Annotated in this window: 47 protein-coding genes; 45 read left to right on the top strand and 2 right to left on the bottom strand. The window is 33.0% G+C overall.

Features of this window, described 5'->3' with window-relative positions:
- Positions 1 to 722 precede the first annotated feature (722 nt).
- Positions 723 to 1,658, bottom strand: a complete 936-nt coding sequence (locus N4A57_RS00430; protein ID WP_293655321.1) for a lysylphosphatidylglycerol synthase transmembrane domain-containing protein — start codon at positions 1,656 to 1,658, stop codon at positions 723 to 725.
- A gap of 20 nt (positions 1,659 to 1,678) precedes the next feature.
- Positions 1,679 to 2,527, bottom strand: coding sequence for a decaprenyl-phosphate phosphoribosyltransferase (locus N4A57_RS00435; protein ID WP_293655323.1), 849 nt, complete (start codon positions 2,525 to 2,527; stop codon positions 1,679 to 1,681).
- A 364-nt stretch (positions 2,528 to 2,891) separates the two neighbouring features.
- Between N4A57_RS00435 and N4A57_RS00440 the strand changes: the two genes are divergently transcribed.
- The 45 genes from N4A57_RS00440 (at position 2,892) to atpC (ending at position 50,093) form a co-directional block, all read left to right on the top strand.
- Entirely contained in the window at positions 2,892 to 5,006 is a 2,115-nt protein-coding gene (locus tag N4A57_RS00440; RefSeq protein WP_293655325.1) for a copper amine oxidase N-terminal domain-containing protein, read from the top strand.
- 739 nt (positions 5,007 to 5,745) lie between these two features.
- Positions 5,746 to 7,875, top strand: coding sequence for a copper amine oxidase N-terminal domain-containing protein (locus N4A57_RS00445; protein WP_293655327.1), 2,130 nt, complete (start codon positions 5,746 to 5,748; stop codon positions 7,873 to 7,875).
- Between the two features lie 84 nt (positions 7,876 to 7,959).
- A complete protein-coding gene (locus N4A57_RS00450; RefSeq protein WP_293655329.1) occupies positions 7,960 to 8,430 on the top strand; it encodes a hypothetical protein in 471 nt (156 codons plus the stop codon).
- Positions 8,431 to 9,078: 648 nt separating this feature from the next.
- Positions 9,079 to 11,586: a copper amine oxidase N-terminal domain-containing protein gene (locus tag N4A57_RS00455; protein WP_293655331.1), complete on the top strand. Its 2,508-nt coding sequence runs from the start codon at positions 9,079 to 9,081 to the stop codon at positions 11,584 to 11,586.
- A gap of 223 nt (positions 11,587 to 11,809) precedes the next feature.
- Complete coding sequence (locus N4A57_RS00460; RefSeq protein WP_293655333.1) at positions 11,810 to 13,288, top strand: stalk domain-containing protein; 1,479 nt, start codon at positions 11,810 to 11,812, stop codon at positions 13,286 to 13,288.
- A 219-nt stretch (positions 13,289 to 13,507) separates the two neighbouring features.
- Complete coding sequence (locus N4A57_RS00465) at positions 13,508 to 15,421, top strand: S-layer homology domain-containing protein (RefSeq protein ID WP_293655335.1); 1,914 nt, start codon at positions 13,508 to 13,510, stop codon at positions 15,419 to 15,421.
- Positions 15,422 to 15,578: 157 nt separating this feature from the next.
- Complete coding sequence (locus N4A57_RS00470) at positions 15,579 to 16,061, top strand: MarR family winged helix-turn-helix transcriptional regulator (RefSeq protein WP_293655337.1); 483 nt, start codon at positions 15,579 to 15,581, stop codon at positions 16,059 to 16,061.
- Positions 16,062 to 16,207: 146 nt separating this feature from the next.
- On the top strand, positions 16,208 to 16,597 hold the full coding sequence (locus N4A57_RS00475; protein WP_293655339.1) for a hotdog domain-containing protein: 390 nt from the start codon (positions 16,208 to 16,210) through the stop codon (positions 16,595 to 16,597).
- A gap of 23 nt (positions 16,598 to 16,620) precedes the next feature.
- Positions 16,621 to 17,433: a 3-keto-5-aminohexanoate cleavage protein gene (locus N4A57_RS00480; protein WP_293655341.1), complete on the top strand. Its 813-nt coding sequence runs from the start codon at positions 16,621 to 16,623 to the stop codon at positions 17,431 to 17,433.
- 385 nt (positions 17,434 to 17,818) lie between these two features.
- Positions 17,819 to 18,457, top strand: a complete 639-nt coding sequence (fsa, locus tag N4A57_RS00485) for a fructose-6-phosphate aldolase (protein WP_293655342.1) — start codon at positions 17,819 to 17,821, stop codon at positions 18,455 to 18,457.
- A 130-nt stretch (positions 18,458 to 18,587) separates the two neighbouring features.
- Complete coding sequence (gene glpX, locus N4A57_RS00490; protein ID WP_293655344.1) at positions 18,588 to 19,583, top strand: class II fructose-bisphosphatase; 996 nt, start codon at positions 18,588 to 18,590, stop codon at positions 19,581 to 19,583.
- Positions 19,584 to 19,927: 344 nt separating this feature from the next.
- Positions 19,928 to 20,902: a class II fructose-bisphosphatase gene (glpX, locus tag N4A57_RS00495; protein ID WP_293655345.1), complete on the top strand. Its 975-nt coding sequence runs from the start codon at positions 19,928 to 19,930 to the stop codon at positions 20,900 to 20,902.
- A 140-nt stretch (positions 20,903 to 21,042) separates the two neighbouring features.
- Complete coding sequence (gene rho, locus N4A57_RS00500) at positions 21,043 to 22,506, top strand: transcription termination factor Rho (RefSeq protein WP_293655346.1); 1,464 nt, start codon at positions 21,043 to 21,045, stop codon at positions 22,504 to 22,506.
- Positions 22,507 to 22,639: 133 nt separating this feature from the next.
- Positions 22,640 to 22,843, top strand: a complete 204-nt coding sequence (gene rpmE, locus N4A57_RS00505; protein ID WP_095134760.1) for a 50S ribosomal protein L31 — start codon at positions 22,640 to 22,642, stop codon at positions 22,841 to 22,843.
- 113 nt (positions 22,844 to 22,956) lie between these two features.
- On the top strand, positions 22,957 to 23,535 hold the full coding sequence (locus N4A57_RS00510; protein WP_293655348.1) for a thymidine kinase: 579 nt from the start codon (positions 22,957 to 22,959) through the stop codon (positions 23,533 to 23,535).
- Between the two features lie 347 nt (positions 23,536 to 23,882).
- Positions 23,883 to 24,833, top strand: a complete 951-nt coding sequence (locus tag N4A57_RS00515; protein WP_293655350.1) for a DUF1385 domain-containing protein — start codon at positions 23,883 to 23,885, stop codon at positions 24,831 to 24,833.
- The gene (gene prmC / locus N4A57_RS00520) at positions 24,827 to 25,684 is read left to right on the top strand and encodes a peptide chain release factor N(5)-glutamine methyltransferase (protein WP_293655352.1); all 858 of its coding nucleotides are present in this window, start codon (positions 24,827 to 24,829) and stop codon (positions 25,682 to 25,684) included. Before N4A57_RS00515 ends, prmC begins: the two co-directional genes overlap by 7 nt.
- A gap of 122 nt (positions 25,685 to 25,806) precedes the next feature.
- Positions 25,807 to 26,874, top strand: a complete 1,068-nt coding sequence (prfA, locus tag N4A57_RS00525; protein WP_293655353.1) for a peptide chain release factor 1 — start codon at positions 25,807 to 25,809, stop codon at positions 26,872 to 26,874.
- Between the two features lie 63 nt (positions 26,875 to 26,937).
- Positions 26,938 to 27,099, top strand: a complete 162-nt coding sequence (locus N4A57_RS00530; RefSeq protein WP_293655354.1) for a hypothetical protein — start codon at positions 26,938 to 26,940, stop codon at positions 27,097 to 27,099.
- Positions 27,100 to 27,335: 236 nt separating this feature from the next.
- Positions 27,336 to 29,054 carry a phosphoenolpyruvate--protein phosphotransferase gene (ptsP, locus tag N4A57_RS00535; RefSeq protein ID WP_293655355.1) on the top strand — a complete coding sequence of 573 codons (1,719 nt, stop codon included), beginning with the start codon at positions 27,336 to 27,338 and terminating at the stop codon, positions 29,052 to 29,054.
- A gap of 285 nt (positions 29,055 to 29,339) precedes the next feature.
- Complete coding sequence (locus N4A57_RS00540; protein ID WP_293655356.1) at positions 29,340 to 30,491, top strand: cation:proton antiporter; 1,152 nt, start codon at positions 29,340 to 29,342, stop codon at positions 30,489 to 30,491.
- Between the two features lie 279 nt (positions 30,492 to 30,770).
- Positions 30,771 to 31,493 (top strand): ZIP family metal transporter, encoded by a 723-nt coding sequence (locus tag N4A57_RS00545; RefSeq protein ID WP_293655357.1) that lies wholly within the window; start codon positions 30,771 to 30,773, stop codon positions 31,491 to 31,493.
- Between the two features lie 150 nt (positions 31,494 to 31,643).
- On the top strand, positions 31,644 to 32,693 hold the full coding sequence (locus N4A57_RS00550; protein ID WP_293655358.1) for an L-threonylcarbamoyladenylate synthase: 1,050 nt from the start codon (positions 31,644 to 31,646) through the stop codon (positions 32,691 to 32,693).
- A gap of 23 nt (positions 32,694 to 32,716) precedes the next feature.
- Complete coding sequence (locus N4A57_RS00555; protein ID WP_293655359.1) at positions 32,717 to 33,175, top strand: low molecular weight protein arginine phosphatase; 459 nt, start codon at positions 32,717 to 32,719, stop codon at positions 33,173 to 33,175.
- Between the two features lie 117 nt (positions 33,176 to 33,292).
- Positions 33,293 to 33,742: a ribose 5-phosphate isomerase B gene (rpiB, locus tag N4A57_RS00560; RefSeq protein WP_293655360.1), complete on the top strand. Its 450-nt coding sequence runs from the start codon at positions 33,293 to 33,295 to the stop codon at positions 33,740 to 33,742.
- 16 nt (positions 33,743 to 33,758) lie between these two features.
- Positions 33,759 to 34,388 (top strand): uracil phosphoribosyltransferase, encoded by a 630-nt coding sequence (upp, locus tag N4A57_RS00565; RefSeq protein ID WP_293655361.1) that lies wholly within the window; start codon positions 33,759 to 33,761, stop codon positions 34,386 to 34,388.
- Positions 34,389 to 34,547: 159 nt separating this feature from the next.
- Complete coding sequence (locus N4A57_RS00570) at positions 34,548 to 34,988, top strand: deoxycytidylate deaminase (protein WP_293655362.1); 441 nt, start codon at positions 34,548 to 34,550, stop codon at positions 34,986 to 34,988.
- Between the two features lie 113 nt (positions 34,989 to 35,101).
- Entirely contained in the window at positions 35,102 to 36,130 is a 1,029-nt protein-coding gene (locus N4A57_RS00575; protein WP_293655363.1) for a glycosyltransferase family 4 protein, read from the top strand.
- A 199-nt stretch (positions 36,131 to 36,329) separates the two neighbouring features.
- Positions 36,330 to 37,451, top strand: coding sequence for a non-hydrolyzing UDP-N-acetylglucosamine 2-epimerase (gene wecB / locus N4A57_RS00580; protein WP_293655364.1), 1,122 nt, complete (start codon positions 36,330 to 36,332; stop codon positions 37,449 to 37,451).
- A 189-nt stretch (positions 37,452 to 37,640) separates the two neighbouring features.
- On the top strand, positions 37,641 to 37,976 hold the full coding sequence (locus tag N4A57_RS00585; RefSeq protein ID WP_293655365.1) for a DUF3870 domain-containing protein: 336 nt from the start codon (positions 37,641 to 37,643) through the stop codon (positions 37,974 to 37,976).
- A 169-nt stretch (positions 37,977 to 38,145) separates the two neighbouring features.
- Positions 38,146 to 39,513 (top strand): aspartate aminotransferase family protein, encoded by a 1,368-nt coding sequence (locus N4A57_RS00590; protein WP_293655366.1) that lies wholly within the window; start codon positions 38,146 to 38,148, stop codon positions 39,511 to 39,513.
- 13 nt (positions 39,514 to 39,526) lie between these two features.
- Complete coding sequence (locus tag N4A57_RS00595) at positions 39,527 to 40,345, top strand: 3-keto-5-aminohexanoate cleavage protein (protein ID WP_293655367.1); 819 nt, start codon at positions 39,527 to 39,529, stop codon at positions 40,343 to 40,345.
- Between the two features lie 195 nt (positions 40,346 to 40,540).
- Positions 40,541 to 41,188, top strand: coding sequence for a CoA transferase subunit A (locus tag N4A57_RS00600; protein ID WP_293655368.1), 648 nt, complete (start codon positions 40,541 to 40,543; stop codon positions 41,186 to 41,188).
- A 3-nt stretch (positions 41,189 to 41,191) separates the two neighbouring features.
- The gene (locus N4A57_RS00605; protein ID WP_293655369.1) at positions 41,192 to 41,842 is read left to right on the top strand and encodes a 3-oxoacid CoA-transferase subunit B; all 651 of its coding nucleotides are present in this window, start codon (positions 41,192 to 41,194) and stop codon (positions 41,840 to 41,842) included.
- Positions 41,843 to 42,276: 434 nt separating this feature from the next.
- Positions 42,277 to 42,492, top strand: a complete 216-nt coding sequence (locus N4A57_RS00610; protein WP_293655370.1) for an AtpZ/AtpI family protein — start codon at positions 42,277 to 42,279, stop codon at positions 42,490 to 42,492.
- A 162-nt stretch (positions 42,493 to 42,654) separates the two neighbouring features.
- Positions 42,655 to 43,062: an ATP synthase subunit I gene (locus tag N4A57_RS00615; protein WP_293655371.1), complete on the top strand. Its 408-nt coding sequence runs from the start codon at positions 42,655 to 42,657 to the stop codon at positions 43,060 to 43,062.
- Positions 43,062 to 43,757 carry a F0F1 ATP synthase subunit A gene (gene atpB / locus N4A57_RS00620; protein WP_293655372.1) on the top strand — a complete coding sequence of 232 codons (696 nt, stop codon included), beginning with the start codon at positions 43,062 to 43,064 and terminating at the stop codon, positions 43,755 to 43,757. The genes N4A57_RS00615 and atpB overlap by 1 nt, the downstream gene beginning before the upstream one ends.
- Before the next feature lie 25 nt (positions 43,758 to 43,782).
- Positions 43,783 to 44,334 (top strand): ATP synthase F0 subunit C, encoded by a 552-nt coding sequence (gene atpE, locus N4A57_RS18610; RefSeq protein WP_293655373.1) that lies wholly within the window; start codon positions 43,783 to 43,785, stop codon positions 44,332 to 44,334.
- Between the two features lie 91 nt (positions 44,335 to 44,425).
- The gene (gene atpE, locus N4A57_RS00630) at positions 44,426 to 44,692 is read left to right on the top strand and encodes an ATP synthase F0 subunit C (RefSeq protein WP_095134738.1); all 267 of its coding nucleotides are present in this window, start codon (positions 44,426 to 44,428) and stop codon (positions 44,690 to 44,692) included.
- Positions 44,693 to 44,736: 44 nt separating this feature from the next.
- Complete coding sequence (gene atpF / locus N4A57_RS00635) at positions 44,737 to 45,249, top strand: F0F1 ATP synthase subunit B (protein WP_293655379.1); 513 nt, start codon at positions 44,737 to 44,739, stop codon at positions 45,247 to 45,249.
- Complete coding sequence (locus N4A57_RS00640; RefSeq protein ID WP_293655380.1) at positions 45,237 to 45,779, top strand: F0F1 ATP synthase subunit delta; 543 nt, start codon at positions 45,237 to 45,239, stop codon at positions 45,777 to 45,779. Before atpF ends, N4A57_RS00640 begins: the two co-directional genes overlap by 13 nt.
- 20 nt (positions 45,780 to 45,799) lie before the next feature.
- The gene (atpA, locus tag N4A57_RS00645; protein ID WP_293655382.1) at positions 45,800 to 47,314 is read left to right on the top strand and encodes a F0F1 ATP synthase subunit alpha; all 1,515 of its coding nucleotides are present in this window, start codon (positions 45,800 to 45,802) and stop codon (positions 47,312 to 47,314) included.
- 40 nt (positions 47,315 to 47,354) lie between these two features.
- The gene (atpG, locus tag N4A57_RS00650) at positions 47,355 to 48,215 is read left to right on the top strand and encodes an ATP synthase F1 subunit gamma (protein WP_293655383.1); all 861 of its coding nucleotides are present in this window, start codon (positions 47,355 to 47,357) and stop codon (positions 48,213 to 48,215) included.
- A gap of 39 nt (positions 48,216 to 48,254) precedes the next feature.
- The gene (atpD, locus tag N4A57_RS00655; RefSeq protein WP_293655384.1) at positions 48,255 to 49,649 is read left to right on the top strand and encodes a F0F1 ATP synthase subunit beta; all 1,395 of its coding nucleotides are present in this window, start codon (positions 48,255 to 48,257) and stop codon (positions 49,647 to 49,649) included.
- Between the two features lie 36 nt (positions 49,650 to 49,685).
- Positions 49,686 to 50,093 (top strand): ATP synthase F1 subunit epsilon, encoded by a 408-nt coding sequence (gene atpC / locus N4A57_RS00660; RefSeq protein ID WP_293655385.1) that lies wholly within the window; start codon positions 49,686 to 49,688, stop codon positions 50,091 to 50,093.
- Positions 50,094 to 50,270: the final 177 nt, after the last annotated feature.

The raw sequence follows: 50,270 nt of genomic DNA on the forward strand, positions 1-50,270 counted from the left end.
AAGTCCTTGTCACAAGCGAAAGTGTGAATCTTCGTATATAGGTTCATGTGTCATGTTGGAGTAGCATAGGATGTTGTGACGTTCCAGGGTTCCAAAGATTTTCAATATATTTTCCCTTATAGGCAAGTTACTGTATAAAACAAATTCACAACCAAGAAATCTATAACATTTATAAATTTGCTTTATGTGAGCCTACTTCAGGAAAATATATTGAAAATTTTTTCCACCCAAGTCCTTGTCACAAGCGAAAGTGTGAATCTTCGTATATAGGTTCATGTGTCATGTTGGAGTAGAATAGGATGTTGTGACGTTCCAGGGTTCCAAAAATTTTCAATCGTTTCCCTTGTAGGCAAGTTACTGTATAGAGAAAGCTTAGAGTTGATAAAATTATGTGGAATTATAATATTTTTGTGTAATATATTCGTAAAAATACACTATATATATAAATACATCCATTGAAATTACTATATGGACTTTTTTGGTATTATTACAGTATTGTTAAATAGGTTGATTTATAAGGGTTTTAGAAATATAATACATAGTATACTTGATGAAGAGAGAAATATTAGGATTAGGAAAAGGAATAGTATAAGTAATAATTTAGGTAGAAGAAATTGAAGTAGAGTATATGGTAATAAAATTAGATAAAGACATAAAAACATATGAAGAATAATAATCAAGTAGTAAGTAGTTATATAAAAATAGAGATTGAGGAATTATCCTCAATCTCTATTTTTATATAACATTAAAAGACTAACAATACCAATGGACACACCTAACCATAAAGTAGAAAATCTACTTATTATGGTAGTAGCCACAGCCAAATCCTTATTTATGCCTATAAATACTAAGAATCCAATTAAAGATCCTTCCACAGCAACTAATCCTCCTGGTATCATGGACAGGGCTCCTAGTATGAAGGAAAAGGATACTATGAATACAGACGCCCATATGGATATATATCCACCTAAGGCCTTTATTGTAAAGTAGATTACCACACCTTCAAAAAACCAGGATACTAATCCTATTAATATGGAAACTAATAGTATTCTACCCTTAAGTATTGTATATATATTTTCATAAAAATTAATAAAAGCCACTTCATGTTTTCTTATGTATTTAATATTATGAATTTTTTTTAGTATACCATATATTATTTTTTTATTTCCTATTATATATATGAACCCTATGACTAATAAGAGGATAACAAATAATAAGAATAATTGATCTTTAAAATAAAGACCACCAAGGAAAGATAGAATAAGTACACTTATGCCATCTGTAAACCTCTCTCCTATTATGAGGGGAGAAGATTTAGAGTAGGGTACATTATATTTTTCTTTTAAGACATAACTCTTTAGAAATTCTCCCACCTTACCAGGACTTATGGTCATGGCAAGACCACTTAGAAATATGAGCACATTATCTTTACTAGGTACATTAATATGGGAAGATTTTAAATAATAGGACCATTTAATATATCTAAAGAAGTAATTAAGGGGTGCTAAACACAGAATCATGGGAAGATAACCATAGTTGAAATTTTTAAACACTAAAACTAACTTTTTATAATCAGAATAAACTCCCAATATAAATAATAGTATGATTCCTATTATAAATGATATGAAAAATCCTTTTTTTATCTTATTAAAATCCATTTTTAAATTACCACCTTAAATTATCTATATAAAATACTTATACAACTTATAATCCAAAGAATAATATTCACAATAAGGGCCTTGTCCGTAAGCAAGATAGCCTCAGGGGTTTCTCCTAAGTCTTTCTTGTGAACTATGTATTGGTACCTAAAGATACCATATACTACAAAGGGAATGGTAAACATCATATACACATGGTCATATGCAGTAAATGAATATAGGGAATAGGCCATTACTGTAGAAGCTGTAACTATGTTTATCATATCCTTTAATAAGTCTATAGAATACTCTTCTAAAATTTTTCTTGAATTCTTCTTTATCTCAAGCTCCGCCTTCCTTTTATTTAAGGCCAAAAATAGTGCCAATAAAAAGGTGCAAAGTAAAAGCCATGGGGACATTGCAGCGTTAATTATAACCACTCCACCTATGGCACGAAGGACAAAACCAAGGGCTATAGTCATCACATCTAATATGACCACATGCTTTAAGATAAAGGAATACATAGTAATTAATAAAAAATATAACGAGGTCACATAAAAGAAATGAATATCTAACTTAAAGGACATATATAAAGTACTTGCTAGTAAAAGTACTAAGAATCCTAAAGCAGTTTTAGTAGATACTACTCCAGAGGCAATGGGTCTATATCTTTTCTTTGGATGGTTCCTATCCTTTTTCACGTCTAATATATCATTTATTATGTACACGCTTCCCGATATACCACAAAACAATAAAAAGCCCACAGTAGTTAATTTCAACTTATAAGTATTAGTTAGATTATGAGAAAACAATAGACCAGCAAATAAAAGAAGATTTTTAGTCCATTGTTTAGGTCTCATGGTTTTTATAAGTCCAACAACAATATTCAATGTATCAACTCCTCATGATTATTATAACTAGAAATATACAATATCTTCTATTATACACCATATGTAGATTTGGTGGTTCTAAGTTTGATTATTTATAGTTAGCAGTTAGCAGAAGTTTGTAGAATAACAGCTAACCGCCAACTATTCTCTGTAATATTCTCGTAAAATCCCATAAGGTAAAATACCCAATCCCTTCTAGTTACTGCGTGGGCTTTTTTGCCATTATTACAGTACCGTTAAAACCATTGATTTATAAGGGGTAGAGGCATATAATGAATCATGTAAGAAATGCGACAAAACACGACATAACTTGACAAAAAATATATTAAAAAGAAAAGAACTATTTAAGGGAGGATGTTTAATAATGAAAAGAAGAATAGCTTTAGCATTAGCTATGTCAATGGCATTATCTGTAGCGCCTATGGCATCATTTGCTGCATCAGATAACGCTGTAACAAAGGTAGTAACAATTAAGGCAGATCAAACTTTAGAAAACAATGCACCCGTATTAAAGATTGAAAATGATGGTGGAGATTTTGGAGCAAAAGAAACAATCGAATTAGAATTAGACAACGCTGAGTGGTTAGAACAAGGTAAATTAAGTGCCACAGTAGAAGGTGGAGCAGGAACTGTAGCAATAACAAGAAAATCTGACTCTAAAGTAGAAATCGTAGCAGATAATATTGCATCAGGTGCAACGATCAAGGTTCCATTGAAAGTAGACGTACAAGATGAAGGTAAATCTACAGTTAGCATTTCTTCTAAAAGTGGAGCAATAACAGAAGGTGAATATGCATTTGCAAATGTAGTAGATGGTGGAACAATGGTAACATTAGAAGATACTGTAACATTTGGAGATTCAGCAACTATTGAAACATTAACAATTGAAGAATCAGCACTAGGATCAATAGATGTGGCAGAACTTGACTACATCAAATTAGAATTAACAGATGACTTTGAATTAGATAAGGATTCAATAGCATTTGCAGGATCTTTAATAGCAGATTCATCAAAAATAGATGTGACTCAAGAAGATGATAACTCAATTAAATTAACTTTTAATGCAGGAGCATTAGCAACTAATTTAACTGAAAGAGGAGAAATTGAAATATCAGGATTGGAAGTTGACACTACAAAGGATTCTGAAGAAGGAACTGTGTATATGACAGTTAGATCAAATGAATCATCAATTAAAACTATAAAGTTAGAAGTTGGTAAATTTACAGAGTACGATGTAACAGTAGAAGCAGATGACGATCCAGTAGAAATCTTCTCAGGTAGATACCAAGGTACCTATGGATCTACTACTGATGAAGCCCATGAGTTAACTCAGTTAAACCTTACAGAAGAAGTACTAGGATCTTGGACAGATGGAAAAACTGTAACAGTTGAATTCCCTAAAGAAGTAAAAATATTAAACGTAGTAAGTTCAGGAGATGCTATTGATGATGATTCATATGATGATAATGAATTTGAGTTTGAAATCACACAAAATACAGTGAAAGATGTAGCATTAACTTTCTATGTATCTGTAGAATCAGGATTTGAAGGAGACATTAAAGCTAATATAGAATCTAGAGGATTAGAAAAAGATTACGAAGTAGTATTAGGAAAAGCTGTAGCTCCAGTTAAGGTAGAAACAGAAGTTTCTAAGATTAAAGCAGGAGTAAGAGATCAAGAAATAGGAAAAATAACTATTACTGAAAGTGAAGAAGAATCAATCAAAGTAGGAGATATAGTAATTGAATTAGATTCAGATATGGAATGGGACGATGAGCCAACAGTAGAAGTAGTATCAGGTGACTTAGAAATAGGAGATATTGAAGTAGATGAAAATATCTTAACTATTACAGTTGATAATGAAAGTGATGATTTATCTGTAATTGAAATCACAGATGGAAAAGTAAAAGTAGATAGATCTATTGCAGAAGGTGAAATACTAGCTGAAATAAAAGGTGACGCATTATTAGAAAATGGATATGACAAGGATTCTTCTGATTCTAAATCAAAACAATTAGATGAAGGTAAATTCTCTCAAGACTACTATGAAAAAGTACAAGTAGCTAATGTAATAACAGCAGCAGATGACGATACAACACTAGTAGAACCAGCAAAATTTGTAATAGGACAAAAGGAATACAGAGTTGGAGATGTAACAAAGACTGCAGATGTGGCACCATACATTAAAGATGGAAGAACAATGTTATCAGTAAGATACGTGGCAGAATCATTAGGAGTAGAAGATAACAACATCATGTGGGATGGTATCACAAGAACAGTTACAATATTCAAAGGCGATAGAATAATTCAAATGGAAATAGGTTCTAACAAGTTAATGGTAAATGGAACAGCAATAATGATGGATACAGCAGCAGAAATCAAAGATGGAAGAACTATGTTACCAGTATCATTCATAGCAAAAGCATTAGGAATTGATATAGCTTGGGATGGAGCAACAAGAACAGTAACGATTAAGTAGGTATAGATGAAAATAGAGATTGAGGATAATTCCTTAATCTCTATTTTTTTACGCTATAGGAAATTATAAATTTTGAAAACTGTGGATAAGCAAAAAATAAGGGGGTGTGGGGGAAGAATTCCCCTGCCTCTTTAAAGGAGGGTGCTCAGCAACGTTAGTTGTGTCGAAGGGAACCATAGGGTTCCATAGCGAATCCTACGAAGTAGGATTTTTTTATTTATGGTTGAGGATTTTAATACCAAAACTCTTAACCCTTAACTCTCAATTTTATAAATGAATATTACAAATGTATGACAAAGGAAATTTAGAAGAAAAAAATTATGTTTCATAAGAAAGAATCAAAAGTTAAAAAAATCCAATATATTTAAATAATATTTGTAAGAATAATGAATTAAATAACATAAATGTCGAAAAATACAAGTTAAATAGAACCATATATTTGATTTTAAAACCATATATGTAAAAAGCTTGAAAGTATTGTAAAATACATGATTTTATGGTCTGTTTTACCATTATTACAACTCTGTTAAATCCATTGTATGTAAGAAATAAAAGGAATATAATACAACTTGTAACAACAAAAAAATATAAAAGTCGACATGAATAGACAAGGTTTTTTAAAACCCATATATGAACAATATTATCTGAGAGTAGAGGCAATTTTCATCTCAGATTCATAAGGTTTTCTCAGGGATTGTCTATAAAATAATGAATTATTAATTAGGGGAGGATATTACATATGAAAAAAAGAATAGCTTTATTAGCAATGGCTACAATGTTAGCATTAACACCAGTAGCAGCATTTGCTTCTTCAGATAACTCAGTTACTAAAATAGTAACTAGCAAGGTGGATGCAAAATTAGATACAACAGCGAAGGCTCCAGTTTTAAAGATTGAAAACGATGAAGGAGATTTCGGAGCATCAGAAACAATTGAATTAAAATTATCAAATGCTGAGTGGTTAAAAGAAGCTGATTTACAAGCTGAATTTAATTCTCAAAATTCTTCAGTAACAGCAACTGTATATAGAAAGTCTGATACAAGAGCTGAAATCATAGTAACTGGTTTAGCGAAGGGTGAAATGGTAAAAATGCCAATGTTTGCAGAGTTAACTACAGAGGGAGTTGCAACAGTAGCTATAACTTCTAAGAGTGGAGTAATAACAGAAGAAGAATTAACTTTTGCAAAAATAACTGATGGTTCTACAGCAGTAACTATTGAGGACACAGTTACATTTGGAGACGATGCAACACTTGAAGTTATTACAGTAGAAGAAACTGCAATTGGTTCTATTGATACTTCTGATCTAGAATATATTAAATTAGAATTACCAAAGGATTTTGAATTTAAATCTGTATCAGGAATTAAGGTAAGTGGAGATTTAATTGCTGATGATTCTAAGGTAGTTGCAACTAAAGAAGACGACAATGAAGTTAAATTAACTTTCCAAGCTGGAGCATTAAACGCTAGCTTAGCTAACAGAGGAGAAATCGAAATCTCTGGAGTAGAAATCGAAGCTGGAAAGGATGCAGACGAAGAAAAAGTATACTTAACACTTAAGTCTGATTGTGACGATATAAAAACTACTAAATTAGAAGTTGGAGAATACAAAGAGTATGATGTAACAGTAGAAGCTGATGATGACCTAGTAGAAATATTCTCAGGAAGATACGAAGGTGGAATGAACACTACTGATGAAGCTCATGAGTTAACTCAATTAAACATTAAAGAAGAAGTATTAGGTTCTTGGACAGATGGAAAAACTGTAACAGTTGAATTCCCTAAAGAAGTTAAAATATTAAATGTAGTAAGTGGTGGAGATACTATTACAGACGAAGATACTGATGATAATGAATTCGAGTTTGAAATTACAAAGGCTACAAAGAAAGATATGAACTTAACTTTCTATGTATCTGTAGAACCAGGATTTACAGGAGATATTACAGCTAAGGTAGAATCTAGAGGATTAGAAAAAGACTATGAAGTAGTATTAGGAAAGGCTTTAGCACCAGTTAAAATCCAAACAGAAGTAGCTAAGATCAAAGCTGGAGTTAGAGAACAAGAAATCGGAAAAATCACTATAACTGAAACTAAAGAAGAAGCTATAAAAGAAGGTAAAATCATTGTAGAATTAGACAATGACATGGAGTGGGATGATGAGCCTACAGTAAAAGTAGTAAAAGGTGACTTAGAAATAGATGAAGATAATATAGAAGTAGAGGATAACATCTTAACTATTACAGTAGATAAGGAAAGTGATGAAGTATCTACAATTGAAATCACTGATGGAAAAGTAAAAGTAGATAGATCTATTGCAGAAGGTGGAATTGTTGCTGAAATTAAAGGTGATGCATTATTAGAAAATGGATACGATGAAGATTCTGCTGATTCTAAATCTGTACAATTAGACAAGGGTAAATTCTCTCAAGATTACTATGCAAAAGTAGAAGTTGCTAACGTAATTACTCCAGCTGACGATAACACTACAGCGGCAGAGCCTGCTAAGTTTGTAATCGGAAATGGTGAGTACGTAGTAGGAGACAAAGTAAAAGTTGCAGACGTGGCTCCATACATTAAGGATGGAAGAACTATGTTATCATTAAGATACGTAGCAGAAGCTATGGGTGTTGAAAATAATAACATTATGTGGGACGGTTCTACTAGAACAGTTACTATCTTCAAAGGAGATAGAATTGCTCAAGTACAAATCGGATCTAACAAGATGATGGTAAATGGTACTCCAATAATCATGGATACTATTGCTGAAATCAAAGAAGGAAGAACAATGCTTCCAGTATCATTCGTAGCTAAAGCACTAGGTGCTGAAGTTGCTTGGGATGGAGCTACTAAAACAGTAACAATTAAGTAATTGAATCAATAGAGATTGGGATATCCCAATCTCTATTATTATGTGATATAATTGTATATATAGTTTTTCATGGGAGGAATAAGGATGGAAAAATTATTGAAAGATATACTAGGAGCCATAGAAAATATAAACAAAGAAATGTCAGGCATAAAAACAGAAATATCGGATATGAGAACAGAAATGTCAGACATGAAAACAGAGATATCAGATATGAAAACAGAGATATCAGATATGAAAACAGACATATCAAGTATGAAAACAGAAATATCAGATATGAAAACAGACATATCAAGTATGAAAACAGAAATATCAGATATAAAAATAGAAATGTCAGATATGAAAATAGAAATATCAGATTTGAAGACTGGACAAGCTAGAATAGAAAAGAAACTAGATTCTGTATATGAACAGACAGCTGAATTAACGGAATTTAGAGAAGAAACTAGCTCAGAATTTTATAAAATTCACAATTCCTTAGATTTTATAAAATATCAAGAATCTGAGACAAAGGAAGATTTATTTAAATTAAAGAAAAACCTAAAAATAATAAAATAAGATTACTAGGACAGTTACAGAAAAACTGTTCTTTTTTTTATTTATAGAAAAGATTAGTAGTCAATAGCAAAACCCTTAACTCTTATAGATTTCTTGGTTTTAAAATTGCTTTATACATTTATCTTTATGGAAAAACATAGAATTAATTTTATTAGGTTAGCCGTTGGTCGTTAGTAGTTATTGGTTTTAACGAAAGACAACTAACGATTAACGACTTACCGAATCCAACAAACCCTTTAATTACCAAAAACATTTTTGTATAAAATTAATTTATTACTACGAAATCTATAACCAATAACCAATAGCTAACAACCTCTTGACACTTACATCCTCTAATTCCACAATTAGCTATCACCTGCAATATTACATACTTGTTATAATTTGTAACATAACTGTAATTGTATTCCTGTGATATTATGGTTATACTGTATATAGATTACAAGGGAATGATTTACAAGGGTAACATTTCCTAATATTACATGATTATTACAAATACTTAAATTTATTGACTAATATGTAATTAATTAATATAATTGGTAATGAATTCAATTAAATTGATTTTTTTAACAACTAGGTTGTTGAAGATAATAGGTACATATTTTACCTATTGAAAAATTTTAAGAAGGTATTTTAAAGGAGGAAATTTAAATGAAGAAAAGAGCTGCCTTATTGGCAATGGCTGCAATGTTAGCACTAACTCCAGTAGCTGCATTTGCTAGTTCTGATAATACTGTATCAAAAGTAATAAGTGTTAAGGATGACGCTGAATTAATCAAAGACCCACCATTATTAAAAATTGAAAATGATGGAAACGACTGGGATACGTCTGGTGAAACTATTGTATTAAAATTTGACAATGCAGAATTGTTAAGTGATGTAGATGTTGCATACACTGTTACAACTGATGTTTATAAGACTGAGAAGACTAAAGAAGTTAGTTTTGAAGAATTATTAACTTGGAAAGTTAAAGACAAAAATGGAAACACAATTACAGCAACAGACATGGAAAACTTAATTGAAACAAAATATGATATGGCTGCAGGTTCTATTGACGTAGTTGATAGTAGTGAATATAAAAAAATCGAATTTACAGGTAAAAACATTACTAATGCTGAGGTTGTAGAAATAGATAAAAATGGTGATAAGAAATTAGAAATTAAAGTTAAAAATGTCGGGGACGAAGGACAAGTTGAAATTCCTATGCTTGTAGAATTACAAGGTGATGGACCTGCTAAAGTAAAAGTTGATTCTAAGAGTAGACATTTAACTCAGGAAGAAGTTACTTTTGCTAATGGTGGATCAGGAGATACTTTAATTACTATAGATGATACTAATAACTTCTCAAATACTACAGTATTAGAGACTATTGAAATTGAAGAAGCAACAGAAGGTGCTTTACCTTACGATGAGGTTGAATACATCGAATTAGAATTAACTAAGGACTTTACATTTACTGAATTAAGTAAAGACGAGGTAGAGGAATTACAAGGAAAAGGATCATATGATAGTAACACTAAATACTACGGTCAGTTATCTGGAGATTTCTTAAAGAAGTATGCTTCAAAGAAAGTAATGATTACAGACAAAAACTCTTTATTAGATGATGAATCATTAAAGATTTACTTTGATGGAAAAGAAGCAGACGATGACAGTAAAGGTAAAGTAAAAGGATTTGTTGAATTAAAGGCTTTTGATGGTGGAATTGGATCTATGGACTTCAATGGATTTACAGCAAAAGCTACTAAGGATGCTGATGAAGGAACAGTTAAGGTAAAAGTTTCATCTAATGTGGACGAAATCGAAACAACTTCATTAGAAATAGGAAAATACTCTGAGTGGGCTATGATTGTTAAAGCTGATGGAGATCCAAAGGAAATTTACAATGCTCAATACGAAGAAGTAACTTCAAGTGGAGCTAGATATGACTCTAAAGTATTTACAGATGATGAATCTCATGAATTACAAACATTAATCATCGAAGAAGATGTTAATAATACTTGGGATGATGAAAAAGCTGTAGTTGTGGAATTACCTGATTGGGTAAAAATTATAGATGTAGATATTGATGGAGATTGTAAAGATGATCTTAAGGATGTAGCTATTGACGGAAATGAATTTGAGTTTACAGTAAGTAAAGAATACGGTGATGATGATAAGCAAATAGAATTAACATTCTATACATCTGTAGAAGCTGGAAAGACTGGAGACATTGAGGCTAAAGTTTCTGGTAAAGCTTTAGATAATGAAGAGTTTGAAGTAGTATTAGGTAAAGCTTTAGCACCAGTTGAAATTAAAGTTGAAGAAACTAAATTAAAGGCTGGAGTTAGAGAACAAAAAATCGGAGATATTACTATCGCAGAAACTAAAGAAGGTATGATTAAGGATGGAGAAATCATTCTTGAATTAGATGATGATGATATGGAATGGGAAGACAGAAACATCAAAGTAGAAGTGGTAAAAGGTGACTTAGAAATTGAAGACGATGTTGATGTTGAAGATAATATCTTAACTATTACAGTGGAAAAAGAAAGTGATGAGCCATCTGTAATCAAGGTTAGTGGATTAGAAGTTGAATTAGATAGAGATATTGCAGAAGGTGGAATTGATATCGAATTCAAAGGAAATTCATTAATTAGAAATGGATATATAAAGAGCGATGCTGAAAATGCTCCATCTAAGTCTGAATTATTAGATCATCATGCAATCTTCACTAAAGATGAATACTCTAAAGTAGAAATCGGTAATGTAATCACTCCTGCAGATGATAACGTTCAAGGTGTTGCAGAAGCTAAGTTTGTAATCGGTCAAGCAGAATTCATGATGGGAGAAAATGTAGTAGTTGCTGACGTTGCTCCATACATCAAAGATGGAAGAACTATGTTATCTCTAAGCTTTGTTGCAAAAGCTCTAGGAGTAGAGTCTAACAACATTATGTGGGATGGAGAGACTAGATCAGTTACTATCTTCAAAGGAGATAGAATTGCTCAAGTACAAATCGGATCTAACAAATTAATGGTAAACGGTACTGCAGTTATGATGGATACTGCTGCTGAAATTAAAGATGGTAGAACTATGTTACCAGTTGCTTATGTTGCTAAAGCTTTAGGAGCAGAAGTTGCTTGGGATGGAGCTACTAAGACAGTTACAATTAAGTAATTGAACTTAAGCTAATATAAAGAGATTGAGGGTTACCTCAATCTCTTTTTTTAAATAGGTTAATCCTTAGTGGTTATTTGTTAGTGGTATTAACTATTAATAAATAACCACTAAGGACTAACCTAAGTTAATATTTTCTTAATAAAATGTTAAGACATTTATCTATAGCCATGTGCTATAATTTATACATATAAAACTAGGTAAAAATCAAGGAGATGAAACTATGAAGAAAATAAAATATATGGCCCTTGCCCTAATTATGGCAGCTACCTCTATAGTCCCTGTATTTGCAGATAGTATTGATTTAACATTTGAAAGAGGAAGTTTAGATTATAAAATTGGAGAAGAAACTAAAAAAATATCTGAACCTATATATGCTAAAAATGATAAAATAATGGTTCCCATAGAATACATAGATGAAGCATTTCAGTTAGAGGAAAAAGATGTTCAGTGGAATCAATACGATGATAGTTTGACCATATATAGTGGAAATAAAATAATTCAAATGAAAATTGGGGATAATACTATGTACACTGATAATGGTAGAACTATGCTAAGTGTTGCACCTGAAAGAAAAAACTTAGTATATATGTTTCCAATAGAAGATATAGCTAAAGAAATAGGTGTAAAATATAAAGAAGATAATGGAAAAATCACCTTTCAAATTGAAAAAGTAGAAAGTGTAGATGCATATGACTATAATTACGAGTCATTACTTCAGATCGCATATAAAAATAGTAAAGATTTAAAAAAGGTAGATTTAAGTATAGAAAAGGCAGAAGAATTATTAGATGATGCTAGAGACGATGTGAAAAGTGTACCTAAGGGCATAGGTAATGGGGGCATAAATGGAAAGAAGAACTCTGAATATAGAAAATTTAGAAGTCAAGAGTTTGCCAAGGAAAAGGCAAAAAGAGATGTGGATACTACTAAGGAAAAAATTCAATATGAATTAGAAGGTGCATATTACAATTTACTAAAGGCAATGGAGGATAAAGAGTTAGCTCAAATGAAGGTAGATGTATTTAAAGATACTATGAATCAAACTAATATTAAATTTGAAAATGGTATGGCTAGTGAATATGAAAAAAATAAGGCTGAGAGAAGTTATAAAGAAGCTGAAAAGACTTATGAAATGGCAAAAAAAAGTGAGCAAATTGCCTATGAAGCATTAAACTATTTTGTGGGATTAAGTGCAGATAGTAGATATGAATTAGATAAAAATATAACCATGAAAGAATTAAAAGATTATGAAATTGATGTAGAATCCCATATTCCTTCAACAATTAATAATAGTCCAGACATATGGGCACTAGAGGAGCAAATAGAGTTAGGTGAGTTAGGTTTAAGGCTATTTGTATTTAATGTTGGAACTAATTATGAAGCCACTAAAATAGACGTACAAACTTCTAAAATAAATTTAAGGCATATTAAAGAAAAGTATGAAGAATCCTTAAGAAAGTTAAATACAAGTATTAAGACATTAGAGGATAAATATGAAAGTGACACTATTGCACATGAAAAGGCTAAAGACGATTATGAGCTAGCTCAACTAAATGAAACTTTAGGCTTAGCCATTCCTCTAGATGTGAAAAAAGCAGAACTACAATTAGAAAATACTAAAAATACATTAAGTGAAACCATAAGAACATATAATAAAACTGTAGAAGCATATTTAAAACCATGGGTAGCACCACAATAAATAGAAATGGCGAGGGATGAAATCCTTGCCATTTTGTGTTTATACATTCAATTAACAATTCACATAGAATTTATTTTAGTCATAAAGTCACAATATTGTAGAATACAAAGAAAAAAATACAATAACTACTGAAAAAAAAGGATTTTGTAAATCTACATAGAATATATATATGTTAAAAGTATGGGCGAAAAAGCGAGTAGGTAAAAGGAGGAGCACATAGTGAAAAAAATAATTGGAATTCTTACAGCAGTATTTATACTATGTATGAGTATGATAACAGGATTTGCAGAAATCAGATTTTCAGATGTACCAAATAACCATTGGGCTAAACCTTACATAGGCAATATGGCGTCAAAGAATATAATAAAAGGTGAGATGAATAATGCTACTTTAAGTATAAAATTTAGACCAGAAGATAATGTGACTTATGTGGAAGCAATACAAATGATATATAATCTTTTAAGAGAGACTAATCACTTAGACAAATCTGTAAATATTTCAGGAACAAAGGTCCTTTTAAGTAGTGCAAATGTACCTACATGGGCTCATGAAGCTGTAGGATATAGTCTTAAAAAGGGAATAATTATGAGTGGTGATTTAATGGCCTTTACTAAAAGTGGACAACAAGTTCCAGCAAAAAAGCAGGATATATCCATATTTATAGGTAAGGCTTTAAAAAAGAAAACAGAAGCCTTTCCAACTAAAATATATAACTTTGTAGATGCAGAAACCATTAAATCTGCAGCAGTGCCCTATGTGGATTTGCTAGTTCGTGAAGGTATCGTTAAGGGAGATAGCCAAAACAAATTTAATCCTAACTCAAAGGTGACTAGAGCTGTAATGGCTACCATGTGTTCAAATACATACGATGTTATGATAAAGGATGTAAGTAGTAATAATACAACTAATAATAGTAGTACAAGTACAAGTAATAATACTTCTACTGATACGGAAGAAAAGAAAGAAGAAAAAGAGATAAAGATAGTAATGTATGTGGCAGAGGATATAGATAGAGTTGTGGTAAAAGATGATAAAGGTACTGAACAAATATATGATACCAAAAGAGCTAAAATATATAAAAATGGTAAGGAAATTGATTTAGATGATTTAAAATTAGATGATGAAATAACTTTAGAGTTTGAAGATAGTGTTCTTAAGAAGATAGAAGTTGTAAATGGATTAGTGGAATATGAAGGAAAAGTAGTGTCCATTGAAGATGAAGGGGCCTACTATAAATTAGTAACTCGAGATAGGAATAATTTAGTACTTAAAAAGGAATTTAAAATTTATGATGATACGAAAATTTATATAGGAAGCAATAAAGTATCTGCGGGAAAAATAAAAGAAAATGAGTATATATACATAGAATATAAGGGGAATAAAATAGAAAAGATAGACCTTATAGGTTCTGGTAAGAAAGTGGAAATGGATGGCATATTAGTATCTGAAGTCCAATTTAAAGAATATCCAATTCTTAAATTTAAAATAAATACGGGAGATATCCTAGAATATGAGATAGATGATGATGCAGATATTGAAAGAGATGATGATGATGCTGATTTAGATGAACTTAAAAAGGGAGATATAGTAACCGTTGAAATATATAAAAACAAAATAGAGGATATAGAGGCTACTAGTATTAAAGAAGATGGTGATGATGAAGGAATAATTAAGGAATTGATCATAGGAAGTCCTTCTAAAATAACTATTCAAAGAAAGAACAAACAGTTAAAGACCTATGAAGTAGGCCAAAATGTAGATGTGGAAATAGATAGGGAAGATAAGGACTTTGGAGATTTAAAGTTAAATTATTATGTGGAAATAGAAATTGAAAGTGGAGAAGTAACTGAGATAGAAGCAGAAGAAGGATATCAAAATGAGAGCATAACAGGAGAAGTGACTAAGGTATATAAGGAATATGATAGATTAAGTGTAAAGTACTATAAAGACAAAGAAAATGAATATGATAAAATCTCCATAGTGGTGACTGATAAAACTACAATAATAGATGAAGATGGAGATAAAAGCAGTCATATAAGCACAGTGGACGAAGATGACAATGTGTTCATAGATGGATATTATGATGATGATTTATTCATAGCACAGAAAATATTAATATTAGGTGGTAATTAAAATCTAGGGGGTTCTTGCCCCTATTTTTTAATATAGTGGAGAAAAAAATTTGAATTATATCTGAAAGATTATAATATGAATGTATGAATATTATGATTAAGAGCAACTTTAAATATTATATGAATTTATACATGATAAATAATTATGAGGTGATCTTATGGAAAAATTACAAAAACTATCAGAACATTATAAGTGGGCCCAATTTCAATCTACTAAGGTTGCACTGGAAATAAAGAAGACCACAGAAATGATAGAATATGTTCATAGTAATTTTTTTGAAAAGTATGGCACTACTAACACAAAATTTAATGTATTAGTTATTTTAAGCAGAGGCCCTAAAGAGGGCATGATGCTCTCTGAAATAGGTGAAAAAATGGTAGTTACTAAGGCTAATATGACAGGTCTTATAGATAGGTTAGAAAAGGATGGTTTAGTAGAAAGGATAAGGGATTCTAAGGATAGGCGAAAAATAAGGGCTGTCCTTACTACAAAGGGAAAGGATTTTGTGGAGAAACTAGTAGAAGTGTACTCCATATGGATTAAAACATTTATGGATGGATACCAGAAGGAGACGGAACAAATATTTTCCTTAATGAAATTAATTCAAGATAGAACGATGGTGTTAAATGAAAGTATTTAGACAATAAATTAACAGTTTAAAATAAGCATAAGTAGGAAAGTTTAAATCCATATAAATAATCTTAGAATTATTTAAAAACCTGTGATATAATAAATCTGGGCAGATGTTATGATTTAATTCCTCGGGCTAAATAGGAGGAATTTAAAATGGAAAAAGCGTTAATTAGAATGAGAATGAGCAGTCACGATGCACACTATGGTGGAAATTTAGTAGATGGAGCTAGAATGCTTCAATTATTCGGAGATGTGGCAACTGAGCTTTTAATCAGACAAGATGGAGATGAAGGTTTATTTGCTGGATACGAAAAAGTAGAATTTAAAGCACCTGTATTCGCTGGAGACTATATTGAAGCTGAAGGTGAAATAATTAAATTAGGAAACTCATCTAGAAAAATGAAGTTCGTTGCTAGAAAGGTAATCGTACCAAGACCAGACATTAATGACTCAGCTTGTGACGTATTAGAAGAGCCAATTATTGTATGTGAAGCTATTGGAACTTGCGTAACACCTAAGGACAAGCAAAGAACTAACAAGTAATTTTAGATGAGGAGGAAGATCTTATGGAAAAATTAATTATAACGGCAGCTATGGTTGGAGCAGAAGTTACTAAAGAACAACAACCTAACCTTCCTATAACTCCAGATGAAATAGCACAAGCGGCATATGAATGCTATAAGGCAGGAGCAAGTATTGTACACGTTCATGCTAGAGACAAGGATGGAAATCCTACTCAAGACTTTGAAGTGTATAAGGAAATCAAAGAAAAGATTGAAGCTAAATGTAATATTATAGTTCAACCATCTACAGGGGGAGCTGTATGGCATAGTGCAGAAGAAAGATTACAACCAGTAGACTTAAAACCTGAAATGGCTACATTAAGTGCTGGAACTTGTAACTTTGGACCAGATGTATTTATGAACTCTCAGGAGTACATGGAAAAGTTTTCAGCTAAAATGCTGGAAAATGGAGTAAAGCCAGAAATCGAAGTATTCGAAAGAGGTATGATTGATAATGCTTTAAGATTAGCTAAAAAGGGATTATTAAAGACTCCTATTCACTTTGATTTTGTATTAGGTATCCCTGGAGCTTGTCCAGGAACTCCAGAAGATTTAATGCATATGGTAAGATGTATACCAGCTGATTCTACTTGGACAGTAGCAGGTATTGGAAGAACTCAACTTACAATGTCTACTATGGGAATCCTTTTAGGAGGACACGTAAGAGTAGGATTTGAAGACAATGTATATTACAAAAAAGGTGAACTTGCTACATCTAATGCACAATTAGTAGAAAGGGTAGCTAGACTAGCTAACGAATTAGGTAGACCAGTGGCTACTCCAGATGAAGCAAGAGAAATATTAGGACTAAAGTAATAGTTATAAAGACTCTGAATAATGTTATTCAGAGTCTTTTGTTATTAAAGTATCATTGTAGGTGACAGAATATAGTATAGATTTCGTAGTAATAAATTAATTTTATACAAAAATGTTTTTGGTGATTAAAGGGTTTGTTGGATTTGGTTAGCCGTTAATCGTTAGTCGTCTTTCGTTAAAACGGATAACTACTAACGACGAACGGCTAACCTAACAAAATTAATTCCATGTTTTTCTATGAAACTAAATATATAAAATAATCTTAAAACAGCGAAATCTATAACCCGTAACCTTTTACCCTAATACTATTAAACTATCTAAAAATATATGCTATTATATAATAGGAGAAAATAGTAAATAATAAGGTAAAAAGGGAGGCGTTTCTGTGAAATTATTTATTGATACAGCTAATATAGAAGAAATAAAAGAGGTAGCATCTTGGGGTGTTATTTGTGGAGTTACTACCAACCCTAGTCTCATAGCTAAAGAGGGAAGAAGTTTATCTGACGTGGTAGAAGAAATTGTATCCATAGTAGAGGGTCCCATAAGTGCAGAAGTAATGGGTGATATGAGTGAAGAAATGGTAAAGGAAGCTGAACAATTAGCCCAAATACATAAAAATATTGTCATAAAAATTCCTATGACTAAGGAAGGTTTAAAGGCCGTTAGTATATTAAGTAAGAAAGGAATAAATACTAACGTTACATTAGTATTTTCTGCAAATCAAGCCCTACTTGCTGCAAAGGCTGGTGCCACATATGTGAGTCCTTTTGTGGGAAGAATGGATGATTTAGGTAATTCTGGTCTTAATGTAATAGAAGAGATAGTAGAAATATTTAATGTACATGGAATCAATACAGAGATCATAGCTGCTAGTATTCGTCATACTATGCACGTAACAGAATGTGCCATGAGAGGAGCACACATCAGTACTGTGCCATATAACGTCCTTGAGAAGATGTTACATCATCCAATGACTGATAAGGGAATTGAGAGATTTAAAAAGGATGCAGGAGTAGAATAGTTAAAAACTCCTGATTTCCGAACTATAATGTATAGATATAGAGTAAAGTTTGAAATAACACATACAAAAAAAATCAAATATGCTATAATATAACTGATTTATTTAAATGAAGAAATCGGGAGGGTAACAAATGGATAGAAATTTAGCATTAGAACTAGTGAGAGTTACAGAAACAGCTGCCCTAGCTTGTGGTAGATATATGGGTCGTGGAGACAAAATAGCAGCAGATCAAGCGGCTGTAGATGGCATGAGACAAACCTTTGCTACTATTAAAATAAGAGGTGAAGTAGTAATTGGTGAAGGGGAATTAGATGAAGCACCAATGCTATACATAGGCGAAAAAATAGGCATGTATAATGTGGATGATCCAGAGGTGGATATAGCTGTAGACCCTCTTGAGGGAACTAATCTTATTGCTAAGGGATTACCTAATGCTATAGCCGTAATGGCCATGGGACCTAAGGGAACATTACTTCATGCACCGGATACATATATGAAAAAAATTGCAGTAGGGCCTAAAGCTAAGGGTTGTATAGACATAAAAGACACGGTAGAAAATAATTTAATGAGAGTGGCTAAAGCTTGTAAAAAGAATATTAGGGACCTGACTATGATTATACAAGACAGGGAAAGACATGAAGATATTATAAAAGAGGCAAGACGTCTTGGTTGTAGAATAAAATTATTTAGTGATGGTGATGTATCTGCTGCCATAGCCACATGCTTTGAAGACACAGGAATAGATATATTCATGGGAACAGGTGGAGCACCAGAAGGAGTACTTGCTGCTGCTGCCATAAAATGTTTAGGTGGAGATATGCAAGGGATGATTTCACCCATATATGAAGAAGGGTTTGCAAGATGTGAAGAATTAGGATGGACTGAGGAAAAGAGAAAGACTGTTCTTAGTCTTGATAATTTAGTAAGTAGTGATGAGGTATTTTTTGCAGCCACTGGAGTATCTGATGGAGAATTCCTACAGGGTGTAAGATATTTAGAAGATAATAGGGCAACTACTCAATCTGTAGTAATGAGAGGGAGTACAGGTACTATAAGATTTGTAGATGCACAACATAAACTAGATAAAAATGAAATATTAATAGATGTTTTAAATAAGCATAAGTAATCCAAATGGAAGGTCTAGAATCTTATAAAATAAACAAGTTTTATTTTTGTATTCTAGCCTTTTTACCTATATGGATTTATCATGTGAAAATTGGCTTTGTGTGGGCCTACTTCAGGAAAATATATTGAAAATTTTTTCCATTGAAGTCACTGTCACATGCTAAAGGTTGAATCTTCGTAGATAGGTTCATGCTTCATCTTGAAGTAGCATAAGATGTTGTGACGCTCCACAATTCCAAAAATTTTCAATATATTTTCCTTTGTAGGTAAGTTACTGTATTAGTAAAGCTTTGGGATTACAAACCTAAAAAAAATCCATAAATAATAAATAAGGGGGTTTTCAATATGGATAGAAATCTAGCACTAAACTTAGCTAGAGTAACAGAGGCTGCATCATTAGAGTCAGCCAAGTATCTTGGTCGTGGAGATAAAAATATAGCGGATCAAGCCGCTGTGGATGGTATGAGGGCCATGTTAGATACATTAAATATTAATGGAGTAGTAGTAATAGGAGAAGGAGAAATGGATGAAGCTCCTATGCTATATATAGGGGAAAGAATAGGAAAACAAAATGAAAATAGCCTGGAAGTGGATATAGCTGTAGATCCTGTAGATGGAACTAGTTGTGTGGCCAAGGGTCTTCCAAATGCCGTAGCCGTAGTGGCTATAGCCCCAAGGGGACACTTGCTTAATGCACCAGATATGTATATGGACAAGATAGCAGTGGGACCAAAAGCAAAAGGAGCTATTGATTTAAATGAATCAGTAAAATATAATATAATAAACGTGGCAAAAGCTTTAAATAAAAATATTGAAGACGTAACTGTTTCCATGTTGGATAGACAAAGGCATGAAGGTATAATTAAAGAGTGTAGAGAACTGGGCGTTAGAATAAAATTATTTCAGGAAGGGGATGTGGCTGCAGCCATAGCCACATGCTTTGACGATACTGGTGTAGACATTATGTTGGGAATAGGAGGAGCACCAGAAGGAGTAATAGCAGCAGCAGCTTTAAAATGCCTTGGAGGAGAATTCCAAGGAAAACTTGTTGCCTATGAAGAAGAAGAAATAGTAAGATGTAAGAAAATGAATGTGGAAGTAGACAAAGTAATGTATATGGAAGATTTAGTAAAGGGTAATGAAGTATACTTTGCAGCCACTGGTATATCTGATGGGGAATTGCTAAAAGGTGTAACTTATGGAAGTAACAATACGGCAAAGACTCATTCTGTAGTAATGAGAGCAGAGACGGGAACTGTAAGATTTATAGAAACTATACATAGATTAGATAAAAAACCATGCTATACAAAAAATGAATAGATAGAGGATAAGAGATAAAAGTTAGGGGTTAAGAGTTGAAAGTTTTGGGTTAAGAGATTTTAAACCCTAAACCCTAAACCCTTAACTCTAAACCCTAATTTTGTGTATAAACTATGTTAATACATGGCAATCCTATATCTATGGGAGATTTGGGAGGTGCACATTTGGCACTAGAGAATATAGAAAATAAGAAACTAGATGAACTTAGGACCCTAGCTAAAGAATTAGACATAAAGGGTATAAGTAAATTTAAGAAAAAAGAATTAATAGAGGAAATCAAGAAATATAGTAAGGAAAAAACAATGGAAAGTGGTAAATCAAAGGACAATGAAAATGTTAAGTTAAAAGAAATGAAATTAGAAAAAATTCAATCTACCAGATCAGATAAAACAAATACACAAACTACAAAATCACAACACCCTAAGAAAATTATAAATATGGATAGAAAAACACTCCCAGATAAAATCAACAATGAAATAGACAATAGTAAGGAAGTAAATCATGTGGAGGGTGTACTTGAAATAACAGAAGGTGGATTTGGATTTTTAAGATTTGATAACTTCCTAACTAGTGAAGCAGATGTATATGTATCTCCTTCTCAAATAAGACGATTTAACCTAAAAACTGGAGATAAAGTGTCAGGAATTACTCGCCCACCGAAAAGTGCTGAAAAATTTAGAGCTCTTCTTTATGTTGAAAAAGTAAATGGTGACTCGCCAGATGTGGCAGCTAAGAGACCAAATTTCGATAATCTTACACCTATTTATCCAGATGAGAAAATTATCCTTGAATATTCCCAAACAGATCTAGCTACAAGATTAATAGATTTAATAGCACCCATTGGAAAGGGCCAAAGGGGTTTAATAGTTGCGCCCCCTAAGGCTGGTAAGACCGTATTGCTTAAAAAGATTGCAAATAATATTGCTAAAAAATATGAACATATGGAGATTATAGTTCTTCTTATAGATGAAAGACCAGAGGAAGTTACGGATATGCAAAGATCCATTAGGGGAGATGTGATATATTCTACCTTTGACGAACTTCCTAGTCATCATATAAAAGTTGCTGAAATGGTTTTAAATAGGGCAAAGCGTCTAGTGGAGCAAGGGAAGGATGTAGTAATATTACTAGATAGTATTACAAGGCTTGCTAGGGCTTATAACTTAACTATTCCACCAACGGGAAGGACCCTATCTGGAGGTTTAGATCCAGGAGCACTACATAAGCCAAAGAGGTTCTTTGGAGCTGCCAGAAATATAGAAGAGGGTGGAAGTTTAACTATATTAGCCACAGCTCTAGTGGATACGGGAAGTAGAATGGATGATGTAATATTTGAAGAATTTAAGGGTACAGGTAATATGGAACTTCACTTAGATAGGAAACTATCAGAAAAGAGAATATTCCCAGCTATAGATGTGAACAAGTCAGGAACTAGAAGGGAAGATCTACTTTTATCTCCTAAGGAATTAGAGTCCATATGGAGAATAAGAAGGGCCTTATCAAATAACCCAACTCAAGAGATTATAGGTAAAATCATCACTAGATTATCCACAACTAAAACTAATGAAGAATTTTTACTAACACTAAAAAATAACATTAAATAATTACTAATTATAAGGTATTAAGTTATGTACAAAAACCTTGAACTATAATTTGACATATGCTATAATGTAATAGTTATTGAGTAAATTGGTTACTAAACATAGAGAAATGAATAAAGAAAGAGGTGAGCTGGCGATGAAGAAGGGTATCCATCCAGATTACAAAACTATTAATGTAAGATGTGCTTGTGGTAACGAATTCGAAACAGGTTCTGTAAAAGATGAAATCAGAGTAGAAATTTGTTCTGCATGTCACCCGTTCTACACTGGAAAGCAAAAACTTGTTGACCAAGGTGGACGTGTTGATAAATTCAATAAAAAATATGGTCTTAATAAGTAGTCTTATTAGATTAATAGTACATGTATACTATAGGTTAGGGATTGAATCTCTAACCTTTGTTGTTTCAAGGAAGAAATGGTATGGATTTACACATATGAAGGAGGAACAAATAAATGTATGGACCTACTCACCATGGTTGGATAGAAGTTGTAGTTGGCCCTATGTATAGTGGTAAAAGTGAAGAATTAATAAGAAGAACAAAGAGGGCAAAGATAGGAAAGCAGAAGGTATTAGTATTTAAACCTGCTATAGATAATAGATATAGTGTGGATGAGGTAGTGTCCCATAGTGGACAAAAAAATGAGGCAATTTTAATAGAAAAGGCATGTGAAATATTAGACCATGTGGACATGGATACAGAAGTAGTTGCAATAGACGAAGTCCAGTTTTTAGATCATGAAGTAGTGAATGTGGCAAGAAGGTTAGCAAATAGGGGACTAAGGGTAATTGCGGCAGGCCTTGATATGGATTTTAGGGGAGAACCCTTTGGACCTACACCAGACCTTTTAGCAATTGCAGAATTTGTTGATAAGATTACAGCTGTATGCATGATTTGTGGAGATCCAGCCCATAGAACTCAAAGACTTATAAATGGAAAACCCGCCGGGTACAATGACCCTACTATTTTAGTGGGGGCTACAGAAAGCTATGAAGCTAGATGTAGATTACATCACGAAGTACCAAGGGATTAATATATGAAATCTTAAGATTCGTCTTAGGATTTTTTGTTTTTTTAAGATGGTATTATTTATAAATTTGCTTTATGTGAGCCTATTTCAGGAAAATATATTGAAAATCTTTTCCACCCAAGTCCTTGTCACAAGCGAAAGTGTGAATCTTTGTAGATAGGTTCATGAGTCATGTTGGAGTAGAATAGGATGTTGTGACGTTCCAGGGTTCCAAAAATTTTCAATATATTTTCCCTTATAGGCAAGTTACTGTATAAAGAAATCTTAGTGTTACGAAATCTATAAGCCTTTTAATACTGAAAAATATATGCTAAAATCAATTATATGTCACTTATGAGAGGAAGATTGAAGTGGATTTTGAAAAGATATTTTTAAAACAAGCAAGGCCCACAAGTATAGGTGGTCAGGCCATAATCGAAGGAGTTATGATGAGAGGTCCTGAGGATATTGCCATAGCTGTAAGGAAGCCTGATTCTGAAATAGAAGTGAAAAAAGAAAAGGTAAGTTCTCTTTTTAAAAGTAAAATAGCAAAAACTCCATTAATAAGAGGTGTATTTGCCCTTATTGATTCTATGGTAGTAGGAGTACGTGCCCTTACCTATTCGGCAGAATTTTATGAGGAAGAAGAAGATTACAAAAAAAGTAAGTTCGAAATATGGATAGAAAATAAATTTGGAGATAAAACGGGAGATATACTAATATACATGTCCGTATTCTTTGCCCTTGTAATGGGTGTGGGACTTTTTATCATAACTCCCACCTTACTCACACACTTTTTAAAGAAATTTACTACAAGTAACTTGGCTTTAAATCTAGCAGAAGGTTTTGTTAGAATATTCATGTTTGTAGCATATATAGTTTTAATATCTAGAATGAAGGATATACAAAGGGTATTTCAATACCACGGTGCAGAGCATAAGACTATCCATTGCTATGAAAGTGGACAACCTCTAACTGTAGAAAATGTGAAAAAATTTACAACTCTACATCCTAGATGTGGAACTAGTTTTTTAATGATAGTTATGATCATAAGTTTAATATTATTTTCAACTATAGGTTGGCCTAGTATAATGATGAGAGTCTTATCTAGATTTGTACTAATCCCTGTAGTGGGAGGTATATCCTATGAAATTATTAAATGGGCTGGAAAGAGAAGATCAAAGTTTATTTGTATCATAAGTTATCCAGGCCTTTTAATGCAAAAGCTAACTACCAAGGAACCGGATGATAAACAAATAGAAGTGGCCATACGTGCCCTAGAGAGTGTTATAGTAAATGATGAGGAGGCTGACTTGTGGTAACAATAAGAGAAGCCTTAGAATGGGGAATGAAAAACTTAGAAAGAGTGAGGACACCTCTGTTAGATGCAGAGGTTCTCTTATGTAATATAATAAAAAAAGATAGATTATTTTTAATAATAAATAAGAATAATATATTAAGCGAAGATGAATACTCAAAATATATGGAATCTATAAAAGAAAGAAAAGATGGAGTACCACTACAATATATAACTAATAGGCAAGAGTTCATGGGAATGGATTTTTATGTGGAGCCTGGAGTGTTAGTTCCAAGACCAGATACGGAAATATTAGTAGAGGCAGTTAGGGATTGGGCAAATAAAAATGAAGCTAATTCTATCCTAGAATTAGGGGTAGGTAGTGGTGCTGTAATAATAAGTTTGGGTAAATTTACCAAAGCCATAGAATTATATGGAGTGGATATAAGTCCAGTTACAATTAAAGTAGCCACTAAAAATGCTAAGAATAACTTAATGGAAAAGGAAATAAAATTCCTAAAGGGAGATTTATTTACTCCACTAAATGAAAATTCTATGAAAGAATTGGATATAATTGTTTCAAACCCACCCTATATACCTAAAAAGGACATAGACGATTTACAAATAGAAGTATCAAAATATGAGCCGCGCCTTGCCCTAGATGGTGGAGAGGATGGCCTAGATTTTTATAGAAAAATAGTAGATGAAAGTCCAAGATACCTAAGGGAAAAAGGTTTGGTTGCCTTTGAAGTGGGCCATGATCAGGGAGACTTGGTAGCCCATTTGTTTAAAAATGACGGAAGGTATGAAAAAATAGAAAAAATAAAGGATTTAAGTGGTATTGAAAGGGTAGTCATGGCTACCTTGATAAAATAATAGAAAAATGATAAAATAAACTGTTAAACCCAGATTATTCATAGAAAAATTAAAATTATCCTGAGTCTTCTCAAATTTTCCATGAATAACATGGGTTAAAGTATTCATTACGAGGTGATATAATGTTTGAAAAATTAGATTTTATTGAAGATAAGTATAAAGACCTTAGTAATAAAGTTGCGGACCCAGAAATTATAGGTGATCAAAAGGTATGGCAAAAGTACATTAAAGAATTATCTGATATGGAACCTATAGTTAATCAGTACAAGGAATATAAGGAAGTTAAAGACGGAATTGCAGAGGCAAAATCTATCTTAGAAGAAAGTGACGATGAAGAGTTCAGAGAGATGGCTAAGATGGAATTAAGTGATCTTGAAGACAGACTTCCAGATATTGAAGCTAACTTGAAATTATTATTAATTCCAAAGGACCCTAATGACGAGAAAAACGTATTAGTGGAAATTAGAGCTGGTGCTGGTGGAGATGAAGCAGGATTATTTGGTTCTGATTTACTTAGAATGTACACAAGGTATGCTGAAAGACAACGTTGGAAAGTTGAAATGATGAGTTTAAGTGAAACAGGAGTAGGTGGAATAAAGGAAGTTGTATTTATGATCAAGGGTAAGGGTGCTTACTCTAGACTTAAATATGAAAGTGGAGTTCATAGGGTACAAAGAATCCCAGCTACTGAATCAGGTGGAAGAATCCATACATCTACCACAACGGTAGCCGTTTTACCTGAAGTTGCTGATGTGGAAATAGATGTTAATATGAATGATGTACGTGTAGATGTATTTAGATCATCTGGAAATGGTGGTCAGTCTGTTAATACTACAGACTCTGCCGTAAGACTTACTCACATACCTACAGGAATAGTTGTATCTTGTCAAGATGAAAAATCTCAGCTTAAAAATAAGGATAAGGCATTTAAAATATTAAAGGCCAGAATATACGACAGGGAATTGGCAGCACAAAACGCTGAGATAGCTCAAGAGAGAAAATCTCAAGTTGGTACGGGAGATAGAAGTGAGAGAATAAGAACTTACAATTTCCCACAGGGAAGAGTTACGGATCATAGAATCAACTTAACCCTTTATAAATTAGATCAAATACTAGATGGAGTAATAGATGAAATACTAGATTCATTAATCACTACAGATCAAGCAGAAAAATTAAAAAGCATAGAATAATAAAAATACGTCATATTATAATATGACGTATTTTTATTATTCTATTTAATCATGGGCCCTTTTATGGGAGAGAAAATCCTAAAAGAACCTATCCATAATACTAAAGTTTTAGATGAAGTGGCAAAAATGGCCTTTAGAAGTGAGAAAATAAATGATAATATTAAACCTATAGAGAGGGTTTTATTAGGCAAGCATTATTTTAGAAAACATGGTAAAAATACCTAGTATGGGCAAGAATAAAAACATGGGATAAATTTTCTCTAAAGATACTGTAATTCAATTAGAACAAACTAATATTAAAGACATTAAAATTGTAAATTTGTTTGGTACCATAAATTATGGCATGGACCATGTGTATATGTTAAGCGTTATAAGTATAGTAGCAGCTTTAAAGGGGGGGTTATATAAATAGGTGATGATAAAACCCTTAAATAACAAAAACTATTAATAGGAGTGTTAATGTGAATATTAAAGGTATTGGAGCTAGTGCAGGAATAGCCATTGGAAAGGTCTATAAGTTCCAACAGGCTGAATTTAGTATAGAAAAACAAAATATTTCTAGTGTTGAGAAAGAGTTGGAAAAACTAAAGAGTGCAATTGACCATAGTGAAAGGGAACTAGAGATTATTCGAGATAAAACTAAAGAAACCATAGATGAAGAACATGCAGCTGTCTTTGATGCACATATTCAAATACTTAAAGATCCATCTATAATAGATGAAGTGGAAAAAATTGTAAAAGAACAAAGGGTTAATGTGGAATATGCTTTCCATGAAGTGACCAATAATTATATTAATATGTTTGAAAGTATGGAAGATGAATATATGAAAGAAAGGGCAGCTGATATAAAGGATGTTAAAAAACGTGTTATTAGCCATATATTAGATGTTAAAATATGTGATCCTTCTTTAATAGACGAAGAAGTTATAGTCATAGCCCATGATTTAACTCCTTCTGATACGGCCCAATTGAATAAGAAATATGTACTTGGATTTGCCACTAATATAGGAGGACGTACCAGCCATAGTGCAATTATGGCCTGTTCCTTAGAGATACCTGCTGTTGTGGGAACTAAAACCCTATTAGAGGAAGTAAAAGATGGAGAATTACTTATAGTAGATGGAATAAATGGACATGTAATACTAAATCCAAGTGAGGATGAGCTGAAAGAATATAAAGAAAAGGCAAAGAAATATGAAGAACAAAAGAATATGCTAAAGAAGTTTGTAGATAAAAAGACAAGGACTATGGATGGATATGAAGTGGAGTTAGGTTCTAATATAGGTTCTCCTAATGATTTAGATGGAGTTATAAGCAATGGTGCTGAAGGAATAGGATTATATCGTACAGAATTTTTATATATGGGCAAGGACCATTTTCCAACGGAAGATGAGCAATTTAAAGCATATAAAGAAGTATTAGAGAAAATGGGAGATAAACCTGTTGTAATTCGTACCCTAGATATTGGAGGAGATAAAGAGTTATCATATATGGAAATGCCTAAAGAATTAAATCCTTTCCTAGGTCATAGGGCTATTAGGTTGTGTCTTGAAAAAGTAGATTTATTTAAAACTCAATTAAGAGCTCTATTACGTGCAAGTGCTTACGGAAATTTAAAGATAATGTTTCCTATGATAGCTACTATTAATGATTTTAAAAGGGCCAAGGAAGTCCTAATAGGTGTTAAAGAGGAAATGATAAAAGAGGGCATAAAAATTAGTGACAATATTGAGGTAGGTATAATGGTAGAAATTCCATCAACTGCCATATTAGCAGATCAGTTTGCCAAGGAAGTGGATTTTTTCTCAATAGGAACAAACGATTTAATCCAATATACTTTTGCAGCAGATAGGATGAATGAAAAGGTATCCTATTTATATCAGCCATATAATCCATCCCTATTACGACTTATAAAAATGGTAATAGATGCGGCCCATAAGGAAGGAAAATGGGCTGGTATGTGTGGAGAAATGGCAGGGAGCCAATTGGCCATTCCTTTATTATTAGGACTTGGATTAGATGAATTTAGTATGAGTGCCACAAAGGTTTTAGAAAGTCGTTACTTAATCAGTAAATTAAATAAAAAGCATACCCATGACCTAGTGTCAAAAGCTCTCCAAATGAATAATAACGAAGATGTTGTAAAATTAGTAGAAGAATATATTTCTGAGGTAGAATAAAAGGGTAAAAAGATAATTAAATAAAGTTATTATAGTATGAGAGCAAAAATAGAGTTCCTAATTTTAGGAACTCTATTTTGATTTTCCTTATTGTTTCTGAATTTTATAATATATTTAATATAATTGACTAAAAATATATGTATCCCTAATAGTCTTTTGTTCATAGATAAATATCACAATCAACAACAGAATGAATATTCTGTAAATATATTTGAAAAGGAAATTCCATAGTGGTAGAATAATTTATATAAAAGGTATTAAAAAATATGGAAAGAAGGGTAGGTTATGGAACTAGCACCCAAATTAGAGTATTTGTTGCATATTGGTATTATTTTATTAGGAGCACAAATTGGAGGAATAATAAGTAGGCGTCTAAGGCAGCCTGTGGTTTTGGGGCAAATAATAGTAGGAATTTTGTTGGGAATAAATCTCATAGAAAAAACAGAATTAGTTAGTCAATTGGCAGAAATAGGAGTAATATTTTTAATGTTTATAGCTGGTCTTGAAGCAGATGTGGATGAATTAAAAGCGTCAGGAAAATCTTCTACTGCCATAGCCATATTAGGAGTAGTTGTACCTATGGGGTTAGTTAGTGGAGCTGCATATCTAATGGGTCAAAGTATGGCTAGTAGTATAATATTAGGACTTATATCCATTGCTACTAGTGTAAGTATATCTGTTCAGACTTTAAAAGAGATTGGCTTTTTAAGATCAAAACAGGGTATAGCCATATTAGGGGCAGCTATTATAGATGATATTATAGGGATCATACTTCTTACTTTAACAATAGGTATGGTAAGGCCAAATGCCCATAGTGGAGTATTTAGTGTAATAATAAAAATAATAACTTTCTTTATAATAACCTTTGTATTGGGATATATAATAATAAAGGTTGTACTTAAAATCCATCATAAATTTAATTTAAGAAGGGTAATAGTGTCATACTCCTTAATATTTTGCCTATTGTTAGCATATCTCTCAGAGGATTTAGGTGTAGCTGCCGTAACAGGAGCTTATTTTGCAGGAGTAATACTTTCTATGACTCCTTATAGACATAAAATATCCCACGATATACAAATTGTATCTGACAGCTTTTTTACACCTATATTCTTTGTATCTATAGGATTAGGAGTAGAATTGAATGAACTGGGATATGGTATTTTATTTAGTTTAATATTAGTATTGTTGGGAATAATAGGGAAAATATTTGGTTGTGGATTTGGAGCAAGGGCTACAGGCTTTTCTTTAAGAGAGTCATTACAAGTGGGAATTGGCATGGTTCCAAGGGCAGAGGTATCCATAATCATAGCTAACTTAGCCCTTTCATTAAACTTAATTGGAGATAAGGAGTTTTCTTCAGCCATTGTACTTGTAGTTGCTACTACCCTTATGACACCATCCTTACTTAAGTGGAGTTTTAAAGGATATGAGTTATAGATTTCTTATTTATAAACTGGCTTTATGTGAGCCTACTTCAGGAAACTATTGAAAAATTTTTCCATCGAAGTCACCTGCTAAGATGTGAATTTTAAAGAGGGGTTCATGTGTCATGTTGACTATGCTTAGGATATAGTGACGTTCCACGATTCCAAAAATTTTCAATAGTTTCCCTTGTAGTCAAGTTACTGTATATAGAGATTAGTGTTCATAAATCTATAGACAATAAGGTAATATAAGAATAGACCTTTCCATATATATACATGGGGAGGTTTTTTTATGGGAAAAGTATTGGAAATAGGTATTATAGGTTTCGTGGTAGGAGTAATAGGAACGGGGATAGGTGGAATCATATCCATATTAGTATCTGATATAAAAGGAAACATTTTAAGTTTCATAATGGGATTGTCAGGTGGCCTAATGTTGTCTATAATATGTTTTGATTTACTAGAAGAAGCCTTTAAGATCACTTCTCTTCATATAAATATTATTGGATTAATATTAGGAATGATAATCATGAGCCTAATAGAGGTTTTGTTGAAAAGAAGAAATAGGAGTGGAAATAAATATAGGCGGATAGGATTTTTATTGTCAATTGGGGTAGCACTACACAATTTCCCAGAGGGCCTGGCCATAGGATCAGCTTTTTTACTCACTAAATCCTTAGGGATTGGTGTATCTATAGTGATAGCTATACATAATATTCCAGAAGGCATATGTATGGCAGCTCCCATGAGAATGGGAGGCTTAAATAGATTGAAAGTATTATTGTATACCATGTTAGCAGGGGCTCCTATTGGTATAGGTGCATATATGGGGGCTCTACTTGGAAATATATCACAAAATTTCATAGGATTTTCTTTAAGTTTAGCAGGAGGCAGTATGTTATACATAGCCTGTAGTGAATTGATACCATCGGCTAAGGAAGTATCTACGAAAAAAATTCAAACTCATGGTATATTAATGGGATTTATTTTAGGAATACTAATAACTAAAATGTAGATAAAATATTGACAAATCTATTTTGTTAGAATAAATTTAAGGATAGATAATTGTAGATTTGTTAATTGAGAATTTGGTTTATATGGGCCTACTTCATTGAGGAAAAAAACTATAAAAAAATATAAATGAATAAGGAAACGGGAGGAACAAATGACAAAGATTTTTAATATAGATCCTAGAAATTTTAAAGATTGTGAGTTGGAAGAGTCAGCAAAAATATTAAATGAGGGTGGAACAGTGGCCTTTCCTACGGAAACCGTATATGGAATAGGGGCAAATGCATTAGAAGAAGAGGCGGTAAAAAAAATATTTGAAGCTAAGGGGCGTCCATCGGACAACCCTTTAATAGTACATATATCAAAAGAGGACCAATTAAAAGAATTGGCTAAGGATATTAATAAAAACGCCCAATTATTAATAGAAAAATTTTGGCCAGGACCACTGACCATAATATTAAATAAGAGAGATAAGGTTCCAAATTGTACTACCGGAGGATTAAATACTGTGGCAATTAGGATGCCATCCCATAGGCTAGCAAGGAAATTAATAGGCCTATCAAAGGTTCCTGTGGCCGCACCAAGTGCTAATATATCTGGAAAACCATCTCCCACTAAGGGGGAACATGTGGTTAAAGATTTGAAAAATAGAGTAGATGGCATAATCTGTGGTGGACATGTTCAAATAGGATTAGAATCTACAGTAATAGATGCCACAGGAGAAGTACCTATTATTTTAAGACCTGGAGGAGTTACAAAGGAAGAGATTGAAGAAGCTTTAAATATGGAAATAAAAGTAGACCCAGCCATAGAAGGTTATTTTAAAAAGGATTTAACTCCGAAATCTCCTGGTATGAAATATACCCACTATTCTCCAGAGGCTCAGGTAGTAATAGTAACAGGTAATTTAGAAGATACTGCAAAAAAAATAATAGAATTAAAAAAAGATGCCATAGAGGAAGGTAAAAAGGTAGGAATCATGTGCACCGATGAAACGAAGGAGAAATATGATGGCCTTGTATATTCCATGGGAAGTAGAAAAAAAATAAGTACCATAGCCTTAAACATGTTTCATATACTAAGATTATTTGATGAAACAGATGTGGACATAATCTTTGCAGAGGGAATAGAAAGTGCCCACCTAGGTAGTGCCATAATGAATAGGATGACTAAAGCAGCAGGTTATAATATAATAAAATGTTAGTAGGAGCCAAAAAGGAGGAACGAATGAATATACTATTTGTCTGTACGGGTAACACCTGTAGAAGTCCCATGGCAGAAGGATTAATGAAAAAATTAATAGAAAAGCACAATTTAAATATAAATATATATTCTGCTGGAATATTTACAATGGATGGACTGAGTCCATCTGAAAATTCCATCTTAGCCATGGAGGAAATAGGAATAAATATAAGGGATTATAAATCAAATACTATAACAAAAGAACTAATAAATAAGAGTCATATTATATTAACTATGACAAAAAACCATAAAGAGAAAATATTACAAATAATTCCTGAAATCTCAAATAAACTATACACACTCAAGGAATATACAAAAATAAAGGCTTATAGTGATATATCAGATCCATATGGACAAAATTTAAATGTTTATAAGGCTTGTAGAGACGAAATAAATAGGGCATTAGAGATGATAATAAGTGAACTTAAAAAAGAAATGGATTAGGGATTAGTATATTTTTATTCACACTCTATACTCTAAATCATAAAATAAATACTTGACTTTTTTTCAAATATACACTACAATAATGAAGATTTAAGTTTCTATAATGGAGGTGCGAGGATGAAAATAGCTTTAGGTAGCGACCATGGAGGATATAATTTAAAAGAGGCTATTAAAGAGTACTTAGAAGAAAAAAACATTCCATATGAAGATTTTGGTACTAACTCTGTAGACTCAGTTGATTACCCTGCATATGGCGAAAAAGTAGCTGTAGCTGTGGCTGAGAAAAAATGTGATTACGGAATATTATGTTGCGGAACGGGAATAGGCATATCCCTTGCAGCAAATAAAGTGCCAGGAATTAGATGTGCAGTAGTTTCAGATGTTTTCTCTGCAAAAATGTCTAAAGCGCATAACAATGCTAACATGCTATCATTAGGAGAGCGTGTAGTAGGACCGGGATTAGCACTAACTATTGTGGAAACATGGCTAAACACTGACTTTGAAGGCGATAGACATGAGCGTCGAGTAAATTTAATAGGTGACATTGAAAAGAAGTATAACAAATAAAAGAGGAGTTGTGAGTATGGAAAATGTATTTGTAATGGATCACCCTTTAATCCAACATAAGATTAGTATCATAAGAGATAAAAACACTGGTTCAAAGGAATTTCGTGAAGCAGTAAAAGAAATTTCAATGCTTATGGGATATGAAGTAACTAGAAATCTTCCTTTAGAAGAAGTTGAAATTGAAACTCCTGTATGTAAAACGAAGAGTAAAGTAATAGCAGGAAGAAAATTGGGAATAGTTCCCATATTAAGAGCAGGTCTTGGAATGGTAGATGGTCTTTTAAGTTTAGTTCCAGCAGCTAAAGTGGGACATATAGGATTATACAGAGATCCTGAAACTTTAGAGCCTGTAGAATACTACTGCAAATTACCAGTAGATGTTCAGGAGAGGGAATTAATAGTAGTAGATCCAATGCTTGCAACTGGTGGCTCTGCCATAGCAGCTATTAAATTTATAAAGGATAGAGGAGCTACAAATATTAAACTAGTATGTTTAATAGCTGCTCCAGAAGGTGTTAAAGCTGTAAGAGAAGCACATGCAGATGTGGAAATATACTTAGGTTCATTAGATGAAAAATTAAATGATCATGCATACATAGTTCCAGGTCTTGGAGATGCTGGAGATAGATTATTTGGCACTAAATAATCCATGTATAAAAAAACTCAAAAAAAGTCATAACTAAGATTAGGAGCAGTATATACTGCTCCTTTTTTAAAAGGCTATTTAAGATAAATATAAGATTTATGTGATAAAATAATTTAACTAAAGGTTTATATATGAAAAATATGCTAAGGGGGAAATAATATGCGTCCTGATTGGAACACATATTTTATGGAAATGGCCGAAATGGCTAAGACTAGATCTACTTGTAAGAGAAGAAAGGTTGGAGCTGTAATAGTAAAAAATAAAAGATTATTATCTACTGGATATAATGGAGCCCCATCTAATACTAAACATTGTTTAGAAATAGGTTGTCTAAGGGAAGAGATGAATATACCATCAGGAGAGAGACATGAATTATGTAGAGGAATTCATGCTGAGCAAAATGCCATAATTCAGGCAGCTTATCATGGTGTATCCATAGAGGGAGCAGATTTATATTCTACACTACAACCCTGTGTATTATGTGCTAAGATGGCCATAAATGCGGGAGTTAAAAGAATTTATTTTAAAGGGTCCTATCCAGATAAATTGTCCATGGGTCTATTAGAGGAAGCTAATATAGAATTGATAAAAATGGACTAGCAAATAATGACAAAATAATAACTAAAAATTACCTAATTATTGTGTTTTTTCCTAGTTTAATGTAAAATAACTATGAGTAGAATTTCACTATTAAAATAAATAGGAGTGTTACAATGTATAAATATATTATAAGTTTATCGGTAGCTTTTATTGTGTCGTGTATAATGACTCCTTTTGCCATTAAATTAGCTCGTAAAATAGGAGCTATAGATGTGCCAAAGGACAATCGTAGAGTTCATAAAAAACCTATTCCAAGGATGGGTGGAGTAGCCATATTTTTAGGATTTGTAGTTAGTATACTAGTAACTCTTCCTATGGATAAAAAAATAATAGGATTAATTGCAGGAAGCACTGTCATAGTTATTATGGGAATTATGGATGATACTAAGCCATTATCTCCTAAACAAAAATTTGTAGGCCAGTTAATAGGAGCTGCCATACTAGTTAGTGTAGGAATTACTATTGAAGGTTTTGGTAATCCCATAACAGATAAATGGGTTGGATTTCCCATATATTTATCCATACCTGTAACTATAATATGGATTGTAGGCATAACTAATACGGTAAATTTAATAGATGGATTAGATGGACTAGCAGCAGGAGTAGCTTCAATAGCAGCATTATCATTAGCATATATAACTTATATTCAAAATCCGGATAATATGGTTGTTATGATACTTACTCTATCTGTGGCAGGAGCGTCTTTGGGATTTTTACCTTATAACTTTAATCCTGCTAAGGTTTTTATGGGAGATACAGGATCATTATTCCTAGGTTATATTTTATCTGCCATATCTATTTTAGGAGTATTAAAAGGTGCCACAGCCATAGCTACAATAGTACCAGTACTTGCACTTGGTTTACCTATATTTGATACGGCCTTTGCAATTATAAGAAGATTTTTAAATGGAAAACCCATATTTGAAGCAGATAAGGGACATTTACATCATAGATTGTTATCTAGGGGATTAGGGCAAAGGAAAACAGTTTTAACCTTATATGCCATAAGTGCTCTATTAGGAATAAGTGCAGTTTTCATAAGTAACAACGAATTTGTATATTGTTTTATAACCATATTCTTTTTAACTACAACGCTATATAGAAGTATAGGAAAAGAATCCATAAGAAGTAAAAACAAATAAGGCATATGAAAAAAATAAACTAGTCAGGTCTCTGAGGGATTTGGATTATTTTTAAGGCATGGTGAGTGAGCATATTAAACATATGTAAGGGACTCCATAACGAATAAAATAATTCAAATAACCAGTGGAATGACTAATTTATTTTTCGAATATGCCTAACCAGGATAATATCCTGGTTTTTTAAATAGGGGGATATAAAATGAAGAAAATAAAGGTTATGAGTATATTTGGAACTAGGCCAGAAGCCATAAAAATGGCTCCCCTAGTAAAGGAAATAGAAATGGAAGAATCTATGGAATCAATAGTTTGTGTCACAGCCCAACATAGGGAAATGTTAGATCAAGTATTAGAATTATTTTCTATAGAGCCAGACTATGATTTAAATATAATGAAACCGGGCCAAAGTTTAACTCAAATAACGGCAAGGGCATTAGAAGGTTTAGATAAGGTAATAAATGAGGCAAAACCAGATATTATACTAGTTCATGGAGATACTACTACTACCTTAGCAGGATCCTTAGCTGCCTTTTATCATAAGGTAAAAATAGGCCATGTGGAAGCTGGTTTAAGAAGTGGTAATAAATATTCTCCTTATCCAGAGGAGATGAATAGAACTTTAGCTGGGAATTTAGCAGACATGCACTTTTGCCCAACAAAGGGAAATGAATATAATCTTTTAAATGAAAGAATAAAGGGCAATATTTATTTAACGGGAAATACTGTCATAGATGCCTTATTTAAGGTTATTAAGGATGACTATGTATTTGAAGATGAGAAACTTAATAATATTGACTATAAAAATAAAAAGACAATTTTACTAACTTGTCATAGGCGTGAAAATTTGGGACAACCTATGGAAAATATATTTAATGCCATAAAAAAAGTAGTAGAAGAAATAGAAAACGTAGAGGTAATATTCCCTGTACATTTAAACCCAAAGGTGAGAGAGTTGGCTAATTTAATACTAGGACAGGTGCCAAGGGTAAATTTAATAGAACCCCTTGATTATGAACCCTTTGCAAATTTAATTAACAAATGTGATTTAATACTCACAGATTCAGGTGGTATCCAAGAAGAAGCACCAGCCCTAGGTAAACCCGTATTAGTTCTTCGCACTGAAACGGAAAGACCAGAAGCTGTAGAGGCAGGAACGGTGAAAATGGCAGGTGTAGAAGGCCATAGGGTATATGAAATGACTAAGAAATTATTAGAGGATAATCATTCCTATAATGAAATGGCAAATGCAGTAAATCCCTATGGAGATGGAAATGCATGTGGGAAAATAATTGAGGCGATAAAAGAATATTTTAAAAGTGAATAGGAGAAATTGGTTAAGAGTTAAAAGACTAAACTCCAAATCCAAAACTATCGAAAAAATAAAAAAATGAAAGTATGTAGGAGGAAAACAAATAAAAACATGCCCTAAGGACTTTTACATGCAAATAACAAGTATTGATAGTATTAGACAATTAGAGTACAATTTACTTAAAAAGATAGTGAGTGAAGATTAATGGATCAGTATAGTAGTAACTCTGTATATTTCATATCCTATGCTAAATTACCAACAGATATATCAGCAGCTCACGTTCACAAGGTTGTAGGTTTAGGAATGATTATAAATCCAGATACCCAAATTATAGAAGATGTATCCTGCACCTTACTTACACAAGAAGCTAAGAGTTTTTTAAAGACCATATTCGTTGGATATGACCTTGAAAAGGATGGCATAGACAATCTATTAGAAAAGATTAAAAGTCGTTATCACGGCATGGCTCAAAAGGCCCTCTGTGTTGCGGCCAAGTCCACCTATTTAAAATATTTAGAATGGAAGAAAAATTCATATTAAGCACTGCTTTATTTGCAAGATTATGCTTCCACATAATTAAAAGTAAGTAAAATCCAGTGAAGTTGGTATAATTATCATGGTAGTTATGTCTCTTTGCTGGATTTTTTTTGTGTGCCATTAAAATATAAGAATATAAACAAAAAAATTAAAATAAAAAGGGGAGTTAAGTATGAGTCTTAATAAGGCACCTAAAAACCATGTGTTTTACAGAAATCAAAATTGGCATTATCCAAAGATTGTAAAAGGAGAAGGTGTTTACCTTTATGATGAAAATGGAAAGAAGTATCTAGATGGTTGTTCAGGATCAGCTGTAGCCAATATAGGACATGGAAATAAGGAAGTGGCAGAGTATGTTAAAGAACATGTGGAAAGGATTGCATTTACACATCTTTCTAGATGGACCGTAGACTCTATTGAAAATTGTGCAGCTAAAGTGGCAGAGTGGGCACCAGGAGATTTAAATCATGTATACTTCGTATCTGGTGGTTCTGAATCTACTGAAACTGCTATAAAAATGGCCAGACAATACTTTGTTGAAAGGGATGGAGTATCAAGTTCTAAGTGGAAAGTTATCTCTAAATGGAATTCATTCCATGGAAATACTATGGGATCCCTATCAATGACAGGTATCACTGGAAGAAGAAAAATATATGACCCAATGCTAATTAATTTCCCTAAGATTCCACAATTTTATCACTATAGAAATCCTTGGGCATGTGAAACACTAGAAGAAACTAGTATAAAGGCTGCTGAGGCACTAGAAGCTGAAATAGTAAGAATTGGAGCAGATAATGTGGCTGCATTTATTACAGAACCAGTGGTAGGATCGGCAGCACCAGGAGTTCATCCTACTAAGACTTATTTTGAAATGGTTAGAGCTATTTGTCATAAGTATGACGTATTATTAATAGTAGATGAGGTAATGGCTGGATTTGGTAGAACTGGTAAGCGATTTGCTATGGAGCATTTTGGTGTGGTTCCAGATATTATAACTACTGCTAAGGGAATGAGTTGTGGATATACTCCAATGGGAGCTTGTATTTCCAGTGATAAAATATTTAATACAATAATGGTAGAAGGTTCTGGACATTTTGTTCACGGACACACTTATGCAGGAAATCCATTATCTTGTGGAATTGCACACAAAGTAATTGAAATAATGGAAAGGGATGGATTTGTAGAAAATGCTGCTACCATGGGAGATTACCTGATGGAAAAAATACAGACCCTATACAAATATCCTATAGTAGGTGATATTAGAGGTAAGGGATTAATGATTGGTATTGAATTCGTTAAAAACCAAGATACTAAGGAACCATTTGACCCTAAAAAGGCAGTAAAGGGCATGTTAACTAATCAGTGCTTAGAAGAAGGTTTAGTAATTTATCCTGGTGGAGGAAGTGTAGATGGAGTAAGGGGAGACCACTGCCTAATAGCACCACCTGTTAATATAACAAAGGAAGAAGTAGATGAGTTATTCGCTTCATTTGAAGCTGGAATCAAAAGGACTTGTAAAGAATTAGGATATGAAATATAAAAGGAGGCTACCCATGGAGAAATTAGTTATAACCATTGCACATACTGGAAATGTTCCTACAAAGGAATTAAATCCTCATACACCTGTTACAATAGATGAAATAGTAGAGGATATTAAAAAATGTAGAGAATTAGGTGCTGCTGTGGCCCATATCCATGTAAGGGACGAAAATGAAAAACCAACGAGTAAGAGAGAATTATTCCAAGAAGTTTTAAGAAGATTAGATGAAGATAATGTGGATATTATAAGACAAGTATCTACAGGTGCTCGTGGTGGAGAAAATACATTTGAGTACAGAGGTCAGATGTTAGATATACCTGGAGCTGAAATGGCAAGTTTGGCTACTGGTTCTTCAAACTTCCCAACAAGTGTAAATGCCAATTCACCTGATTTAATTAAGGATTTAGCTAAAAAAATGTATGATAATAATCTTAAGCCAGAGGTTGAAGCCTTTGATATGGGTATGATTGATAATGCCAAAAGATTTATAAAAAAGGGTATATTAAAGGCACCTGTGCATTTTAACCTAGTTATGAATGTGCCAGGGTCCATAGCTGGTACTCCAAAGAACTTGCTTCATATGGTAGAATCTCTACCAGCAGGATCCACATTCTCCGTATCTGGAATTGGTAGATGCCAAGTAGATATGATTGCCATGGCAATTATGTTAGGTGGTCATGTGAGAACTGGTCTTGAAGATGTAATTAAATATGATAAAGATACATTAGCTTCTAATGCCATCCTAGTAGAAAGGGTTGTTAGAATTGCTAAGGAATTTGGAAGAGAAATAGCTACTCCAGAGGAAGCAAGAGTAATATTAGGAATAAAATAATAAATTATTAGTGACAGTTGGCAGGTCACAAGAAATTTATAATTTCCAGTAATCTGCCAACTAATAATTGTTACCAATAATTTTGAAATAAATTTTAAAAAGGGCAATCATTTTCACATAAATGTGTTACAATATATAAGGTGGCAATACAGTTGTAATACAATTGTTAATTAATATAAAAACGGGGGTGTTTATATGAGCAAGATTACAACACTAGAAGAAGCTATGAATCAAATCAAAGATGGTATGACTATTATGATCGGTGGATTTATGGCTTGTGGAACACCAGAAAAATTTATGGACGCTTTAGTACAAAAAGGTGTAAAAGATTTAACTATTATAGGTAATGATGGAGGATTCCCAGACAGAGGAATTGGAAAACTTGTAGTAAATAAACAAGTTAAGAAACTTATTGCATCACATGTAGGGTTAAATCCAGAAGTGGGAGTTCAAATGAATTCTGGTGAAATAGAATGTGAATTAGTACCACAGGGAACACTAGCTGAAAGAGTACGCGCTGGTGGAAATGGTCTTGGAGGAATTTTAACTCCTACAGGAGTAGGTACTATAGTAGAAGAAGGAAAAGAAAAAATTGAAGTAGACGGTAAGGTATACTTACTAGAGAAGCCTTTAAGAGCTGATATTGCTTTAGTAGGAGCTTCAATAGCAGACAAAAAAGGTAATCTATATTTCAATAAAGCAACTAAAAACTTTAATCCACTTATGGCTACAGCTGCAGATACAGTTATAGTGGGAGCGGAGAAAGTAGTAGAAATTGGCGAAATAGATGCTTCTGACGTTATGACTCCAGCTCTATTTGTAGATTATATTGTGGAGGTGTAGAAGATGAATGTTAAAGAAATTATCGCTAAGAGAGTTGCACAGGAATTACACGATGGAGATGTGGTAAACTTAGGTATTGGACTACCTACTATGGTTGCTAACTACATACCTTCTGATATGGATGTTACATTTCAATCTGAAAATGGATTTGTAGGTCTAGGACCTGCCCCAGCTGAAGAAGATGTTGATATGGATCTTGTAAATGCTGGAGGACAGCCTGTAACAGCTGTTCCTGGAGCTGCATTTTTTGACAGTGCCATGTCATTCTCTATTATAAGGGGAGGACATGTGGATGTAACAGTTTTAGGTGCATTACAAGTAGATGCACAAGGAAACCTAGCAAACTGGATGATTCCTGGGAAAATGGTTCCTGGAATGGGTGGTGCTATGGATTTAGTTGTAGGAGCTAAAAAGGTTATCATATCTATGACTCATACGGCTAAAGGAAAGCCTAAGATATTAAAAGAGTGTAAATTACCATTAACAGCAGCAAATCAAGTTAACATGATTATTACAGAAATGGGAGTTATGGAAGTAACTAAAGATGGAATTGTTCTTGTTGAGATCAATCCAGAATTTTCTGTTGAAGATGTAAAAAATGCTACAGAAGCAGAATTAATAATTTCTGAAAACTTAAAGAAAATGGAAATATAATAAAGTGAAAAGTCCCATACTATGTATGGGACTTTATTTATTTTGAAAGTTTGTAAAAAAAAATTGCAAAACTTTTTTTGGAAAATATATAATCATGACTAAAAAAATAATCATGATTGTTAAAAAAATATAAAACTTCTTAAAAATAATCCTAATTAATGAATACTTATTCATGAGTTTTAAATAAATATGATCATATTAATAAATGTAGGTTTAAGCAAGTTTATACAAGGGTTTTGGAAAATGTTTTCACAAAAATTATGAAGACTATGTATGTATCTTAATAAAAAAATAAGATATATGATTTGAAAGTTGTGATATGATATATTGCAAAGGGTAGAAAATTGTAGAAAAAATGTGAAAAATATGACAACAAAAGGACACTTGTATATTTTTACACAAGTGCTATAATTATTATTAGGGGAATGACTAAAATGAAAAGAGAAATATTTAAAAATCTTACATTGGTAAGTCAATTAGGCATAATAATGGTAGTGACCATAGGAGGATGCCTCTACATAGGTAAGTATTTAGACGGATTTATGGGAACTAGATATATCTTCATGTTAATATTCATAATATTAGGAGTAATAAGTGCTTTTCTAAATATATACAAACTGATCATGAAAAATTTTGACGAAAAAAAATGACCAATATGAAAAAATTGAATCTACAAAATGAAAATTCTAAAAATTTACATCATTCGAAAAGTGAGAAAACACTATACATTCTAATTAATGCAACTAATTATTCGCGATGCAATCAAAGTGACAGTTCATGGAAGGGAATAATTTAAGAAGGGAAGTGCAGTTTTGTCCTTTACAAGAGACTTGCAACTTAAGACTTATAAATATACTATATTATCTGCATTTGTTATAGGAACAATAGCTACCATATTATTTGATAATTCAAAGCCCATAATAATGGCTTTAATATTTGGAACTATTATAGGTATCCTAAACTTTAGATTATTAGCTATGACCCTAGAGAAGGCATCCCAGATGGAGCCGAGACAAGCCCAAGTATATGTCACAAGTAGATATTTTGTTAGATATATAATAACAGGATTAGTTTTATATGTGGCAATTAAGGCGGAGTATTTAAATGTAATTGGGGTAATAATAGGGTTAGTACTTATTAAAATAGTAATATTAAGTACTAATCTGTTTAATGATAAAGCTTATTATATGAGGATTTTTGGCAGAAAGGAGGACAAATAGTGGATGGAGGATTTGGCCCAAGAATTATTTTCCAAATAGGAGGAATACCTATTACGGAGACTGTAACTAATACTTGGATAATCATGATATTTCTAATAATCTTTTCTTATGTGGCAGGAAAGAATTTAAGTAAGATACCAAAGGGCTTTCAAGGTGGTGTAGAAGCTCTAGTAGATGGAATCTATGGATTAGTATCACAAACTATGGGAAAAGATAAAATTGGATTTGCTCCTTACATAGGAACTCTTATGATTTACTTAGTATTTGCAAATCTGCTAGGTTTAACATCATTAAGACCACCTACAGCAGATGCAAACACTACAATGGCCCTGGCTTTTCTAACATTCTTTATGATCCATGGATTTGGAATGAAATCTAAGGGTGTAGGAGGTTATTTAAAGGGATTTACAGAGCCATTTTTTGTTATGTTACCTCTTAATTTAATTGGAGAGTTAGCTACACCTATTTCATTAGGTTTCCGTTTGTTTGGTAATATAGTTGGTGGACTTATTATAATGTCACTACTATATTCTGGTTTAGGATATGCAAGTACATTACTTGGAAGTTCTATCCCATTTTTGCAAACAGCAATCCCAGTACCCCTTCACATCTATTTTGATGTATTCTCTGGGGTGTTACAATCATTCATATTTGCCATGCTAACAATGGTATTTGTAGCAATGGCTATCGATTAAGAAAGGTCAGACTGGAGGTGAAATGATGGAGGGTAACTTCATAACGATTTTTATAGACTGGCTACTTTCATTTGATACAAAGGTTTTAATATTGGCAGCATCAGCAATAGGAGCAGGACTTGCCATGATAGCAGGTATTGGACCTGGAATTGGACAAGGTTATGCTGCTGGTAAAGGTGCTGAGGCAACAAGTATAAACCCAAAATCCTCAAAGGATGCAACTATGGTAATGCTACTTGGAGCAGGTATTGCAGAAACTTCAGGTATTTTATCCCTAGTTATAGCTTTAATCTTACTGTTTGGTAACCCAATCATAAATCAAACAGGTCACAAATTAATATTGGCAGCATCAGCAATAGGAGCAGGTTTTGCCATGATAGGTGGTATAGGGCCTGGAGTTGGACAAGGTTATGCTGCTGGTAAAGGTGCAGAAGGTGTTGGAAGAAGACCTAAACAAAAATCAGGCATATTAAAGACTATGATTTTAGGTCAGGCTGTGGCTCAGACTACAGGTATTTATGCCCTTATAGTTGCACTCATATTAATGTTTGCAAACCCACTTATTAAATTAATGTAGAAAAACACATGTTAGGGGTATAGACCCTAAAGACTAAATCAAAAACAAAGAGATGAATATGTTTTTTCAATAATGAAGGAGGAATTTTATTATGGAACCTATTACAGGAAAAGCGTTAATATTAGCATGTTCAGCAATCGGAGCAGGATTAGCAATGATAGCGGGTATTGGACCTGGAATCGGGCAGGGATATGCTGCAGGTAAAGGTGCAGAGGGAGTTGGAAGACAACCAGAGGCACAAGGAGATATTATTAAAACTATGTTACTTGGAGCTGCTGTTGCAGAGACAACTGGTATTTATGGATTAATTATTGCCTTAATTTTATTATTTGCAAATCCATTAGTAGGATTATTATAATTCACAAAAATGGATTAGCTTAAAATGAAGGGAGGCAGCAATATATGGTTATGAAAGCTGGATTAGTCGAACTTAGTTGGACTGCCGCTTTTCAAGTGGTGAACTTTTTGATTCTATTCTGGGTTATGAAGAAATTATTATTTAAGCCAGTTTCTGAATTTATGAATAATAGAACAAACGAAATAGAATCGAGTATAAAGAAAGCGGAAGATAAAAACAGACAAGCTGAGGAACTTTTAAGTGATTATAAGAATAAACTTTCTAATGTGCAAGAAGAAGGTAGACAAATTATAAGGGAAAAAACTAAAGTTGCTCAAGTTAAGTATGATGAAATTGTAAAGGAAGCGCAAGTTGAGGCTAGAAGAAGAATGGATAAAGCTGAAGTTGAAATCGAAAGGGAAAAGCAAAAGGCTACAGCTGAGATTAAGGATTCTATTTCTTCATTAGTTGTTGCGGCTACTTCTAAAGTTTTAAATAAGGAACTTAATGAAAATACTCATAAAGAATTGATAGAGAATTTTATTGATGAGGTAGGGGATAGCTCATGGCAGAATTAGTAGCAAAAACCTATGCTCAGGCCCTTTATGATGTAGGACTTGAAGGTAAAAGTATAGACAAATTTTTAGAAGAGTTAAATTTTATTAGAAAATCATTTGATGAAAATGAAGATCTTTTTAGATTATACAAAACTCCTAAGATAAACAAGGAAGAAAAAAAGGTAATAACTGATAATATTTTCAAAGGTAATGTAAGTGAAGAAATAGTTAATTTTATTAAGGTATTATTAGATAAAAGAAGAATAAATAAGTTCTATGATATAGTAAAAGCCTATGAGAAAATGGCAAATGAATATTATGGAATTGTAGATGGTCTTGTGGATAGTGCCATCAAGTTAGATAATGACACATTAAAGAAATTAGAAGAAAAATTATCTATTGTAACAAATAAAAAGGTTAAGTTGGAAAATAATGTGGATCCATCCATAATGGGTGGAATACGTGTGAGAGTAGGAGACAAGGTATTTGATGATACTATTAAGAATCGTTTAGATAACCTAGCTGAAGAACTTGCACAAATAATAGTATAAGCTGATAGGGGTGATACATAGTGAACCTTAGACCTGAAGAAATCAGCTCGATTATAAAAGAGCAGATTAAAAGATATGAAAGTAAATTAGAAGTTAAAGATGTTGGAACTGTTATTCAGGTAGGAGACGGTATTGCAAGAATTCACGGTCTTGAAAAGTGTATGGCAGGAGAACTTTTAGAATTCCCAGGTGGAATTTACGGAATGGCTCTTAACTTAGAAGAGGATAATATAGGTTGCGTTTTAATGGGATCTGATGCGAACATTAAAGAAGGTGACGTTGTAAAGCAAACGGGAAGGATTGTAGAAGTTCCTGTTGGAGATAGTCTTTTAGGAAGAGTTGTAAATTCCCTAGGTCAAGGAATTGACGGAAAGGGACCTATTAAAACTGACAAATACAGACCAGTAGAAACTGCAGCACCAGGTGTTATTGAAAGAAAATCAGTACATCAACCATTACAAACGGGAATCAAGGCTATAGATTCTATGATTCCAATTGGACGTGGTCAACGTGAGTTAATAATCGGAGACCGTGAAACGGGTAAAACTGCCGTAGCAGTGGATACTATCATTAATCAAAAGAAAGAAAATGTTATTTGTATATATGTTGCTATTGGACAAAAGAAATCTACTGTTGCCCAAATAGTAAAAACTCTAGAAGATAATGGAGCAATGGATTATACCATAGTAGTGTCTGCTACTGCCAGTGAACTAGCTCCACTTCAATATATAGCTCCTTATGCAGGGTGTGCCATGGGAGAAGAGTTTATGCACCAAGGTAAGGATGTATTAGTAATATATGATGATTTATCTAAGCATGCCGTTGCATATCGTGCCATGTCATTATTACTTCGTCGTCCACCAGGAAGAGAAGCATATCCTGGAGATGTATTCTACTTACATTCAAGATTACTAGAAAGAGCTGCAAAGCTTAGTGATAAATTAGGTGGAGGATCTTTAACAGCCCTTCCACTGATTGAAACACAAGCAGGAGATGTTTCGGCATATATTCCGACTAACGTAATCTCTATTACAGATGGTCAGATATTCCTAGAATCAGAATTATTCTATGCAGGGCAACGTCCAGCTGTTAACTCTGGTATTTCCGTATCAAGGGTTGGTGGGGATGCTCAAATTAAGGCCATGAAAAAAGTTGCTGGTAAGATAAGATTAGAGCTTGCTCAATATAGAGAACTTGCATCCTTTGCTCAGTTTGGTTCTGACCTTGATCGCGATACACAAGAGAGACTTGCACAGGGTGAAAGATTAATGGAAGTATTAAAGCAGCCACAATATGAGCCTATGAAGGTAGAACACCAAGTTATGATTATTTATGCTGCTGTAAATAAGTACCTAAGAGATCTTCCTGTTAGTGAGATAAAGAGATTTGAAGCAGAATTTTTAAAGTTTATGGATGAAAACCATGATGAAATTGGAAACACTATCAAGTCTACGGGTAATTTATCTAGTGAAATAGAAGAAAAATTAAAGGCAGCCATAGAAGAATTTAAAGGCCTATTTAAAGTAGAAGAATAGATAATAGTATGTAAAACCCTGTAGAGCTGGAGGTGAGAAGATGGCAAGCATGCGTGATATTAAGCGTAGAATACGAAGTGTAAATAGTACTAAGCAAATTACTAAGGCTATGGAATTAGTATCTACGTCAAAATTAAGACGTGCCAGAGAAAGGGCAGATAAGATAAAACCTTATTTTCATACGGTAAAAGAAACAGTTCAAGATATATTTTCTAGTGCTACTGACTTAAATCATAAGTATACTAAGGCTAGGGAAGTGAAGAAAACTGGTTATATTGTAATTACTGCAGACAGAGGTCTTTGCGGTGGGTATAATATTAATGCTATAAAGAAAACATTGGAGAGTATGGAAGGTAAGAATGAGGTATCTGTCATAACTATTGGTTCTAAGGCTCGTGATTATTTTAGAAATAAAAAGTACGATATAGATGGAGAGTTTATAGGAATATCAGAAAAGCCAACTTATGCTCATGCTAAGAAAATTAGCTCATTAGCTCTTAAGTTGTATGAAAAGGAAATGGTAGATGAAGTGTATTTAGTGTACACTCAATTTGTGAGCACATTAAATCAAGAACCAGACATGATAAAACTACTTCCTTTTAGTAGTGATGGAAATGAAAAAGTAGATACAACTGATGATTATGAATATGTTTCATACGAACCTTCACCAGCAGTATTACTTGATTACATCATACCTAAATATATAGAGAGTAGTTTATACGGTGCATTGGCTGAGTCTTCTGCCAGTGAACAAGCGGCAAGAAGAATTGCCATGGAAAATGCCACTGACAATGCAGAGGAAATGATTGATAAGCTTACTCTAACTTACAACAGAGCTCGTCAGGCTGCGATAACTCAAGAAATTGCAGAAATCGTAGGAGGAGCAGAAGCGTTGAAATAAGAATGGATAACAATATTCACAGAAAGGATGTGAGTTGAGATGGCTAATAATGTAGGTAAGGTTATTCAAATTATCGGACCTGTACTAGATATTAAATTTGAATCGGATAATTTACCAGAGCTTCTAAATGCCATTGAAATAGATTTAAATGGAAAAAAAATCGTTGCTGAAGTTGCTCAACACGTGGGAGATGACACTGTAAGATGTATTTCCATGTCATCTACTGATGGTCTTACAAGGGGAGTAGACGCAATTAATACGGGAGCGCCAATTTCTGTACCTGTAGGACAAAAGACTTTAGGAAGATTATTTAATGTATTAGGCGAGGCTATAGATGAAAAGGGAGATGTAGGTTCAGAGGAAAAGTTCCCTATTCATAGAGAGGCCCCTCCTTTTGAAGAACAGGATACTTCATCTCAATTATTTGAGACGGGTATAAAAGTAGTTGATTTACTTGCACCTTACGTTAAGGGTGGTAAGATCGGTCTATTTGGAGGAGCTGGAGTTGGTAAGACAGTACTTATCATGGAGCTTATTAACAATATAGCAAAACAACATGGTGGACTTTCGGTATTTGCCGGAGTTGGTGAAAGAACAAGGGAAGGTAATGACCTTTACCATGAGATGATTGATTCTGGAGTTATTGATAAAACTGCTCTAGTTTTCGGTCAGATGAATGAGCCTCCAGGATCTAGGATGCGTGTTGCATTAACAGGTCTTACTATGGCTGAATATTTTAGAGATAGAGAAGGACAAGACGTACTTCTATTCATAGATAATATATTCCGTTTCACACAAGCAGGTTCAGAGGTATCAGCCCTACTTGGACGTATACCTTCTGCCGTTGGTTACCAACCAACACTAGCTACTGAGATGGGTGCCCTACAAGAGAGAATCACTTCTACTAAGAAAGGTTCTATCACATCTGTTCAAGCAGTATACGTACCGGCTGATGACTTAACTGACCCGGCTCCTGCTACAACATTTGCCCACTTAGATGCAAAAACTGTATTATCTAGAGATATAGCGTCCCTAGGTATTTATCCAGCCGTGGATCCACTAGATTCCACATCTAGAATTATGGACCCAGCAACAGTTGGAGAAGAACACTACACTATTGCCCGTAGAGTTCAGGAAGTTTTACAAAGATATAAGGAACTTCAAGATATTATAGCCATATTAGGTATGGACGAATTAACTGATGAAGATAAGTTAATAGTAGCTCGTGCTAGAAGAATACAAAGATTCTTATCTCAACCATTCTCAGTTGCTGAGCAGTTTACTGGTATGGAAGGTAAATATGTACCTATCAAAGAAACTATCAGAGGATTTACTGAAATCTTAGATGGTAAGCACGACGATTTACCAGAGTCTGCTTTCCTTTATGTGGGAACTATAGACGAAGCTGTAGAAAAAGCTAAGAAAGAGAGCTAGAGGGCAAGTTCATTTGTCTTTTTAGGAGGTGAAGAAATGGCTTCTACATTTAAGCTAGAAATAGTAACCCCTGAGCGCGATTTCTTTGAGGGTGAAGTTGAAGAAATAGTAGTTAGAACTGTAAGTGGAGATTTAGGTATTTTAAAAGACCATATGCATACGGTAAGTCCTTTGGCACCAGGTGTTGTTAAGATAAAACAAGAGGGGAAATTCAAGGAAGCTGCTTGTTCTGGTGGGTTTATTCAAGTTAAAACTGAAAAGACTACCATTGTGGCAGATGCATGTGAATGGCCAGATGAAATTGATGTTAAAAGGGCTGAGGAAGCTTTAAAAAGAGCCGAGAAAAACCTAGATAGTTCTGATGAGAATATAGATAAAAAAAGAGCTAGAAATGCAATTAGACGTGCAAAAGCTCGTTTGCTAGTTACTATGAAAGATAGATAAATATAATAAACCTAGACCAATGGTCTAGGTTTTTATGTTGTATAAAGATAAAAATAGAAGTGAAAAATATTAAAGAGAAAGTTAGCAGTATGCAGTTAGCGGATAGCAGTAGAAAACTTGACAAGCCATAGTTAAAATGCCACAATCGAAACAGCTAACAGCTAACAGCTAACAGCT

Origin of the sequence: Anaeromicrobium sp. (assembly GCF_025210435.1) — a bacterium.
Taxonomy (GTDB): domain Bacteria; phylum Bacillota; class Clostridia; order Peptostreptococcales; family Thermotaleaceae; genus Anaeromicrobium.

What these genes read in the sequence shown, in the direction of transcription:
- N4A57_RS00430 (WP_293655321.1), bottom strand. Translation starts at nt 1,658, where the DNA reads ATGGATTTTAATAAGATAAAAAAAGGATTTTTCATATCATTTATAATA.
- N4A57_RS00440 (WP_293655325.1), top strand. Translation starts at nt 2,892, where the DNA reads ATGAAAAGAAGAATAGCTTTAGCATTAGCTATGTCAATGGCATTATCT.
- N4A57_RS00445 (WP_293655327.1), top strand. Translation starts at nt 5,746, where the DNA reads ATGAAAAAAAGAATAGCTTTATTAGCAATGGCTACAATGTTAGCATTA.
- N4A57_RS00450 (WP_293655329.1), top strand. Translation starts at nt 7,960, where the DNA reads ATGGAAAAATTATTGAAAGATATACTAGGAGCCATAGAAAATATAAAC.
- N4A57_RS00455 (WP_293655331.1), top strand. Translation starts at nt 9,079, where the DNA reads ATGAAGAAAAGAGCTGCCTTATTGGCAATGGCTGCAATGTTAGCACTA.
- N4A57_RS00460 (WP_293655333.1), top strand. Translation starts at nt 11,810, where the DNA reads ATGAAGAAAATAAAATATATGGCCCTTGCCCTAATTATGGCAGCTACC.
- N4A57_RS00470 (WP_293655337.1), top strand. Translation starts at nt 15,579, where the DNA reads ATGGAAAAATTACAAAAACTATCAGAACATTATAAGTGGGCCCAATTT.
- N4A57_RS00475 (WP_293655339.1), top strand. Translation starts at nt 16,208, where the DNA reads ATGGAAAAAGCGTTAATTAGAATGAGAATGAGCAGTCACGATGCACAC.
- N4A57_RS00480 (WP_293655341.1), top strand. Translation starts at nt 16,621, where the DNA reads ATGGAAAAATTAATTATAACGGCAGCTATGGTTGGAGCAGAAGTTACT.
- glpX (WP_293655344.1), top strand. Translation starts at nt 18,588, where the DNA reads ATGGATAGAAATTTAGCATTAGAACTAGTGAGAGTTACAGAAACAGCT.
- glpX (WP_293655345.1), top strand. Translation starts at nt 19,928, where the DNA reads ATGGATAGAAATCTAGCACTAAACTTAGCTAGAGTAACAGAGGCTGCA.
- rho (WP_293655346.1), top strand. Translation starts at nt 21,043, where the DNA reads ATGGGAGATTTGGGAGGTGCACATTTGGCACTAGAGAATATAGAAAAT.
- rpmE (WP_095134760.1), top strand. Translation starts at nt 22,640, where the DNA reads ATGAAGAAGGGTATCCATCCAGATTACAAAACTATTAATGTAAGATGT.
- N4A57_RS00510 (WP_293655348.1), top strand. Translation starts at nt 22,957, where the DNA reads ATGTATGGACCTACTCACCATGGTTGGATAGAAGTTGTAGTTGGCCCT.
- prfA (WP_293655353.1), top strand. Translation starts at nt 25,807, where the DNA reads ATGTTTGAAAAATTAGATTTTATTGAAGATAAGTATAAAGACCTTAGT.
- N4A57_RS00530 (WP_293655354.1), top strand. Translation starts at nt 26,938, where the DNA reads ATGGGAGAGAAAATCCTAAAAGAACCTATCCATAATACTAAAGTTTTA.
- N4A57_RS00540 (WP_293655356.1), top strand. Translation starts at nt 29,340, where the DNA reads ATGGAACTAGCACCCAAATTAGAGTATTTGTTGCATATTGGTATTATT.
- N4A57_RS00545 (WP_293655357.1), top strand. Translation starts at nt 30,771, where the DNA reads ATGGGAAAAGTATTGGAAATAGGTATTATAGGTTTCGTGGTAGGAGTA.
- N4A57_RS00550 (WP_293655358.1), top strand. Translation starts at nt 31,644, where the DNA reads ATGACAAAGATTTTTAATATAGATCCTAGAAATTTTAAAGATTGTGAG.
- N4A57_RS00555 (WP_293655359.1), top strand. Translation starts at nt 32,717, where the DNA reads ATGAATATACTATTTGTCTGTACGGGTAACACCTGTAGAAGTCCCATG.
- rpiB (WP_293655360.1), top strand. Translation starts at nt 33,293, where the DNA reads ATGAAAATAGCTTTAGGTAGCGACCATGGAGGATATAATTTAAAAGAG.
- upp (WP_293655361.1), top strand. Translation starts at nt 33,759, where the DNA reads ATGGAAAATGTATTTGTAATGGATCACCCTTTAATCCAACATAAGATT.
- N4A57_RS00570 (WP_293655362.1), top strand. Translation starts at nt 34,548, where the DNA reads ATGCGTCCTGATTGGAACACATATTTTATGGAAATGGCCGAAATGGCT.
- N4A57_RS00575 (WP_293655363.1), top strand. Translation starts at nt 35,102, where the DNA reads ATGTATAAATATATTATAAGTTTATCGGTAGCTTTTATTGTGTCGTGT.
- wecB (WP_293655364.1), top strand. Translation starts at nt 36,330, where the DNA reads ATGAAGAAAATAAAGGTTATGAGTATATTTGGAACTAGGCCAGAAGCC.
- N4A57_RS00585 (WP_293655365.1), top strand. Translation starts at nt 37,641, where the DNA reads ATGGATCAGTATAGTAGTAACTCTGTATATTTCATATCCTATGCTAAA.
- N4A57_RS00590 (WP_293655366.1), top strand. Translation starts at nt 38,146, where the DNA reads ATGAGTCTTAATAAGGCACCTAAAAACCATGTGTTTTACAGAAATCAA.
- N4A57_RS00595 (WP_293655367.1), top strand. Translation starts at nt 39,527, where the DNA reads ATGGAGAAATTAGTTATAACCATTGCACATACTGGAAATGTTCCTACA.
- N4A57_RS00600 (WP_293655368.1), top strand. Translation starts at nt 40,541, where the DNA reads ATGAGCAAGATTACAACACTAGAAGAAGCTATGAATCAAATCAAAGAT.
- N4A57_RS00605 (WP_293655369.1), top strand. Translation starts at nt 41,192, where the DNA reads ATGAATGTTAAAGAAATTATCGCTAAGAGAGTTGCACAGGAATTACAC.
- N4A57_RS00610 (WP_293655370.1), top strand. Translation starts at nt 42,277, where the DNA reads ATGAAAAGAGAAATATTTAAAAATCTTACATTGGTAAGTCAATTAGGC.
- atpE (WP_293655373.1), top strand. Translation starts at nt 43,783, where the DNA reads ATGGAGGGTAACTTCATAACGATTTTTATAGACTGGCTACTTTCATTT.
- atpE (WP_095134738.1), top strand. Translation starts at nt 44,426, where the DNA reads ATGGAACCTATTACAGGAAAAGCGTTAATATTAGCATGTTCAGCAATC.
- atpF (WP_293655379.1), top strand. Translation starts at nt 44,737, where the DNA reads ATGGTTATGAAAGCTGGATTAGTCGAACTTAGTTGGACTGCCGCTTTT.
- N4A57_RS00640 (WP_293655380.1), top strand. Translation starts at nt 45,237, where the DNA reads ATGGCAGAATTAGTAGCAAAAACCTATGCTCAGGCCCTTTATGATGTA.
- atpG (WP_293655383.1), top strand. Translation starts at nt 47,355, where the DNA reads ATGGCAAGCATGCGTGATATTAAGCGTAGAATACGAAGTGTAAATAGT.
- atpD (WP_293655384.1), top strand. Translation starts at nt 48,255, where the DNA reads ATGGCTAATAATGTAGGTAAGGTTATTCAAATTATCGGACCTGTACTA.
- atpC (WP_293655385.1), top strand. Translation starts at nt 49,686, where the DNA reads ATGGCTTCTACATTTAAGCTAGAAATAGTAACCCCTGAGCGCGATTTC.